The sequence below is a fragment of the Pedobacter ginsenosidimutans genome (assembly GCF_001442625.1).
Lineage (GTDB): Bacteria > Bacteroidota > Bacteroidia > Sphingobacteriales > Sphingobacteriaceae > Pedobacter > Pedobacter ginsenosidimutans.
In genome coordinates this window covers 173,015-230,685 of sequence record NZ_LMZQ01000014.1, presented here as the reverse complement: position 1 = coordinate 230,685, position 57,671 = coordinate 173,015, and the positions used below count along the sequence as shown (strand labels likewise).

The 57,671-nt window shown below is 38.3% G+C and carries 46 protein-coding genes (1 of these 46 cut by a window edge); 12 read left to right on the top strand and 34 right to left on the bottom strand.

The window, feature by feature from the left end; all coding sequences use genetic code 11:
- Positions 1-97: 97 nt before the first annotated feature.
- The 10 genes from pafA to ASU31_RS18120 form a co-directional block, all read right to left on the bottom strand.
- The gene (gene pafA / locus ASU31_RS18170; protein ID WP_057933691.1) at positions 98-1,756 is read right to left on the bottom strand and encodes an alkaline phosphatase PafA; all 1,659 of its coding nucleotides are present in this window, start codon (positions 1,754-1,756) and stop codon (positions 98-100) included.
- Between the two features lie 67 nt (positions 1,757-1,823).
- Positions 1,824-3,113 carry a bifunctional folylpolyglutamate synthase/dihydrofolate synthase gene (locus ASU31_RS18165; RefSeq protein ID WP_057933690.1) on the bottom strand — a complete coding sequence of 430 codons (1,290 nt, stop codon included), beginning with the start codon at positions 3,111-3,113 and terminating at the stop codon, positions 1,824-1,826.
- 258 nt (positions 3,114-3,371) lie between these two features.
- Positions 3,372-4,208, bottom strand: coding sequence for a hypothetical protein (locus ASU31_RS18155; RefSeq protein WP_057933688.1), 837 nt, complete (start codon positions 4,206-4,208; stop codon positions 3,372-3,374).
- Positions 4,208-4,609: an ExbD/TolR family protein gene (locus ASU31_RS18150; RefSeq protein ID WP_025144642.1), complete on the bottom strand. Its 402-nt coding sequence runs from the start codon at positions 4,607-4,609 to the stop codon at positions 4,208-4,210. The genes ASU31_RS18155 and ASU31_RS18150 overlap by 1 nt, the downstream gene beginning before the upstream one ends.
- Positions 4,609-5,313 carry a MotA/TolQ/ExbB proton channel family protein gene (locus ASU31_RS18145; protein ID WP_029279915.1) on the bottom strand — a complete coding sequence of 235 codons (705 nt, stop codon included), beginning with the start codon at positions 5,311-5,313 and terminating at the stop codon, positions 4,609-4,611. The genes ASU31_RS18150 and ASU31_RS18145 overlap by 1 nt, the downstream gene beginning before the upstream one ends.
- Positions 5,313-7,157, bottom strand: a complete 1,845-nt coding sequence (locus tag ASU31_RS18140; RefSeq protein WP_057933687.1) for an HU domain-containing protein — start codon at positions 7,155-7,157, stop codon at positions 5,313-5,315. Before ASU31_RS18140 ends, ASU31_RS18145 begins: the two co-directional genes overlap by 1 nt.
- Before the next feature lie 402 nt (positions 7,158-7,559).
- A complete protein-coding gene (locus tag ASU31_RS18135) occupies positions 7,560-9,185 on the bottom strand; it encodes a LamG-like jellyroll fold domain-containing protein (protein WP_057933686.1) in 1,626 nt (541 codons plus the stop codon).
- 85 nt (positions 9,186-9,270) lie between these two features.
- Complete coding sequence (locus ASU31_RS18130; RefSeq protein ID WP_057933685.1) at positions 9,271-10,905, bottom strand: SusD/RagB family nutrient-binding outer membrane lipoprotein; 1,635 nt, start codon at positions 10,903-10,905, stop codon at positions 9,271-9,273.
- Positions 10,906-10,923: 18 nt separating this feature from the next.
- Positions 10,924-14,037 (bottom strand): SusC/RagA family TonB-linked outer membrane protein, encoded by a 3,114-nt coding sequence (locus ASU31_RS18125; RefSeq protein WP_057933684.1) that lies wholly within the window; start codon positions 14,035-14,037, stop codon positions 10,924-10,926.
- 144 nt (positions 14,038-14,181) lie between these two features.
- Positions 14,182-15,078: an ROK family protein gene (locus tag ASU31_RS18120; RefSeq protein WP_057933683.1), complete on the bottom strand. Its 897-nt coding sequence runs from the start codon at positions 15,076-15,078 to the stop codon at positions 14,182-14,184.
- 150 nt (positions 15,079-15,228) lie between these two features.
- On the opposite strand from ASU31_RS18120, the gene ASU31_RS18115 reads away from it, so the two are divergent.
- The 4 genes from ASU31_RS18115 to ASU31_RS18100 are packed head-to-tail and all read left to right on the top strand — an operon-like array spanning position 15,229 to position 21,666.
- Entirely contained in the window at positions 15,229-15,870 is a 642-nt protein-coding gene (locus ASU31_RS18115; RefSeq protein WP_057933682.1) for an RNA polymerase sigma-70 factor, read from the top strand.
- Between the two features lie 45 nt (positions 15,871-15,915).
- Complete coding sequence (locus tag ASU31_RS18110; protein ID WP_057933681.1) at positions 15,916-16,929, top strand: FecR domain-containing protein; 1,014 nt, start codon at positions 15,916-15,918, stop codon at positions 16,927-16,929.
- Positions 16,930-16,961: 32 nt separating this feature from the next.
- Positions 16,962-20,063: a SusC/RagA family TonB-linked outer membrane protein gene (locus tag ASU31_RS18105; protein WP_057933680.1), complete on the top strand. Its 3,102-nt coding sequence runs from the start codon at positions 16,962-16,964 to the stop codon at positions 20,061-20,063.
- 7 nt (positions 20,064-20,070) lie between these two features.
- Positions 20,071-21,666, top strand: coding sequence for a SusD/RagB family nutrient-binding outer membrane lipoprotein (locus ASU31_RS18100; protein ID WP_057933708.1), 1,596 nt, complete (start codon positions 20,071-20,073; stop codon positions 21,664-21,666).
- A gap of 343 nt (positions 21,667-22,009) precedes the next feature.
- Here ASU31_RS18100 and ASU31_RS18090 read toward each other — a convergent pair whose 3' ends face one another.
- Entirely contained in the window at positions 22,010-22,912 is a 903-nt protein-coding gene (locus ASU31_RS18090; RefSeq protein ID WP_057933678.1) for a class I SAM-dependent methyltransferase, read from the bottom strand.
- 161 nt (positions 22,913-23,073) lie between these two features.
- On the opposite strand from ASU31_RS18090, the gene ASU31_RS18085 reads away from it, so the two are divergent.
- Together ASU31_RS18085 and ASU31_RS18080 are read left to right on the top strand one after the other, a co-directional pair.
- Positions 23,074-23,649: an RNA polymerase sigma factor gene (locus ASU31_RS18085; RefSeq protein WP_057933677.1), complete on the top strand. Its 576-nt coding sequence runs from the start codon at positions 23,074-23,076 to the stop codon at positions 23,647-23,649.
- On the top strand, positions 23,646-25,148 hold the full coding sequence (locus ASU31_RS18080; RefSeq protein ID WP_057933676.1) for a hypothetical protein: 1,503 nt from the start codon (positions 23,646-23,648) through the stop codon (positions 25,146-25,148). The genes ASU31_RS18085 and ASU31_RS18080 overlap by 4 nt, the downstream gene beginning before the upstream one ends.
- A gap of 105 nt (positions 25,149-25,253) precedes the next feature.
- Here the strand turns inward: ASU31_RS18080 and ASU31_RS18075 are convergent, their stop codons facing one another.
- The 7 genes from ASU31_RS18075 to ASU31_RS18045 form a co-directional block, all read right to left on the bottom strand.
- The gene (locus ASU31_RS18075; RefSeq protein ID WP_057933675.1) at positions 25,254-25,811 is read right to left on the bottom strand and encodes a hypothetical protein; all 558 of its coding nucleotides are present in this window, start codon (positions 25,809-25,811) and stop codon (positions 25,254-25,256) included.
- A 27-nt stretch (positions 25,812-25,838) separates the two neighbouring features.
- Positions 25,839-26,546, bottom strand: a complete 708-nt coding sequence (locus ASU31_RS18070) for a DUF2071 domain-containing protein (RefSeq protein WP_057933674.1) — start codon at positions 26,544-26,546, stop codon at positions 25,839-25,841.
- A 226-nt stretch (positions 26,547-26,772) separates the two neighbouring features.
- Positions 26,773-28,470 carry a porin family protein gene (locus ASU31_RS18065; protein WP_057933673.1) on the bottom strand — a complete coding sequence of 566 codons (1,698 nt, stop codon included), beginning with the start codon at positions 28,468-28,470 and terminating at the stop codon, positions 26,773-26,775.
- A gap of 4 nt (positions 28,471-28,474) precedes the next feature.
- Complete coding sequence (locus tag ASU31_RS18060) at positions 28,475-31,498, bottom strand: tetratricopeptide repeat protein (RefSeq protein ID WP_057933672.1); 3,024 nt, start codon at positions 31,496-31,498, stop codon at positions 28,475-28,477.
- Positions 31,499-32,079: 581 nt separating this feature from the next.
- Positions 32,080-33,009 (bottom strand): aspartate carbamoyltransferase catalytic subunit, encoded by a 930-nt coding sequence (locus tag ASU31_RS18055; RefSeq protein WP_057933671.1) that lies wholly within the window; start codon positions 33,007-33,009, stop codon positions 32,080-32,082.
- 2 nt (positions 33,010-33,011) lie between these two features.
- The gene (pyrR, locus tag ASU31_RS18050) at positions 33,012-33,560 is read right to left on the bottom strand and encodes a bifunctional pyr operon transcriptional regulator/uracil phosphoribosyltransferase PyrR (protein ID WP_057933670.1); all 549 of its coding nucleotides are present in this window, start codon (positions 33,558-33,560) and stop codon (positions 33,012-33,014) included.
- Positions 33,561-33,829: 269 nt separating this feature from the next.
- Positions 33,830-34,651 carry an aminotransferase class IV gene (locus tag ASU31_RS18045; protein WP_057933669.1) on the bottom strand — a complete coding sequence of 274 codons (822 nt, stop codon included), beginning with the start codon at positions 34,649-34,651 and terminating at the stop codon, positions 33,830-33,832.
- 131 nt (positions 34,652-34,782) lie between these two features.
- Between ASU31_RS18045 and ASU31_RS18040 the strand changes: the two genes are divergently transcribed.
- On the top strand, positions 34,783-35,181 hold the full coding sequence (locus tag ASU31_RS18040; protein WP_057933668.1) for a thiol-disulfide oxidoreductase DCC family protein: 399 nt from the start codon (positions 34,783-34,785) through the stop codon (positions 35,179-35,181).
- Here ASU31_RS18040 and ASU31_RS18035 read toward each other — a convergent pair.
- The 3 genes from ASU31_RS18035 to ASU31_RS18025 form a co-directional block, all read right to left on the bottom strand.
- Positions 35,178-35,384, bottom strand: a complete 207-nt coding sequence (locus ASU31_RS18035) for a hypothetical protein (protein ID WP_057933667.1) — start codon at positions 35,382-35,384, stop codon at positions 35,178-35,180. The genes ASU31_RS18040 and ASU31_RS18035 overlap by 4 nt on opposite strands.
- A gap of 122 nt (positions 35,385-35,506) precedes the next feature.
- Complete coding sequence (locus ASU31_RS18030; protein ID WP_057933666.1) at positions 35,507-35,881, bottom strand: DUF779 domain-containing protein; 375 nt, start codon at positions 35,879-35,881, stop codon at positions 35,507-35,509.
- A gap of 171 nt (positions 35,882-36,052) precedes the next feature.
- A complete protein-coding gene (locus tag ASU31_RS18025) occupies positions 36,053-37,558 on the bottom strand; it encodes an aldehyde dehydrogenase family protein (RefSeq protein WP_057933665.1) in 1,506 nt (501 codons plus the stop codon).
- A gap of 335 nt (positions 37,559-37,893) precedes the next feature.
- Here ASU31_RS18025 and ASU31_RS18020 point away from each other — a divergent pair, with 335 nt between their 5' ends.
- On the top strand, positions 37,894-38,820 hold the full coding sequence (locus ASU31_RS18020; protein ID WP_057933664.1) for an AraC family transcriptional regulator: 927 nt from the start codon (positions 37,894-37,896) through the stop codon (positions 38,818-38,820).
- On the opposite strand, the gene ASU31_RS18015 is transcribed toward ASU31_RS18020, so the two are convergent.
- From ASU31_RS18015 to cmk, 9 genes are all read right to left on the bottom strand, one after another.
- Positions 38,809-39,408 carry a hypothetical protein gene (locus ASU31_RS18015; RefSeq protein WP_057933663.1) on the bottom strand — a complete coding sequence of 200 codons (600 nt, stop codon included), beginning with the start codon at positions 39,406-39,408 and terminating at the stop codon, positions 38,809-38,811. The genes ASU31_RS18020 and ASU31_RS18015 overlap by 12 nt on opposite strands.
- A 1-nt stretch (position 39,409) precedes the next feature.
- Entirely contained in the window at positions 39,410-39,886 is a 477-nt protein-coding gene (locus ASU31_RS18010) for an RNA polymerase sigma factor (RefSeq protein ID WP_057933662.1), read from the bottom strand.
- A 10-nt stretch (positions 39,887-39,896) separates the two neighbouring features.
- Positions 39,897-40,076: a hypothetical protein gene (locus ASU31_RS18005; RefSeq protein WP_057933661.1), complete on the bottom strand. Its 180-nt coding sequence runs from the start codon at positions 40,074-40,076 to the stop codon at positions 39,897-39,899.
- 64 nt (positions 40,077-40,140) lie between these two features.
- Positions 40,141-41,814 carry a beta-N-acetylhexosaminidase gene (locus ASU31_RS18000; protein WP_057933660.1) on the bottom strand — a complete coding sequence of 558 codons (1,674 nt, stop codon included), beginning with the start codon at positions 41,812-41,814 and terminating at the stop codon, positions 40,141-40,143.
- A gap of 389 nt (positions 41,815-42,203) precedes the next feature.
- Positions 42,204-44,138: a 30S ribosomal protein S1 gene (gene rpsA / locus ASU31_RS17990; RefSeq protein ID WP_057933658.1), complete on the bottom strand. Its 1,935-nt coding sequence runs from the start codon at positions 44,136-44,138 to the stop codon at positions 42,204-42,206.
- Between the two features lie 624 nt (positions 44,139-44,762).
- The gene (locus ASU31_RS17980; RefSeq protein WP_057933656.1) at positions 44,763-45,743 is read right to left on the bottom strand and encodes an SH3 domain-containing protein; all 981 of its coding nucleotides are present in this window, start codon (positions 45,741-45,743) and stop codon (positions 44,763-44,765) included.
- A gap of 190 nt (positions 45,744-45,933) precedes the next feature.
- Complete coding sequence (locus ASU31_RS17975) at positions 45,934-47,439, bottom strand: TPM domain-containing protein (RefSeq protein ID WP_057933655.1); 1,506 nt, start codon at positions 47,437-47,439, stop codon at positions 45,934-45,936.
- 61 nt (positions 47,440-47,500) lie between these two features.
- Positions 47,501-48,331: a 3-keto-disaccharide hydrolase gene (locus ASU31_RS17970; RefSeq protein ID WP_057933654.1), complete on the bottom strand. Its 831-nt coding sequence runs from the start codon at positions 48,329-48,331 to the stop codon at positions 47,501-47,503.
- Between the two features lie 421 nt (positions 48,332-48,752).
- Entirely contained in the window at positions 48,753-49,433 is a 681-nt protein-coding gene (gene cmk, locus ASU31_RS17965) for a (d)CMP kinase (RefSeq protein ID WP_057933653.1), read from the bottom strand.
- Positions 49,434-49,563: 130 nt separating this feature from the next.
- Here cmk and ASU31_RS17960 point away from each other — a divergent pair, with 130 nt between their 5' ends.
- Positions 49,564-50,088: a ferritin gene (locus ASU31_RS17960; protein WP_209435013.1), complete on the top strand. Its 525-nt coding sequence runs from the start codon at positions 49,564-49,566 to the stop codon at positions 50,086-50,088.
- A gap of 38 nt (positions 50,089-50,126) precedes the next feature.
- Complete coding sequence (arfB, locus tag ASU31_RS17955) at positions 50,127-50,537, top strand: alternative ribosome rescue aminoacyl-tRNA hydrolase ArfB (protein ID WP_057933652.1); 411 nt, start codon at positions 50,127-50,129, stop codon at positions 50,535-50,537.
- Positions 50,538-50,603: 66 nt separating this feature from the next.
- Here arfB and ASU31_RS17950 read toward each other — a convergent pair whose 3' ends face one another.
- Positions 50,604-51,554 (bottom strand): lipid A deacylase LpxR family protein, encoded by a 951-nt coding sequence (locus tag ASU31_RS17950; protein ID WP_057933651.1) that lies wholly within the window; start codon positions 51,552-51,554, stop codon positions 50,604-50,606.
- A gap of 84 nt (positions 51,555-51,638) precedes the next feature.
- Positions 51,639-54,110: an endopeptidase La gene (lon, locus tag ASU31_RS17945; RefSeq protein ID WP_057933650.1), complete on the bottom strand. Its 2,472-nt coding sequence runs from the start codon at positions 54,108-54,110 to the stop codon at positions 51,639-51,641.
- Between the two features lie 317 nt (positions 54,111-54,427).
- Between lon and ASU31_RS17940 the strand changes: the two genes are divergently transcribed.
- Complete coding sequence (locus ASU31_RS17940; protein WP_057933649.1) at positions 54,428-55,048, top strand: tetratricopeptide repeat protein; 621 nt, start codon at positions 54,428-54,430, stop codon at positions 55,046-55,048.
- 54 nt (positions 55,049-55,102) lie between these two features.
- On the opposite strand, the gene ASU31_RS17935 is transcribed toward ASU31_RS17940, so the two are convergent.
- On the bottom strand, positions 55,103-55,633 hold the full coding sequence (locus ASU31_RS17935) for a hypothetical protein (protein ID WP_057933648.1): 531 nt from the start codon (positions 55,631-55,633) through the stop codon (positions 55,103-55,105).
- Positions 55,633-57,156, bottom strand: a complete 1,524-nt coding sequence (gene gpmI / locus ASU31_RS17930; protein WP_057933647.1) for a 2,3-bisphosphoglycerate-independent phosphoglycerate mutase — start codon at positions 57,154-57,156, stop codon at positions 55,633-55,635. The genes ASU31_RS17935 and gpmI overlap by 1 nt, the downstream gene beginning before the upstream one ends.
- A 173-nt stretch (positions 57,157-57,329) precedes the next feature.
- Between gpmI and ASU31_RS17925 the strand changes: the two genes are divergently transcribed.
- A protein-coding gene (locus ASU31_RS17925; protein WP_057933646.1) for a DUF4783 domain-containing protein crosses the window boundary here: on the top strand, positions 57,330-57,671 show its 5' portion. The gene runs 57 nt beyond the window's last position; only the first 342 of its 399 coding nucleotides appear in the window; it begins with the start codon at positions 57,330-57,332; the stop codon falls past the right edge of the window.

Here is a 57,671-nt window from a genome sequence, read left to right as displayed (position 1 = left end):
ATCTATGATGATAGATCTCTCCATTCCACTGCGTTCCAGTCGAGATGACGACTTCATTAAAACAAAAAAACTATGCTGGTGAGCATAGTTTTTTAAATTATTTGTTTGTAATCTCTGTGATCGGTTCTCCAACATTGCCATTTGGCATTTGAATATGGAGTAGTGCAGCCAGCGTTGGTGCAATATCGGTCATGTAATGTGTTTTATTAGAAGCCCCAGATTTGATACCCCAGCCCATAAAAACCAATGGAATATGCGAATCATATGGGTTCCAGTTTCCGTGCGTGGTACCTGTGCTACCGCCGTTAAACCAGTTTGGTTGTAAAACATAATAGATATCGCCACTTCTACGGGCATTGTATCCATTGGTGATCATCTTTTTCTGGATTTCCTGAAGTGTACTTTGCGATATTTTAGCAATATCAACTGCATTTTGGAAACCGTCTAATCTTTTTAAGAATTCTACAGATGCCGATTTAATCACATCGAAACTCACGTCACCTTTATCCGTTTTATCGTGATCGAAAATGATCTGGTTGTTCTGAGATCTTAAAACAACATTGTTTACTTTAAATTTATCATTTAAGTAAGCATTTAATTTGTTTGCAATATCACGGTCACTTACTACGCCCGAAGGTAATTTGTTCTCCTGCATAAAACCTGGTACATGAGCAGCACCATGATCGGCAGTTAAAAATACAGTATAGTTTCCTTTACCTACTTTTTTATCCAGGTAATTGAAAAACTCTTCGAAATCTTTATCCAAACGCAAATAGGTATCTTCTGCTTCTACCGAATTTGGACCATAAGCATGACCAACATAATCAGTAGATGAGCAGCTTACTGCTAAGAAATCGGTAATGTTATCTTGCCCTAAATCTTCGGAAAGGATTGCTAATTTGGCAAGATCTAATGTGATGGTATTGCCATAAGGCGTACTTCTGATGGCATCGAAATTTTTATCAATATTTTGGGTAAGCTGATGAGGGAATGTGCTCGATTTACCTTCGTATGCTTTCTCATCTGCGGTACTGTTTACATAAGTATTCATTGGATACAATGTTTCCCAGTTTTTTGTGTAGAACTTGTTCGCTAATTTCAATTTATTGTAATCGGCAATCCATGTTGGCACTTCTTTCATGTAATAAGTACTGGTAATCCAGTTTCCGGTGCTGCCTTGGTACCAATATGCTGCATTTGCTGCATGGCCTGCCGGAAGGATCGAACCCCTGTCTTTCAATGAAATACCAATTACTTTACCTCTAAAATTCGTAGCTAACCTCAACTCATCAGTAATGGTAGTAGTTAACATATTTTTTGGCGACATATTTCCTTCAGATGAAGGCGTACTGCCAACAGTTGATACTGAGGAATCCTCTGTACAGTATACATTCTTTTTGGTTTCAGGATCGTACCAGTCATTACCGATAATACCATGTACAGCCGGAACAGAGCCGGTGTAGATACAAGTGTGGCCACAGGCCGTATAAGTTGGTGTATAAGGAATAAAAGTATTTTCTACAGAAAAACCTTCATTGATTAATCTTTTAAAACCCCCGTTGGTATAGCGGTTATAGTAGCGGTATAAATAATCCCAACGCATTTGATCAACCACTAAGCCAACCACCAATTTAGGGCGGGCTACCTCGGCAGGGAATGCTTTAGGCTGTGTTGTGGAAGATTTTTTAGTTTGGGCTGAGGTGAGTGCGATCGAAAAAATAGAAATGGAAAAGATTAGACAGGATATTTTCTTCATTGTGTTTTAGTTAAAGGGCTAAAGTAATAAATTTAGGTAAAGCTACTTTGAAGTTTGTGTAAAGATTTTATATCGCTTCGGCCACTACAAATGTACTTCCGCCGATAAAAACCAGGTCTTTTGGATTGGCCGATTGAATAGCTTTTTCTTTTGCCTGGGCTACTGAGGCATAGCTGTTTCCATTTAAATTAAATACAGCTGCTTGTGCTTTAAGTTCATCTGCCGCTAAACCGCGTTCTAAATCTGGTTTGCAGAAATAGTAAGTGGCATTTTTAGGCATCAGGGATAAAACTTTCGAAATATCTTTGTCCTTAACCATACCAAAAACAATGTGCAGGTTTTGATAATGGGTTTGTGCGATGTTTTTGATTACTTCGGCAATGCCAGCTTCATTATGGCCAGTATCGCAGATCACTAAAGGATTTTTACTCAATGTTTGCCAACGCCCCTGTAAACCGGTTTGTTTTTTTACCTGGCTTATTCCTTTATGAATCGCTTCCTGATCGGTTTTAATTCCCGTTTTCTCGTTCAGTACAGCCAGGGTTTCTAAAACCGTTAAAATATTTTTATGCTGATAAACGCCGGTAAGGTCGCTTTGAAGATCCTTGTATTTAATTTCACTATTCTGATAAACAGATAGAGAAAGTTTATTGTTCCTGATTTTAAAATGCTGTGCAGTTAATACGGCGTCTGCAAAAACAATTGGAGCACCTAATTCTTTTGCCTTACTGATAAAAACTGGAGCCGATTCTTCTTGTGTTTCGCCGATTACAACCGGAATATTCTTTTTAATGATGCCTGCCTTTTCACGAGCGATTTCTGTAAGCGTATTGCCCAGCATATTCATGTGATCAAGGCTGATATTAGTGATGACCGAAATTTGCGGGGTAATGATGTTGGTCGAATCTAATCGTCCGCCTAAACCCACTTCAATTACAGCTACATCTACCTGGTGTTTCGCAAAATGATCGAATGCCATGGCAACGGTGACCTCGAAAAATGAAGGCTCGGTTTTTTCGATCAATTTTTGTTGATCTTTTACGAACGATACGACTTCAGTTTTACTCATCATTTTTCCGTTGATGCGGATGCGCTCGCGGAAATCTTTTAAATGGGGAGAAGTATACAGCCCTGTTTTGTATCCCTGTGCCTGCAATACAGAAGCAAGCATATGCGAGGTAGAACCCTTCCCGTTTGTACCTGCCACATGGATGCTTTTAAATTTATCCTGTGGATTGCCTAAAGCCTCACAAAGAATAATGGTATTCGTTAAATCTTTTTTGAAAGCAGATGCGCCAACCCGGGTAAACATTGGGAGTTTACTGTATAAAAAATCAAGCGTTTGTTGGTAGTTCATAATATGCGTCAAATATAAGTTGGCTGGAGTTATTATGAAACGAAATGAGAAGATTTCTTCCGAAGTTTTGCTGACTTGTGTTGGGGAAACTCCGGAAGTCTTTAAATGATCTTGACGGCCTGTGGAGTATAGCTAGTTATCGTCATGCTTCCCCAAAGCTTCGGGATCTGCATCTTCATGTTATAAAGACCCTGAAACAAATTCAGGGTGACGGTAATAATAAAAAATGGTCTGTGAAGACACAGACCATGGATATTTTTATTTCACTTTAAAGTTAAATATTACAATCCCGGTTTGTACATCGGGTGCTGATTCCAATTTGTTTAAACTTGCGCCCAATACCGCCTGCTCACATTTCCTCCAAAGCGCTAAATCAGATAAGGTAGTGCCTTTTGCACCTGCACGGGCCTGAACCACTTTACCATTTTTATCTACGCGGATTTGAACGGCAATTTTTCCTGCGCTTTGTCCATCATCCTGTATCCTTGGGATATCGATGAATTTTCTGCTAGCCAATGATAACTGTACATTGCCATTTCCAGAACCACCTTCTCCATAATTTGATGCCAATGGATCGCCATCTTTATCACCCTGATTACCTGGTGTTTTTCCGGTACCGTCTCCCTGACCCTGACCAGTATTCTTTTTGCCTTTGTAAAGTGCGTTTTGATTAATCACTGGTTTAGAAGGCTTATCTTCAGTTACCGGAGTTGGCGCTGCAGTAGTCGGTTTTGTAGGTTTGGTATTTACGGCAATGGCATCTTCTGTATTTTGCGTCTGAATTTCCTTGTCAGTATTTTCAGTAGAAGTGGTTGGGGTCACTTTTTCTTCCGGCGTCACCTTATCAGGTGCTTTGCCATTGGCATTTGGATCTGCCGATGGTTCTTCAATACTGGTATAATCATCGCCCATTCCTTCTGCTGAAGTTCCATAATTTACAACCATACCACCCATACCTACTTCTTCTGGTGGCTGGAACGAGCCAATCACGATAAAAAAGCTGATCAATAATAAAAAGCCCATAATTCCGCTTGCTATGGCAATGGCCTTAGGGTAATTATTTTCCTCGTTAGGTATTTGTGCTTTGTAGTTCATTATTTTTTAGGCTCAACGGCTACAACAAGTTTTAATTTTAATTTATTCGCAATATCGTTTACCACAAATCCATCCTGATAAGTCACATTGCGCGATACATATAAAAGAATGGTCATATCTGGTGCCAGTTTTTGATATGATGCCAAAGTTGGTTCTAATTCTTCAATGCTAACTGGTTTTTTTTCAACGAAATATTTAAGGTTTTCGTCTATCGTAACCGTAACTGCTTTCTTTGCGGTAGATTGCTGTCCGCTTGATGATTGTGGCAACAGCAATTTAACCACGGTAGGATTTACCACTGCAGAGGCCAATAGGAAAAACAGCATCAGGAAGAACATAATATCGTTCAACGCTGAAGTATGTACTTCTACCGATCCTTTTGTTCTTTTGCGTAAATTCATTATTTGCCTGGTTCTTCTAGTAAATCAATAAAATCAATTGCATCGGTTTCCATTTTAAGGATGATTTTTTCAACCATAATGTTTAAAATGTGATAGAGTACGTAAGCGATAATACCAATAATTAATCCTGTTGCGGAAGTAATCATTTTGGTATATAAACCACCAGAAATGGTACCGATTTCAATCGCACCTTTTATTGATACCTGGTGGAAAATGGTAATTACCCCCACAATTGTACCTACGAAACCAAGCATTGGCGCAATACCTGCAACAATACCCAATATGCTGATGTTCTTCTCTAATTTAGAAACTTCCAGTTTACCAACGTTTTCGATGGCACCTTCAATATCTTTAATCGGGCGACCAATGCGTTTTAGACCTTTTTGCAACATGCGCGAAAGGGGAGAGTTATTGTTTCTTAAAAGCGACATTGCACCCTCTAAATTTCCAGACTGGATATACGACCTGATCTGACCCATTAGGTTCGATTCGTCTTTGGTTGCTTTTTTAATGGTTAAATAACGTTCAAAGAAAATAACTAAGGCTAACAATGCTAAAAAAGCCAATGGAACCATTACCCAGCCGCCTTTAAAAAGCAGATCGATAAAATGTAGTTCTGGCTGTGGCTGTGTTACTGCTTGGTTAACCGCATTTGCTGTGTCTTGTAATGCTTGTGTGGTGTCCTGAATTAATAAAGTTATCATTATGGTTGTGTGTTGTTAGATTTTTGTTGTACGAAATATCCTTTTCCTTTTAGTTTTTTCTGTAAAATATCTTTCTGTTCTTTAGCTTCCTTTTCAGTTGTGAAACTCGCTATACTTACCTTTTTTAAACGGCCAGGTACTTTTGCGATTTCGGCATTTAAACCGATTTTTTCCATTTGCTTAATAAACACAAGTGCTTTTTTCTCTGATTGAAAAGATGCTGCAATAACGTAAAACGTAGAAGGACCAGTGTTTGGTACAATTTTATTTTCTTTTGGAGCTTCTCCAGTAGGTTTAACAACAGGTTTTGCCGCTATTTTTTTAACTGTATCTGCTTTTTTCTGAACTTGATTGGCCTTTAAAATGCTATCTGTTTTGGCTATTGAATCCTGTCTTGCTTTTAGGGTATCAACAACAACCTTTGGCGAATCGATAATTACTTGTGCAGGCTTTACCGTTTCAGTTGTTCCGCCTGTAAATAATTCTGGTTTAACCAGATAGGTTATCGCTGCAATAACAACCAAAGCTAACACTGCAATTGTAATCATCAACCAGGTTGACATACCTTGTCGCGTTTCGTCTCCATGTTCAATTGGGTCGTGACCAAAACGGTTAGGATGCTCTGCATGTTGCTCTTTTATAAAGGCTGGAGCTTCAATTACAGGTTCTTCTTTTTTAGCTTCGTCTTCTAAATTGATATATGTTTTTGGTTCCTCTGTTTCCGACCTAAGCGAGAAACGGCTCGAAGGCTTGGTTTGTGGGAGAACTGCTTCTGGTACTTCTACAGTATTGATTTCTTCAGGTACTGAGGTATTTTCTATTGCAATTACTTCGTCTTGTGTATCGTCAGATTCAGGTGTCTCAATTTTCTGAGGTTCGGCCGCGATATTTTCTACTTCCGATTCTGGCGTATGACCAAAACGGTCTGGATGCTCCTCATGCTGTGCCACAACTGATTCAGGAACTTCTACTTCTTCAGTCGTATTTGCTACTTCTTCTATTTCTTCTTGTGTTTCATCAGATTCAGGCGTTTCAATAGCAGGTTGTTCAGTGGCAATATTTTCAACTTCTGATTCTGGTACTTCTTCAGTCGTATTTGCTATTTCTTCTTGTGCTTCATCAGATTCAGACTTTTCAATCACATGTTGCTCAGCAGCGGTATTTTCTACTTCCGATTCTGGTGTATGACCAAAACGGTTTGGATGTTCTTCGTGCTGTTCCTTAATAAATTCTGGTGCTTCAACAATTTCTTCTACAGGATTTTCTGAGTGTTTTAAAGTGTTTTTAAGATCATCTTTAACTTCATCCAATTCTACATTTTCGATTACCGGAGCCTGGTATGATTTATTCTCAAATGGTGATGGTACCACTGGTGCTTCAGCAATTTCGTCGTAAACCTCTTCCTCTTGTTGAGGTGAATCAGCTTTTGTTTCCTCAATTGCAGTTTCTGGTAATGATGGAAGTCCGTAAAATTCAGAACCATAGTTCATGTTTTTAACCGGTTCGAAACCTAATCCTTGTTCGGTAAAAAATAAACGACCAGTATTTTGCAACTCGGCCTCATGGTCTAATTCTAATTTTTGATTTACTTCTTCAACAAACTGGGCAATGTGATTGCGGGCATCTTCTGAGGTGATGCTTGTCTTAGCCGAAATGAAATTGGCTAAAGCGTCTTCTTCGGTTGCTTCCGCTGAAAATTGCAGCGTATATCCAGGAGGCAAAAACGTTTGTTTTTCCTTATCGTATCTTCCTGGGTATTTCTTCTTATAAAAAGTGCCCAAGCCGGTAATACCAACTTCTTTGCGTTGCTGCAAGAGTTCTAATAGGTATGATAAGATATCCATTCGGGTAAAATTAAGCGTTTAAAATTAAAAATTATATTCTACCTTCAAATAGTGTCTATTGGTGCTATTACGCATCCTATTCCAAAAGGGGGACAAAAACGAGTACAGTTTTGTTATTTTAATCATGAAAAAAATCACAGTTTTTTAAACCTATATCTGTATCCGTGCAAAGATAACGGTTACAAAGATAGAAATGGTATGCTAGTAAGCAAATGGCTAAATCGATATAATATCGAATTTGAAGCTAAGGCCTAAGTTATAGAAACGCTTTACTATAGAAAAGCGTATGTAGAAAACAAAGGCGGAAAGTTTAAAATGGACGGTGAGGACACCGTCCATTGAGTTTTCTTAATGGCGGGTGAAAACACCCGCCACTAAAAATTTAAAAATTATGAAGAAAACCTATAAACAAGGAACGGAAGTAGACCAATCAGTACTCTCCATGTTAAGCAAGCCTGCGCTGTGGCCATGCCCGGTTGCATCTGCAATGGTGGTTCCTGTACCTTCGTCGAATTTCCAATACGCCTCTAAGTTGGTACTTGTAGCACTTACACTGCATTTATTGGCCGAAATTGTCGACTGTGCCAATGCTGATTTCCAAACCCGCATTTCATCAAACTGACCGTTAAAACCTCTGTTGGCATCCCAGCTTCTCGAAATCTGAAATGTTCCGTTAGCAGCGATAGTGCCTGTAGCGTTCATGCTGGCATCTAAAGTTCCATTGATGTAAATTTTCATCGTCGAGCCATCGTAGGTTGCTGCAATATGATACCAGGTATTGGCGTTTAGCGCTGTAGCAGAGTTTAGTTTTTTAGGCGTTGCGCCACCTGTGTTCAATACAAACTGTACTTTATTGTTGGCTAGAGAAGCATCACCCAAACGGAGTAAAGCCACGTTGGCATCACTCATTTCAATACCCATAATGGTCGAAATATTTGGCGCAGTAGCTTTAAAAGCAGTTGGCTTAACCCATGCTTCATAAGTTAAGCTAGTGCCTGCAAGATTAAACGTATTCGAATTTAAGTATTCATTAGTGCCATCGAAAACCAACGAACGGTTTCCAGCTGGCTGTGGTGTTCCACCAGTGCCATCAATACAATTTGGTTTTACTGCAGTTGCTGATCCATAAAGTACGTTAGACATGGCCGATAACTTAGTTTGCGAATTATTTGCTACGTTGTAAACCATCGCACTGGCCAAACCATTGTTTTTTACATAAGTGGCTACTGCTGCCTGATCGCTATTCCCCAAATCAGTACCTAAACCCAATTTACTCTTGGGTACGCCAGCATTAATGTAGGGCTGTAATCGACCAGCATAATTTGTAGAGAAGTAAGTTTGCTCAAATACATAATCTAAAATATCGCCAAGTTTTTGGTTGTTATAAGTAGAGGTAAAATAATTGGCCTGATTAAATGCGGCCATGGTAATGAGTTTATCGGTACCCATACGCGACCTAAGTGCTGCTGCTGCAAGTACTAATGAGCCATCATTTGCAGTGCACGAAGAATACTCATCGTCGATATCAATCCCATCTAAACCATACTGTTGTACAGCGTTGGCACATTGGATGGCAAAGGCATCGGCCTGGGCATAAGTGGTAAAACAACCCCATCCAGCATCCTGGTGATTTCCAAGTACATCGAGCACTACTTTTATGCCTAATGATTTAAGGTAAGCCACCTTGCCCGAATTTAAGGTTTCTTGTACCTGTGGATTGAAATACAAAGTTGGTACGCCATTTACCGAATTGATATTGGCAGCGAAAATAACAGAAACACCAAATAACTGAGTGGCAGAAGTTCCGTAGGTATAACAGCCCGGATTTACAAAATTGTTACTGTTAACCTCTACATAGGCGGTCATGAATGGAGCAGTTAGAGCCAGGGCAGAGGCATTGGTAGCGGCTCTGGCGGTACCTTTGGTGCTTAATTGATCGTATTCTTTTTCAGAATTGGCTTTTTTACAAGCATACAACAGGGCGAAAGCTGTTAACAGCAGTAGGCCGAAAACGGTTAGTTTTCTCATAGGTTTAAAAAATTTTGGTTAGAAATTGGTTTGGTATAAAAAAGGTAGGACAACTTTCGTTATCCTACCTGGTGGTGTTTGTGTGTTAGAAGTTCGCTTTATTCACGTCCCACCATAATCTGGTGCCACCGTTGTCTGGTCCGCCTAAGAGGCCAACCGCTTTAACAACCTCGGCGCTGTTTCCGTTTCCATATTCGGTTGATGGGAATGGTAATCTTCTGATCTGGGTTTGGGTATTGATAGATCCGCCACTGTTATTATTGGCTACTGTAAATAACTTAGGGTAACCCGTACGTCTGTATTCAGACCAGGCTTCCTGTCCGTCAGGGAAAATAGCCAACCATTTTTGTGTAATAATGCGCTCTAATTTTTGTTCATTGGTAGAAGTAGGGTCCCATTTTACGGTTATTGTACTTACAGCTGCAGCATTGTTTGCGGCATTTTTCGGATCAACATAAGCAGTAGGTGTACTGGTTGCATCTGATAAATAACTTCCCGGAGCTACATTCCATTGCTGTAATGAGGTGGTAATTCCGGTTTCATAGTTGGTTTGTGCATCTCCCGCACCTGTCCAGCCACGTAATGCAGCCTCAGCCTTTAAAAACCAAACCTCAGCAGCAGTCATTAAAATTTGTGGTGCTTTTTGTCCGATTGGTGATTTTAAATTATCAGTAGAGTTTAAGGTAGAATAAGTTTTATAACCTGCTTTACCCAAACCATTAAATGAAGTATTTGCACCCGATCTGATTCCTACATATTGCCCCGTAAATAAAGGATCGGTAGCAGGTCTGGCGTAAACCGGTAAACGCGGATCGTTATAGCCTACCAAGTACGTTTGTAAAGCTGCGCCTAAAGCATTATCTCCATCATAAGCAACGGTAACCACCCATAAATCGTTATCTCTTGTGCCCGACTGTGCTACTGCTGCATTATCTGCTGCGGTTGTTAATAAACCTCCAGGTGCGCTTAAGGCTTTTTCGGCCTGAAGTTTTGCTGTAGCCGCATCGGCCTTTACAATACGAGTAGCTAAACGCAAACGTAAAGAGTTGGCCAATTTTAACCATTTCACCGGATCACCTGCATAGATTAAATCGCCTTTATCATAAAAAGCCGTTTTACCAGGGTTTGCTGCAATATAAGCTTGTAAGTTATTGGCTGCTGTATCGATTTGTTTAAAAAAAGCATTATAAACTGTTTTCTGATCCTCATAAGGTGTAGATACCAATGAAGAACCAGCTGTAGTATATGGAATAGGACCAAATTTGTCGGTAACCCTACTCATGGCCATTACCTGAACCAAAAGGGCAATTCCCCAGGCTTCCGGCGATTTGGTTTTCACCTCACTCTGGCCGATTTTAGAAATTGGAGCCATTACATAGTTGTACTGGTCGTTAAAACCGGCACTGTTCCAACCATCGTTAAGTGAATAGCTCATGTTGTTGATTCCTCCAAAAGGGTTAGGTGCCATCATGTAGCCACTAAAAGCATCGGCACTGAGGTTTTGTGCGATCTGATAGTTGTGGAAAATTTCCTGCTCTATTGGACCAATTGCCGATTTTAAAAGCGCAGTAGTCTGCTCAGGTGACAACGCAGTTGGGTTGGTGTTAAAATCTTCAAAGTTTTTTGTACATCCAAAATTTAAGGCCATCAAAGATGCCAGCAAAACAGCAGACAATCCTTTAATCCTGTTATTAGAGGATTTATGATATATAGTTTTCATGTTGTTTTTTGAATAGAATTAAAATGATAAATTTAGATTGAAGCCTAAACTGCGTGTTGCAGGTTGGTTAAAAACATCTACACCAGATAAACCGTTCCCGGTAGACATGGTGATTTCCGGATCGAAAGGCGCCTTTTTATAGAAATAAAACAGGTTTCTGCCGGTAACCGAAAATTTAACACTTTTAAACGTTTTACCAGTTAAGGGAAGGGTATAACCTAAAGCAGCTTCTCTTAAACGTACTACTGTAGCGCTATAGATATATTCGCCTGATACGCCCGATCTGCCCCCAACAAATGAATAGTATGCTTGTGGATTAACGGTTGTTGATACTGCATTACCTTTTGTATCTACACCATCAATTTTAACGCCGCCCTGGGCCCTGGCATTACCAGTTGCTTCAGATACACCTGCTTCGTCCATTAAAGCTTCTGTAAGCGATAATACCTGACCGCCAAATTTACCGTCAACCAAGAAGCTTAAGCTAAAATCTTTGTAATTGAAACTGTTGTTCCAGCCCAATTGGAATTTTGGGTTAGGATTGCCTACATAGTTAAATTCTTTACTTTTTAGCGGTGTATATGGCGAAGCTGTTGTGCCGTCTCCACCTAATATGATACGGTTCTGTGCATCTCTTTGTAAAGTATAGCTATAAATATCGCCATAAGAACCACCCACTTTTAACCTCGAAATATAAGAAGTATTGCCAGCGCCTGTTAAATCTACACTGTTAATTTTATCAGCTGAAGCGATATCAATAATTTTATTTCTGTTTAACGAACCGTTTATTGAAGTGTTCCAGTTCAGTCCGTCGCCTTTAATAACATCAGCACCTAAAATAAACTGGAAACCTTTGTTCTCTACATTACCTGCATTCAGGTATCCTGTTGATACCAATGAAGAAGGAGGTGCAACTACAGGGATATACTGGTTTTTGGTATTGGTTTTATAATAAGTAAAGCTGAAATTGATCCTGTTTGCCAGGAAACGTAAATCGGTACCTACCTCGAACGATTTTGTTCTTTCAGGTTTTAACTCTCTGAAAGCAGCATTGGTGTTGAAATTTAATGCACCATCTGATTTTAAGGTGTTTTGAATAAAAGTGAGATATGGCGGTACGGTATTTCCAACTTCTGCATAAGTTCCTCTTAATTTGGCATAGGTAATGGCCTCAGGAAGTTTGAACATCTGCGAAACAATAAATGATAAACCAACCGAAGGATAAAAATAAGAATCGTTTGGTGTATACGATAGGTTAGAAGACCAATCGTTTCTACCTGTTACGGTTAAGAAAGCCCAGTCTTTATAAGAAATGTTGGCGTTACCAAATACGGCCTGTAGCTGGCTGTGATTAGGAACAATGGGAACTACATTGCTTAAGGTATTTCCGCTAAAGGTACCTGGAAGGGCAACGATGGTGTTAGCAGGCGAGAAGAAATCAACGGCCGAAAGGTTGCCACCTAAAGATAAACCTGAAGTTTTCTGGTCGTTAATGCTTCCACCGATCAATCCATTCACTTTAAAATCAGAACCGGTCATTGGAATGGTAATGTTGGCAATCGCATCAACATATTTCTGAACATAGGTTTGATTGCTCTGTGCAAAATAACCTGTTCCGGTAGAGTTGAAATTGGTCGCAATACCCGAGTACCTCCGGTTTTCATAATCATCCGTAGTACGGTCCATATTTCCCCTAACCTGTACATTTAACCATGGCGCAACATCATATTTAACGCTTCCGCTCAATAAGAAACGGTTACGAACAGATGTATTTGGGTTTAAATTGGTCAACCACCATGGGTTTTGGTTAATATCGGCCGGACCGCCTAACCAGTTTTGGCGTGCAGCACCTGTATTGCCAGCCAATAAATACTGATCTTTATAAGGAGTAATGTCAACACCTCTGGGGAAAAGATACAAACCCAATAACGGATTTAAATATAAACCTAAAGGTGGGCTGTTGTTGATGCGTTGATTAATGTAGTTCACACTTCCATCTACCGTTAATTTATTATCGAAAAATTTAGCTGTTTCGCGCAGGTTTAAGTTGTTCCGGTTTAACTTATTGCCTGGTTGAATACCACTGGCATAGGTGTTTGAATAGGAAAAATAGGTTTGAGCTATTTCAGATCCGCCCGAAAGATTTATCGCATTCGAGGTATTAATCCCCGTTTTGAAAAAATCTTTTAAATTATCTGTCGTATTGCTGATTCCGCCGCCCCAGCTATCTCTTATTATGGTAGATGCAGGTCCGTAACTGTTTTGGAACTTTGGCTCGTAAGCAATATTATCAATGGTTACACCGGATGAAAAACCAATTTCGGCTTTACCTGCTTTACCCTGTTTGGTGGTAATTAAAATTACACCGTTCTGTGCCTGGCTACCGTAAAGGGCAGCTGCTGATGCGCCTTCTAAAACAGTAATGCTTGCAATATCATCAGGATTAAGGTTAGAAATACCATCGCCACCATCCTGACCGCCACCAAATACACTGTTCTGCTGGCCATTGGCATTACCATTATTACTGATTGGTACCCCATCTATTACATATAAAGGTTGATTGTTACCGCTTACCGAACGGCTTCCTCTCAAAATTACCTTTGCCGAACCACCAACACCCGATGCACTTGGACTAATGGTTAAACCTGCAACTTTACCGTTCAGGGAGTTCATTAAGTTGGGGCTTTTTACTTTTGACAATTCATCGCCCGATACCTGTTGTGTATTATAGGTTAAGGATTTTTCTGATCTTTTTACCCCTAAGGCAGTTACCACTACGGTTTCGAGATTTTTAGAATCAGGGGTTAAAGTTAGATCAATGGTACTTTGCGTACCCACAGTAACTTCTTTGCTCTGGTAGCCGATAAACGAAAACACCAAAACATCACCCGTTTTAGCCGTTATACTATATTGGCCTGAAGTATTGGTTTGGGTGCCGCCCTGTGCGCCTTTTATAATAATGGTTACACCCGGTAAGGTAGCGCCGGTTTCATCTTTTACGGTTCCTTTAATCACATCCTGATAAACAGCATGGAAAGAAACTGCACGATTAAAATGTTCGATTGGTGCAGCTGCATACAAGCCTGTGGATGCATAGAGCAATAAGCACGTTAGCTGTAAAGATTTTTTCATATTCATTATGAATAATTTTGAATAAGTATTTGGTTAATTGTTTGCCGCCTTCAGGATTTCCATCCGTCCGGTTTTATAGTTAAGAGCATTTTGCTTACATAAATTGCCTACAAGGGAATTGAATTATTTTTAAATAATTTTTTGTTAGATTTTTTCGATCGTTTTAAATGTCTGCGTAGCCCAGCAACCCGCAGCTCCAACCAAGGCCGCATCTTCATTCAATTCAGAAATATGTATCGGTAAAGTGATGTCCTGCGAATGGAGATATTTAACCACACCTGGAATAAAACGGTTGGAGGCGTTGGCTATATTACCACCGATCACAATCGCCTCTGCCGTATGATCCTGTTGAAATTTTTTGAGGAAAAGCCCAAGGTTATGGCTAAACTCAGCAAATATTTTCCGTACTGTCTGATTCTCATCATAAAGCATGGTCAATTCGCGAACATTTAGGATGTTTAATCCTGTGAGTTCATAATAGCGTTTTAAAAACCATCGCGTGGAAAGATGATCTTCTGTTATGCCATCTAAAAAAGGAGCACACCATAAATTGGCATCGTCAACTTTCCCCTCATGATAAACCGCACTTCCCAGGCCTGTTCCCAATGTAATACCAATCAGATGCTGATAGGCACGTGCTTCACCTGCAAATACTTCTCCGGCCAAAAAGCACGAAGCATCGTTACTCATCAAAATCTGATCGCGGTCGATCTGCAGTTCACTGGCCAGCATATCTTTTACGTTTAGGCCATAAAAAGCTGCATATTTATCGTTGCCCGCGATATAGGAGATGCCGTTATCATAATCGAAAGGGCCCGGCATGGCAATACCTAAACGGCCCATTTCGATATCAACTTTTTGATAAGCTGCTTTAATTGCACTGCACCAGGTGTGGATAATCTTTTTTGTTGAGCCATGAGAGTCGACACGTTCGCGCGTGTAGGAATTTTTAAGAATGTTCCGCTGCTGCATATCGAGTACGGCAGCTGTAATGTGCGAACCCCCGATATCAATGCCCATCACATATTTGTTTTTATTCATTGTTTTCTGCTTCAATAGATCTATAAATGGCTTGCGCCTTATTATGGCACCGAATGAAGAGTCCTTTTTTTGTTAAATTGCCTACAGCGGGAAGATTTTTTTATGAAATATTTTTTATTACCTTACATTTGATTCACCAAACTAACCAAGTTGAAAGCAGCTAAGCCAGATCTAGTCGTTTTATGGAATAAGATTTGCCTCGAGGATGATATAAAATCTTTTGAGCAACTTTACCGCTTTCTGTACAGTAGGTTAATCAAATTTTCTATTTACTATGTGGTTGATAAACAGGCTGCAGAAGACCTGGTTACCGAGTTATTTGTTAAATGCTGGGAAAACCGCGCAACAAGTACCCATGTATTAAATCCCGAAAGTTATTTTTTTATCGCTGTAAAAAATCAATCACTTAAATACCTCAAAAAAAATTCTTCAATTACGTTTATCGATTTAGTTGATGCAGAAGAGGATGTTTCGGTAACAGCACAAACGCCGGAATATATTATGGAAACCAAAGAACTGCACCGGCAACTTGATTTTGCCATTGCTGGTTTGGCACCTCAGGCAGCTACAGTCTTTAGGTTGATCAAGGAAAGTGGAATGAAATATAAGGAAGTGGCAGAACTGTTGAACATTTCACCCCGAACGGTGCAGACCCAGTTGTTCAGGGCCATTGCAAAACTCCGCTTAATATTACAACCTTTACAAGACAAAGGATCTGATGAAAAAAAGCTTGGAAAAATAATCTCCCTGATTATCTTAGTGGGTACCTTATCTTTTTTTTATTTCTTGTAGGCAATTTTAACAGAAAAAGGAACATATCATAAAGGGCGGAAAAAAATGACAGATCAAAGATTTACAGAATTGCTTGGAAAACAATTGGCCGGAGAAATTTCGTCGGATGAATCTGTTGAACTGGAATCGATTTTAGCCGATAATGAAGCGCTTAGAACAGAATATAAACAGCTACAGACCTATTTTGAATCTGAAACCGCTGAAGAAGAAAATATCGATCTAGTTTTTGATCGGATCAGCGCCCAGATCCAGGTTCCTGATGAACCCAGTTTAAAGGTTACCAACAGCAAAAGCTACGGTGTCTGGCTAAAAATTGCTGCCGTTGCAGCTATTGTTTTGGCTGGCGTTTTGGTGTATAACAGAGAAGCCGTTTTCTTCAATAAAGCAGATCAGTTGGTACTAACTCGGGCGCTAACCAAAGCCGCAGAGGTGAAAACCATTGTACTGGCCGATGGCTCTACTGTAAAAATGAATTCGGGGAGCAGCTTAAAATACCCGGATCATTTTACTGCTGATACCAGGGATGTTTACTTATCTGGTGAGGCATTTTTTGATGTTAAAAAAGATCCTAAACACCCCTTTATTGTACACACGGAGCAATTGGACGTAAAAGTTCTGGGCACAGCGTTTGACGTTAAGGCTTACCAGAACGATGCTTTTACCGAAACCACCTTAATCAGGGGAAGCGTTGCTATCTCACTTAAAAATAATAACAAACAAACTTTTATCTTAAAGCCAAACGATAAGTTTACCCTGGCCGGTGGCAAGCCAAATTTAAGCCAGCTCACCCATTTTAGTGGAATGGAGACAGGTCGGGTATTGGAAACCGCATGGACAAACCACGAACTCATCTATAAAAACAGCCGTTTTGATGAAATTGCCAAGCTTTTTGAGCGATGGTACGATGTAAAAATAACCTTTAAAGAAGCTGATCTTAAAACGGTTAAATTTACCGGACGTGTAGATAAAGAAACCATTACAGAGGCTTTAAATGTGCTAAAACTGATCGAAAATTTCAATTATTCGATAAAGGGTAAAAATGTCTATATCTACCGTTAGCACAAACAGTTAAGCAATGTATATTTGTAGCCATGAATTGTGCGCAGAGAATCATATTGTTAATTGGATTGATTTTTCCGCTATGCGCCAATGCACAAACTAAAGTTACCTTAAATTTTAATGGGGCAAATTTTGAGCAGGTTGTAGAAGCCATACAGCAACAAACTGTTTATCATTTCGCCTACAGTGAATCTAAAATCCCTCAACATCAGGTATCCATCAAGGTAGAAGATGAAGAAGCCATAAAGGTGATCGATCAATTGCTGATTAATAGCGGTTATACCTATTCTCTTTTGCCGAATAATTTAATCGTAATCAGAAAAAATACCGAAGGAAAAATGGGTTCTGATAGTGTCCGCTTTTTAAAAGAGGTAGTAATTACGGCTTTGGGTATTGAAAAAGACAATCATAAAGTTGGCTATGCCTTAACTACCATTAAAGGTTCTTCCATCACCAAGGCAAGAGAAAGCAATATGATTATGGCGCTACAGGGTAGAGTAGCCGGACTTAACATTACCGGTGTAAACGGTGGCCCAGGATCTGCGGCACGTATACTCATCCGTGGTGTTTCTAGTATGACTGCTGCCTCTCCGTTATTTATCGTAAATGGTGTCCCTATTGATAACAGTATTCGTGGAAGTGCAAATGAATATGGCGGGGCCGATTATGGCGATGGAATTAGTAACATCAATCCGGATGATATTGAAACCATTACGATATTGAAAGGTTCGGCTGCTTCGGCTTTATATGGCGCAAGGGCTGCAAATGGTGTGATCCTCATCAATCTGAAAAGCGGTGGAGAAAATACCGAACCAAAGCTGGAATACAACGCAAACCTGGCCTTCGATGTTCCGGTTAATTCTACTGATTTTCAATATCTGTACGGTCAGGGTACCCAAAATAAACGTCCTGCCGATCTGTACAATGCGATTACCACGGGGTTGTTGAGCTGGGGAGAACTTATGGATGGCAAATTAAGCCCTCAGGTAGATGGCTCTATGCGCCCTTATGCTCCAGTTAAGAATAACATCCAGACTTTTTATCGCACTGCTCCGGCCTTCATTAATACGCTGTCGCTGGTTGGTGGAAATACCAATAATAACTATCGTGTTTCGGTTTCCAATTTAGATTACAATTCTGTTTTAAGCAATGGTGCGTTAAACCGTAAAACGTTAAATTTTTATGGTACAGTAGCACTAAGTTCTAAAATATCGCTGAGCTTTACCGGTAATTACATTTACGAAAGGAACAAAAACAAAAGCTACCTCAGCGATGGCCCTTTAAATGCAAATTATGGGATATCAGCTTTGGCTACCAGTTTAGATCAATCGATCTTAGCCCCTGGTTTTGATACCGGAACAGGTTTCGAAACGAGGTGGAATGCAGATGAATATAAAACCAATCCATATTTTTTAATGAACAAACAGGCTGATTATGCCAATAGAAATCGCTATATCACATCAGCGGTATTAAAATATAAGTTGGCCAGCTGGGCATCACTGCAGGGCAGAATTGGCTACGATTCGAGTAAAGATGAAGTAGTGAGTATTTTACCTACAGGGACTGCATTTTCCATTAACAGACAGGGTGGTATGAATGCCTATGATCAAAACCGTACATCAGAACTCAATAGCGATATTTTGTTCAGTGCGACCAGAAACCTGAGCGATAAATTGAACCTCGAATTTTCAATGGGCGCAAATTATCGCGAAAGAAAGGGCAATACCGAAAAACTGAAAGGATCGCAGTTTAAAGTGCCGTATCTGTATGTGCCAGAAAATCTGATTACCAGTACCAAAACACTGGCCATATCCAGAATTGTAACCGAATCGGCTTATTACACTGCCGATCTCAGCTATGAGCGTTATCTTAACTTCTCCGTTACCGGCCGTTATGATATCTATTCTACCTTGCCTGCTAACAATCGGGGCATATTTGTGCCTGGGGTATCGGGCAGTTTTATTTTTTCAGATCTGCTGAATTTGAAAGGCCTCGATTTCGGTAAATTGCGGTTGGATTTTGCCAAAACAAGTGGCGAGCCCATCGTTCCATATACCACGCAAATCTATTATACCGTAGATAATCAGGTAAATGGTGTTCCTGTGGGTGGTTTTTCCAGCGATTTACCAAATTACAATTTAAAACCATTTACGCTAAATGAAATAGAGGCAGGTCTCGATCTTAAATTTTTTAACAGTCGGCTGGATATCGATTTTACCTATTTCAACCGCATTACCCACAACGAAATTATTAATGCAAAACAATCGGTTACCACAGGTTTTACCTCCGCCTATGTTAACCTTGGCGAGACCCGGAATGCAGGGATAGAACTGGCTTTAGGCTATACGCCATTGCTTACAACAAGGGGCAAATGGCAAGTTAACTTTAATATGACCAAGGTAAAGAATACCTTGCTTTCTATCGATGGCAACAGTAATTACACCCTTACAGGCACCTATCGGCCGCTAAATGCCAATACTGCGCTGGTGGTTGGTAAACCGATTACGCAGATTATGGCCTACGATTATTTACGGGATGCAAATGGAAACATCATTGTCGGATCGGATGGTATACCTAAGCGGGGTAATTTTATTCCAATGGGTGGCACCATGCCTACTTTATACGGAGGGATAACCAACAGTTTTAACTATAAACAGTTTAGTTTTTCGTTTTTGATCGATTATCGCTTTGGCAATAAAATCCTATCGGCAACAGAATATTACAGTTACGTACTTGGCTTAAATAAAGCCACTTTGATCGGGAGAGAAACGGGGATTGTGGCCGATGGCCTGTTAGAAAATGGACAAAAGAACACGATTAATGTTCCCGCTTATGCCTATTACCCTGAATTGGCCACCAATATTTCGGCATTATCGGTACTCAATGGCAGTTTCATTAAGCTGAGGCAGGCTACATTAGGTTATTCTTTTAGCGAACGTTTTTTAAAAAGAACACCTTTTAGCAGTGTGGGGATAGATCTGGTCGCGCGGAACCTGTTTACCTTGCTTAAATACACTAAAAATATAGATCCTGAATCGCAGTTTTCGCCTACATTGGGTTATGCGGGGATAGAAGGCGCTTCGTTACCTGCTACACGAAGCTTTGGGATCAATTTAAACTTTAAATTCAAATAAGATGGCCATGAGAAAGTTGTGTGTTTTGGGTGCTTTTTTACTGGCTTTAATGGGCAGTTGTTCTAAGGAAAAGCTGGACGAAATCAATACAGATCCAACCAAACTTACAGAAGATAATTATGATCCCAACAGCTTGCTTGCGCAGGCACAGTTAAAATATGCCAATTTAGGTTATTATCAGCTGTTGTATCAGAGTACCATGATGCAGTTGCTTGCCTCAACCTATTATTATTACAACAATGGCGATAAATATATCAATGTGGGCAGTTTTACCGATTATCAGGGGCGTATTTTTGATGAAGGTTATGCTGATGCCTCTTACATCAGAGAGATGCAAAGACTGGCCAGATTGAAAGATCCGGTTGCCTATAAAAACCTGATTGCGATAGGTGATATGATGTTTGTATTGATTTTGCAAAGAATTACCGATACTTATGGTGATGTGCCTTATTCGCAGGCTGTTAAAGCAATACAAGGTGTTAAATATCCGGTTTACGATCGTCAGGAAGATATTTATACACAAATGCTGAACGATCTCGAAATGGCTACCGCACAACTGGATGTCGAAAAACCCGGGCCAACCGCCGATCTTTTTTATAAAGGCGATATCGGTAAATGGAAAAAGTTTGGTTATTCATTAATGCTTAGGATTGCCATGCGCTTAACGAAAGCAGATCCGGAGAAGGCCAGAATTTGGACCGAAAAGGCTGCGGGCAAAACTTTTACCAGTATTAACGACAATGCGATTCTTTTAACCGATGCTTCTTCCTTTAACAGCCAAAATGGTACATCACTTGCTTTAAGAACATTTTCCGACTATCTGGAAGTACGATGGAGTAAAACATTAATTGATCAGTTAAAAAATACCAACGACCCCAGATTGGGTGTGATAGGTGAAGTACCGAAAGATGGATTGGCCAAAAATGCAGATCAGAATTTAAGCGGAAATACCGATGCAACTGTTCAGGTTGGGATGCCAAATGGATACGATTTGCAGGGTGGAACCACCGATATCAGTCGTTCGCCAAACTATCCAGGCGGTACAGGTAGCGGAAGTGATTTTGCTCCACTCGGAAAATATTCCAGACCACGCACCGCGATGTACCTTAAATTAGGCGGACCAATTTTTATCCTGAGTTACGCTGAAATTGAATTTTTGCTTGCAGAAGCTAAAGTGCGAGGGTGGAATATAAATGGAACCGCAAACCTGCACTACACCAATGGCTTAACGGGCGCAATCCAATCGCTTGCACAGCTGGATCCTTTAGCTGCGGTTGATGCCAATAAAATCACTGCATTTGTAAACCAGAATCCACTTGATGAAAGCAGTACACAAAATGCACTAAGCGCAATCAATACACAATACTGGGTAACTACAGGAACGGATTTTAATTTCATAGAAGCCTGGTTAAACTGGAAAAGGAGCGATTATCCCAAGCTTATTTCCATAAATTACAAAGGCAACGTTACCAATGGCACTATTCCCCGCAGGATGATCTACCTATCAACGGAAGTGCTGAACAATCCTCAAAACTATAAAGATGCCGTAGCCAGAATAGCAGGGGGAGATGTACTTACCTCACGGGTTTGGTGGGATAAGTAATGATTGGATATCGAGGATACAGCTAAATTATCATATAATAGATACGTTTTAAAGACTATAAATATCTAACGTGTTTTTTTTTCTTTCCATGGTTTATGCCTTTGATCATCAGGTATATGCCCAGAAATAAAAGAATAGCTAAAATAATTATCCCAACTGCAATTGGCAAAAAAATAGCTGCTGATGCCAAGAACTCGCTCCATAGTACACGGGGATAAAAAAAATAAGTTAGGATCAAAAACCCTAGTAACATTAAGATGGAGAAAAAATAAAGGGTTTTAGGTGTTGAGTTGATTTTCATGTTTTATTTAGATATATGTGAAATGATAAGACTGGGTATCGTTTAATTTAAATAAGGGTTTTGAGGAATGTAAACCAGGTAGTAACCGCTTTTCTTAAGCAGATTAATCGTGTGCTCATCAGGTAATTGTTTAAAAATGACTGTAGTTAACACCTGTGAGGGCATAACCCTTAACTTGAAGAGAGTATCAAAAAGAAACTTCTTCATTTTGATAAAGAAAAACTGCCTGCTGTATTGATCGGTTGATATTGATTCTGCTCCTTTAAACCAATAATTTGGATTTATTTTTTTAAAACCGACCATTGGCAGGCCTAAACCTGCGGCCAGTTTTTCAAATTCCCGTTCAGAAACCTTGTATACAAAATTTCCAACAGGCTCAAATGAAAAACGGTTTTTCCATAGTTTGTTAATAAATTGCCCGTTTTTTGCAAAAAGATTGCTTAGCATTAATAGTAAAGGCATTTTTGTTACCGGATCTTGCGGCTCCATCACTACGACACCCGATCTGGCCACTCTGATCATCTCGTACATTGCAGCATATGGCCTAGGGAAATGGTGGTAAGATTCTTTGCAAAGCACAAAATCAAAGCTATTATCTTCTCGCGATAGCTTTTCTGCATTTTCCGCAGCACAGGCATTAATAATTCCCTCTTTTAGTGCAATATTTAAAAAGTCGGTATTCAAATCGGTTGCCAATGCTTTATTGCCCGAGTTTAAGATATATTGCGCATCAAATCCATACGCATCTCCTACGGTAAGCCAGCTTCGGTTTTTTCTATCCAGAAGCGGATCAAGACAACTGAAAAATAGTTGTTGCAGCCAGTGGGCAACATTGTTTTTGCCTGTAGCCCTTACTTTTTCATAAAAATCACTTTTAGCACTTTCGGACGGGAAATGTTCATTGTACCATTCGTTGTGTCGGTTATAGCTTTCATTGTGGCGCATTGATCAGGGTTTACAAGATCATACGAAGCCAGTGATGAAAACGCTTGGTCGAAAAATAAAATGTATCAATAAAAAATAAATTAATTTTAACCCAGCGTTTTTCATATCCACTGCGTAACCTTGTTATAACACCATGAAAAACCGCTTACCGAACCAAATGGATGAACCTTTTTTTTAAGCAGGATACTAAACTAATCAGAGGCTGCAAGGCTAATGAGCGGCAAGCACAGGAAGGTCTCTATAAGCTTTACTATGCCGAAATGCTGCGGATATGTTTTCGTTATTTAAAGTCAGATGATCTGGCGCATGATGCGTTGAGTGTTGGTTTTTTGAAGGTTTTTCAGCATATCCATACTTTCGATGCTAAAAAAGGAGAATTTGGTGCCTGGATTAGGACGGTGATGGTAAGGTCGTGTATTGATATTGGCCGAAGAGAGGCTAAGTTTAACGAAGCAATCAGCCAAGATGAAATAGAGGAAATCTTTATCCAGCCGTCTGTGTTAGATAAACTTTTTGTAGAAGATCTCCTAAAATTGATACGCCTGTTGCCAACCGCTACCCAGTTGGTTTTTAACCTTTCAGTTATAGATGGCTATTCGCATAAGGAAATTGGAGAACATTTGAATATTACCGAGAGTACATCAAGGTGGCACCTCTCTGAAGCAAAGAAACAGTTGAGGACAATGTTAGCTTCCTCAGCAATTGATAAACCAACTGAAAACATAAAAAGAAGATGAGAAATTCAGCATGGTATCATAAACTCTGGCGCAATAAATTCGATAGTCTTCCAATTCAGGATGCTGCGGATGCTTCATGGGCGGGTATGCACAAACTGCTCAATGAGCAGATGCCGATTAGTACCATCGGCGGCCATGGCCCTAATTTATCTACAGGAGCCAAACTGTTTAAAATAATTGGGTATACATTGTCTGTAGCTGCTACGGTTTCTACTGTAGGCTACTTTACAGTTCTGAAATCAAAAAATAAACAGAAAGAAATAGAAAAGAAAGTTAAACCCGCAATTCTCGATTCAATAGCTGTTGATAGTAGCAAGGTGATAAATTATAGCAATTTGGGCGATACGACTATAATCACGGATAGTATTGATCAGAATGGAAATGCAATTGATAATGTTGTGGTGCAAAATAGAGGAGTTAACAATGATTCTGCTGAAGCTGTAAAACGTGTAAATGACAATGAAAACGTTATTTCATCTGTTGCGAAACCGAATGCTGTTTCTCCTATTAAAAACAAACACGATGGTATACAAAGACATTATAATTTTGGACGATTTGAAAATTCAAGTTCGAGATCATCAAAGCCTGGTTCAAAAGGTAATGATCATGAAACTAAGGGCCGGAATGTTGATAGTTCATTTATGAACAGACAAAATCTGTTATTAATACCGAATAGTTATCAGGAAACAAATGAATTTTTTAAACAAGGTGCTTCACCTGTTTCCATTTTAAACCAAAGGGCTGTTTTACAAACCTATGCCCCTGCCTATTCAGGAGGTGCATCCTCAATAAATAACAATAGGAGAGGAAGCAACAATAAAGCAGACCGCACCACTGTAGGTAAAGTCTTGAAAGTAAAAAATGTCAGATCACCCAAAATCAAAACGGCTAAAATTAAACAAGAAAGCGAAATTATATTGCCTACATATAGTTATGGAGTAACAACAGGAATGAATGTGCAGAAAGGCAACAGTAGTTTTTATGCTGGCATATGGGGTGCTTATTCACTAAGTAAAAAATGGCAGCTTTCTGTTGGCGTAAATGTTAATAGCTATCAAAAAATTGCAGGAGAATTTACACATCCGAGTTATTACCGTCCCGATTCGTTACCGCCGTTTAAAATTGCAGCTACAAGAAAAGTGATTACAGTAGATATTCCTTTAACAGCTACTTATAGGCTTTCAAAACATATAAGTGTTAAGGCAGGTCCGGTAATTAGTTTTGTGGGCAAGCAGTCTGAAATGATAACCAGATTAAACCCAATAGCCGATCCACGTGATACATTATACCATAGCAGGCAAATCGACTCGACCTTAGTAAATACAGTAAGCAATAAGGTAAATATAGGTTTTACAGGTGGCATCAGTATTCACATAAAACAATTTGATATCAATGGAAGCTACCAATGGTTAACCCCATACAAGGTGAGCAATAGTTTGGGCTCCTTTAAACAGACCAATCAGGCTTTTAGGATTGGGATAGGATATAGGTTTAAATAACTATAGTAGAAACAAGATTGAAAATGATTAATGCTGAAAATTCATAAGAAAGGATAGAAAACAGAATCTCAAGCCTAATGACAGAGATATTCGGTATGAGCTTCCTTAAATTTTACTAACCAATCTCAAGGTTTTCAAGTCGTAAATTGAAATTTCGTTTTTATCCGTTTTATCGTATTTATTGTTGTTGTTTGTATCATAGTGTCCTGTAACCACAAGGGTACCTGTTTGTTTATTTACAACCCAGGTCCTTACAAAGAGTTTGTTATCTGTTAACTGTGTTCTTTTTTGTCCATCGGTAGATAAGATTATAATCTGTTTTGGGTCGTTCCAGTCTATTCCCTTTTTTTCGTCAAGATCAATGGTTTGGGCAGAAATAATAATTTGATTGATCCCCAGGTGGTCAATTTTAACTTGTTCAAGTTTTTCAAAGTAGCCATCACTCGGGAAATCTACCTGTTTTGTTTGTCCGTTTTTAGTGTTAATAAACAGCAGGTATTTATTTTTAGCATCAGGCATTTTTCCCCAATTTTCAACGCTTGCAATTACATAATCTGTTCCTTCAACTTCTGTCAATCTATTGAAATGAACATAATTATTTTTGTCCTGGCCGTAAGCGGTCAGGGTGAAAATGCTTAAGACGGTTATGAATATTTGTTTCATTCTTGTTGGACCTATAATGTTTTATAGTTATTTGTTTGTTTCGCTTTTCCATTCATGCTCAACATTTGTCATAAGCAGTGCATTGTCAAAAGTCACCGATCCTCGGGGGAAAAGATCTTCGTTTTCAAAAAAACTTGATTTTACCTTCAAAACCTCAAGTGGACTGACTTTCCAATGGTATGCTTTTAATCTCAGGCCATCAAACTTGTCTTTATTCGGTGAATATCCAAGGTCGCCGTTTTCAAAAAAGTCTGACGCATTTTCTAGTGTTTTAAAAATTGATTTATTGTTAAACAGAGGAGTCTCATTAGCATCAATTAATATCTCAGTATTATCTGAGCTCTTAAAGCTAATTTGGTAATTTCCGTTTTCTTCTTCTATGTTGAATTTTGCATGAAAGTGTTTGCCTGGAAATATTCGTCCACCAATTAGCGCATTTAATTTTAGCGAAGTATCCCGACGCGGTATATAAACCCCTGATTTTGTTACACCGTCCTCATCCCATTCAACTGCAATTCGATGAGCACCATTTTCAGAATTTACACCCATAAAGTTTGGTAGCCCTTTTGGTTTTATATTTTTTAGTCTGATTAGGCATATTCCAACAATGGCTTTTTCCATATAAACTTTTGGTCTAAAAGGAAAGGGAATCAGTTCTTTCACAATCTTTGGGTCAGCTGTGAAGTTAATTAAGATTCTTCTGTCAATATATCCATGTATTGTTGGGATTCTCATTCCGCTTTAATTTTAAGCTAACTAAAGTAAATATAGTCGAAATCACAACAATATTAATGTTGTTCAATTAAGATAATAGGTATTAATAATTCTTTCTGGAAATAATTTATCTTAAAGTTGTTTTGATGATGATCGGCCGCCTCTAATCCTACAAACAAAATATGCCTTTAAGTTTAAACTTAAAGGCATACATCAGATTAAAAAATGAATTTTACGATTTTATCACTTAAAACGAATACGTTAATCCTCCGAAAATATTAAATCCGTTTACTTGGTAGTACAAATACTTGCTGTAGTTAGTATTTAAGATATTGTTCGCTTTCGCAAAAACAGAGAACTTTTTGTTGATCCTATAATCTGCACCAAGACCTAAATCTACATAACCTTTAACCGTTTCAATAAGTTCTATATTAGGGTTTGGAATCACATATTGTGAAGCAGGAACAGGTGCACCGGTATACACTTTTGCCTTAACATCATCCTGAATTACTACCCCAGCATTAAAACTTAATTTTTTATTGTAGGTATACACAAAATTAGAACTCACCTTTAAGCCTGGTTTAAACCAAGAGTAAGTTTCGGAAGCTGGTTTCCAATCATCAAGGTTTAATTTACCTGTCCATTTTAATGCGTCACTTACCTGAACGGAAATTTCGCCCTCTAAACCAGTTAATTTGGTTTTACCGAAATCGTATATCACATCAAATTTGTTAAAATCAGTAAAGTTGTTGATGAACAAAGGCATATCATCAAACTGTTTTACATATACACGCGCCTTATAACCAAAACCCGGGCCACCGGTACCTTTAATACCAGCACTGAAACTTAACTTTTCAACCGTGTTTCTAACCACGATATTGCTGTTTAACCAAGGGTTTTCATCGGTAAAGCCTTTTAGCGAGTTTCTGTTTACATCGCCTTTAACTTCTCCGAAAACCTGTAAATAATCAGGAATTAAAGTGAAATCGGCAGTAACGGCAGGGAAGATTTTAGAACTGCTGAATGCACCAAATTCCTGAACAAAGTTAATCCCTGCTGTAATTTTAGCCCCTTTGACCTGTAAACGGATATATGGATTTAAACGCAAAAGGTTATTGCCAACGCTGGTTAAAGCATCTTTGCTATTACCAAATTCGGTTGATGCGGCTAAACCTAAGTTTAACGAATTAATACGTTTGTTTACATAACCATTTAAGCTCAGGTAGTTTTCTTTTGCGCTGAATTTATCATTCCAGATATAGCCATTGGCTTTTAATGCATAACTAAAAGCATCTTCATCTTCAGTAAAGTTTTTTACCAGCTCACCTTCCAGCTCAATAGTGGTTAAGGCCTGTTTATCCGGGTTAGGATTAAGCGTAGGTCTTGTATCATCTATACCATAAAAATAAGTGCCATTACGTTCAAAATTAATGCGGCCACTAACGGTATTCTGCTCTAAAATACTACGGCCAAAAATGCTTAACTGTTGGTTACTGCTATTCTGCTTGTTCAGCTTTCCTTCCTGACTAAAATGTTTAAAGTATCCACCAACCTGTAAACCTTCATCTTTACCGGTGTTAAAATAAGCTTCACCCAACAGGGTGGCCAACGACCCGAATGCACCTTTTACGTAATTGTTAACCAATATGCTTTCTTTTTCTTCGGCCAGGGCTTGTGCCTGTAGCTTTTGGATATCGCTGTTCAACTCCAGCTTTCTATCCAAAATGCTGTAGTTTAATTTTGCTTTGTAAGTTTTAACATCATCTAAATTCGGGCTTCTTCTTAGCTTTACAGCCTCCGCCAAAATTGGTTTATATGGGCGAACAACTTCAATCTCTTCGTTTACAACCCCTTTTTCCTCAGTTTTTTTATCCTGCGCCTGAGCAGTCATTAATCCAGCAGCTAAAAAAAACAGTGAACTATATATATATTTAATTGATTTCATAATGCTACTTCTTCTGGTTTAGTTTTTCTAGTTTTTCTTTGGCTGTAGGGATAATATCATCCTTGCCTTCGTAATTATCAATTATACTGAGAAGTGTACTTTTTGCCTGCAAATTGTCTTTCAGGGCAACATAATTATCAGATAAAAGGATAAACGCCTTTGCTACCCAGTAATCATAAGCGGCCATGTTGTTAACCAGATCGAAACAGGTTTTAGATGAAGTTTTGAAATCACCTTTGTTGTATTCTAATAAAGCTAAATTGTATTTTGCTTCGGCAGCAGCAATGGTTTTTGTTTTAGCCACTACATTTTTAAATTCTTTTATGGCTGTGGTGGTATCGCCTTTTAACAAGTAAGCCTTACCAGAGTATAAACTCGAACTGTTTTTTTCTTCTTCTGAAGCTTTTTCCGATTCTTTGGTCAGCTGTGCATATTTAAGCATGTCATCAGGCATGTTTAAAGCGGTGTAAGCCTTTAACAAATTGTTGATGGCAAAACTATAGTGCGACTTGTAATCGGTTGTAGTTTCTAATCTTTTCAGATAAACAATGGCCTCGTTGTATTTCTTCTGGTTTAAGAAGAGTTGAGAGATGCTCACCAAAGAACGTTCGGTGTAATCGCTTGTCCAGTCGTTTAAGATAAACTCGTAATCAGGAATGGCTTCATCCGGACGACCTAATTTAACCAGAGATTCTGCCCTGATAAATTTAGCTTCTTTTTCGTGGTTGGCCTTAGGGAATTTATCAAAATAAGCATTTACGGCCTGGAATGCACCGTTGGCATCGCCTTTTAAATAGGTGTTATTGGCTGCGGCAAAAACGATATTGTCTTGCTCTGAACCTGAATAATTTCCGAGTGGAGTAGTAGCTGCGTAAGCGATAAAACCATTTGCATCGCCACGATCTACATAAATGTTCTTGATCGATTCCATTGCCTGTTTGGCTTCATCGGCAGTAGGATAATCGCGGATTACTTTTTTAAACGATTCTAAAGCAGCATCGTCCTGATCCTGGTTGTATTGAACCAAACCGATGGTTACCAAAGCTTTTGCCACATAACTGCTGCGTGGATATTTGGCTACGAGGGCTACAAGGTCTGATTTAGATTTATCAAAATCGCCTTTGTTGAAATAAGTATAAGCAGTTTCGAAACCAGCATCATCAGCGTAATTAGAATTTGGAAAAGTATTCAACAGGCTCTGCATGGTCGCAATTTTCGCATCATACTGCGTTTCCAATCCCTGAATCATTCCTTTCTGGAAAGTGGCGTAATCTTCTGAAGTGGTTTTGCGGCTGATGATCTTGTTGTAATTCGCCATTGCATCACCATAGTTTTTGTTTACGAAATATGAATCGGCTAAGCGGATGGTAGCATCATCAATCGTTTTTTGGTCTTTATCGCTACCCGCGAGGAATTTTTCGAAATAAGTAGCTGCCTTGCTGTATTTCTCATCTTCGAAAGCTGCATAAGCCAAAGCGTAGTTTGCAAAATTGTAAACGCCGGTTTTATCAGCATCTGGCATTTTTAAGAATTTCTCAAAAGTGGTAACTGCTTCACCGAACTTACGCAGCTCGTACATCGATTCAGCTTTCCAGTAAGTGTTTAACGCATTGATCTCATTGTCTTCAGGAAATTTTTCAGAACGTAAAAACATCGATAATGCATTCGGGAATGCTCTTTCATTATAAAATTCTAATCCGCGGAAATAGGTTACTTTTTGGTAGGCTTCTTTAGCTTCAAGGTTTTTATCCGGAATAGGCTCTAAAATATCTACAGCCGCCTGATAATTTTTGGTGGTTAATAAAACCTCTCCTAACAAAGTTTTGGCTTCGTTTATTTTACGCGATTTCGGGAAAGTTTTTAAGAAACCCTGAGTGGCCTCTAGCGCCTGCTGATGGAATTCTAGTTCGTAACTTAATTTGGCATAATTTAACCATGCCTCTTCCTGTATACCCTTGTCAAAACTTAAACGCGATGCCCTGAAAAAAGCACTCTGCGCTTTTGGTTTATCGCCCAATTGAATAAATGCTTTACCCAAAGTATGCATACCATTTTGAAGGTAAACATCATCGGTATTTAGTTTTTCTAAAACGGCAACCGACTCCTTATACTTTTTATTTTGGAACAAAGAGTACCCATATTGGTAAATGAAGAGGTTATTTTTGGTTTCGCTTTTATCTTTTGCATAATATTCGGAGAAATACTTTTCGGCATTTTTAAATTCAGATTTTGCAAAGTAAGATGCTGCCACCAAACTCAACATTTCTGGTTCAAACTGCTGTTTAGTTTTTTGAATGGCTGCCAAAGCATAGCTGATTACATCATCGTAACGCTCGTCAAGGTAATACATCGAAGTGATGTAGTATGGATAACTCGCCTCATAAGTGGGAGAGCCCTTTAACTTTTCGAAGTTGGCCAATGCCGTTTTATACTCTTTGTTTAAGTAATTAATGTAAGCAAAGTAGTAGGTGGCACTTTCCTGGAAATCGCCTTCTTCTTTTTTAACTTTTTCGAATAAAGGCTCTGCTTTATCGTAGTCTTTAAGTTCGAAATAGGCGTAACCCTGTTTAAACTGGTATTCGTTTCTTTGTTTGCCCGAAAGTGTAGAAGGATCTGTTTTTTCGAACCATTCTAAAGCTTTTTTATAGTTTTTCTGGTTAAAATAAGTTTTTCCAACGTAGAAATAAGCCAGTTTGGTGTTCGGGTTTAATGGATAATCGCGGATAAATGCCTGAAACAAACTTTCGGCATCGCTATTGGTCAACTCTAATGCGCAAACAGCCGCATAAAATTTCGCATTCTCTTTCAGTAAAGATAATTCAGCGTTGCTCTCCGTTTGGGTAGAAGGTTTATAACGTTGCAGCTCAACAAGTTTAAACTGTTGTGCAGCCGCTGTGTATTTTTCTTTGTCTAATAATTCTAAGCCCGTTTGATAGTTTTTATTGAGGTTTTGCACAGCGCTAACCTGAGCGTATGTGCTAAAACTTCCTGCTAAAATTAGCGGAATTAGTAGGTATTTTTTCTGCATTGGTTTCAAATATGGTTGGTACTAAATTAGAAATAGTATCAAAGCTTATCAACAGAAGTAATTAACATCTGTTAATAACACAAATTAACGACAGGATTTTTGGTTTGGTATTAAGGGCTGAACGAATGTGGAAAAATGATAAGGTTCATTGGTCATTAGTTCATTCGTCATTGGTACCGCCGCATCCGTTAACGGTTCATTGGTTCAATAGCCATTCGTTCATTGGTGCCGCCGCATCCGTCAATTGCGAGGCGGCTTTTTAGCCAACAAAGCAATCTACAGGAAGGTTAACTGGTTAATTGTTTGAAAATTAGTGATGTTCGGTAAAATAGATGTTGTTTATGTATTTAAAGTGTAGTCGTCACCCTGAACCGAGCCCTAGCGAGTTCACCGAAGGTAATTTATTTCAAGGTCTATTCTGCAAAAAGAAGATGCTGATCCCGAAAGTTAGGGACAGCATGACGATCGCGTGAGGAAAAGAGGCTAGAAATTAACGATTATCAATGAACCTTCAGAATCCGGACTTAGGACTGCGGACGCTCAACTATGCACTAATGAACCAATGAACTATTGAACTAAAACTACCCCTGGCTTGCCAACAAATACAGCACGGCCATTCTTATTGCTACTCCGTTTTCTACCTGCTCTAAAATGATCGATTGTTTGCTATCGGCCACATCACTGGTAATCTCAACCCCTCTGTTTATGGGGCCAGGGTGCATTACAATAATTTCTTTATCGAGGTTATCTAAGATCTGTTTGTTTAAGCCGTACATCATAGCGTATTCCCTTAATGATGGGAAATATTTAATGTCTTGACGCTCCAGCTGGATGCGCAGCATGTTTGCTACATCGCACCAGTTCAAAGCTTTAATTAAGTTATGCTCAACTTTTACTCCAAGTTGGTGGATATGTTTTGGAATTAAAGTTGTTGGTCCGCAAACCATTACCTCGGCACCTAAACGCTGCAGGCAAAGGATGTTTGAGATCGCTACACGAGAGTGCAGGATATCGCCTACAATGACTACTTTTTTGCCCGCTACATCGCCCAGTTTCTGGCGGATAGAGAAGGCATCAAGTAAGGCCTGTGTTGGGTGTTCGTGCGCACCATCTCCCGCATTTACAATTTGGGCTTTAACGTGTTTACTTAAAAACTGACCTGCACCAGCATAAGGATGACGCATCACCACCATATCAACTTTCATCGATAAGATGTTGTTTACAGTATCGATCAGGGTTTCGCCTTTGCTTACCGATGATGATGAAGCTGCGAAATTCACCACATCGGCCGAAAGCCTTTTTTCGGCAAGTTCGAACGAAAGTTTGGTACGGGTAGAGTTTTCGAAGAAAATATTGGCAATCGTAATATCACGAAGTGAAGGAACCTTTTTTATAGGTCTGTTAATCACCTCCTTGAAATTATCTGCAGTTTCGAAAATCAATTCGATATCATTCCGGTTAATATCTTTAATGCCTAAAAGATGTCGGGTTGATAGTTTTTCTGCTGCCATTTTTATTTATTATTTTCGGATATTAAAATCACTTTGTCTTCACTTCCTTCACTCGCCCAGGTTACTTTTACCTGTTGTGAGTTTAAGCTATCTACCTGATGCCCAATGTAATCGGGTTCGATAGGTAAATGTCTGCTAAACCTGCGGTCTATTAAAACCAAAAGTTCAACTTTCTCTGGGCGGCCATAGGCAAGTAGGGCATCAAGCGCTGCCCTGATGGTTCTGCCGGTCCAAAGTACATCATCAATTAAGATTACTTTTTTGCCTTCAATAATAAAATCGATCGAGTTGCTGCTTGCGGTAACCAATCCGTCTTTACGGCGGAAATCATCTCTAAAGAAAGTAATATCAAGGTTTCCCTTTAAAATTTTCTTGTTTTTTAGAATCTGTTCAAGATCCTGATGAATGCGATCTGCCAAAAAAATACCCCTCGGCTGGATGCCAATTAAAACGGTATTTGCGAAATCGTCATGGTTTTCAATTAATTGATGGCAGAGCCTCTTAATTGTAATCTGAATTTTTTGTCCGTCAAGAAGTGTTTTCTTTTGCATTGAAGAAGGATTGGGCAAATATATAAAAATGTTTTAAGGTAGGAAAGTTGAATTTGGATTGTTTTAGGGTCTGATGGCTAAATTGTTCTATTCCAATGTTTAAAAATCGATTTAATTGTTTTATGATGATTTGAAAAGCAAGCTCAGTTTTTTATCTTAAAGTTAGTCCGGCTGTACACTGTAGTCCCGGTTTTCAATCGGGAGCTGTCGTTTCCATCCGGTTTAGGTGGCCAGTTTTTGCTGCTATTAAAGGTTTAAAACCCACCGTGTCAACCTTTCTGGTCCAACGCTATTAGTTCCAGGATTTTATCATTAATCAATTTTGTAATCGTATTCTTTCCATTGCCGATTAACTTGCCATCAATCGAATCCACAGGAAAGGCATTTTTGGTAGAACTGCTGATAAAAGCTTCTTTGGCATGGTAAACTTCATTCAATGTAAAATCTCTTTCCACAAAGATATAGTTTGGAATATCGAGACTCAAAATTTTACTTCTCGTAATACCTTTTAGGATTTCATCTTTTGCGGTGATAATTTCGTTTTCTGTAATGATGAAAAAATTCGCTCTTGGACATTCCCTTACCTTGCCGTTATTGTGGTAAAGCAGATCATCTGCACCGTTTTCCCTAACAAATTTTTGCAAACGGATGGCCTGTAAATAATCAATCGTTTTTACCTGCGGAATTTGCCTCTGGTGATTATAACTCACCAAGGCTAGTGCTTTGCTGCTTTCACTTTCGATAATGTTTAAAGGGATTTGTATAATGATCAGGTTGGGTTTTACCATGGTATAACCGTCGTCCGAAAAACCGCCTGTTAAAATAATCTTAATGCCCGAATTCGGGATGTTGTTTTTATTGATCAGTTTAAGGATGGCCTCATGTAATTGTTCCCTGTTGAGTTCAATTTCCAAATGCATTTCTCTGGCGGAGTTGTAGAAACGGTTGAAATAATCCTGGATGAAAATGGGTCTATTGTTGATTGTTTTTAAGAAATCGAAAATCCCATAACCTCTTTGGATGGATAGGTCAGCTACCGAAATATTGGCGTCTTCCTGTAAAAACAGTTCATTATTGATTGAAATATACATGCTTGTTAAGCTTTATTAACCAAAAGCTAATGTACAGGAATATCTTTTTTATCGCCAGTAAAGCGATTAAATAAATTGGAATAATACATAACACTGATTTTTATTGCTGCTGTAATGGCTAACTTTATGCTATGACCCAACCAGTAATTTTCTTCGATGGCGTTTGTAATCTTTGCAATGCATCGGTTCAGTTTGTTATTGCGCACGATAAAAAAGATCAGTTCAAATTTACTGCACTACAAGGCGATTACGCCAAAGAAACTCTACCGAAATTTAATGCTGATTCAGAAAAGTTGAATACCATTTTATTGCTGGAGGATGGAAAACTCTATACTAAATCTTCAGCGGCATTGCGTGTGGCCCGAAAACTTAATGGATTGATTCCACTTCTTTATGTCTTTTTCCTGGTTCCGAAATTTATCCGCGATTGGGTTTACGATATTATTGCCAGAAACCGTTACAGATGGTGGGGCAGGCAGGAGAGTTGCTGGGTACCAACACCCGATTTGAAAAATAAGTTTATAGCTTAATTTTGTTGGCTATTTTTCTTTCTTCCAGGCGACCAAAGCCAAAGCGTTAAAATAATCAATGGTACTGTAATACTTAGAGCAATTACAATCATGATGGCTTTTTGCTTAACCATGTCTGCCTCAGTAGAAGTAAATACATATACCGTTTCTTTGATAGCAAATAAGGTAATGATGGTAGAAAAGACGGCAAATAGTTTACGCATGATATAATTTTGAGACAAAGATTGCATTTATTTTCAAAATAGAACAATCTGAATAGGCTGTAATTAAAAAAGTCAGCCGGATTGCTCCAAACTGACCTCTGTTTAAACCAAATAAACAACAATTACTCTGCAGTTTTTACAGGAGTTAAGTTCTTCAATTCTTCTTCGGAGAATAGGCGGTAATGAATTTTAAATGTTTTTTGAAGCGGGGTTTCTAAAGAAAAGCCTCCTACACCAAATCCATCAAGCACATCTAAAGTAAAGTGCGAGAATTTCCAATATTCAAACAGGTCTCTGTCTACCCAAAACTCACAGCCTTCTACTTCACCCAAACAAACATCGCGCATTCGCAGGTAATAACCTCCCTTTTCAAAACATTGGGGCTGCGTGCCCTCGCAACATCCACCAGCCTGGTAAAACATCAGTTCTCGGTGTTTTTCTTTAAGTATTGCAATCAGCTCTTTTGCTTTTTCTGTACTGTCTATACGCTTGATCATGATCTGTTTTTTAGGTTGAAATGGATCTTTTAGAAAGAATATAGAGCCAGATTAAACTCAAATTGTCACATTGAGCCTGTCGAAATGCTTTGCAAGGTGATTCAATTTACTCCTTCGACAGGCTCAGGATGACAATTCTATATTTAGAATACAGCCTCTTATTCAAACTGACTAAAAGAAACCTAATTTATTTTTATCGTAAGAAATGAGCATGTTTTTGGTTTGACGGTAGTGACCTAACATCATTTTATGGTTTTCTCTGCCCACACCTGATTGTTTGTAGCCGCCAAAAGGAGCACCAGCAGGGTAGGCGTGGTATTGGTTAACCCAAACACGGCCAGCCTGAATGGCTCGAGGTACCTGATAAAGCTCGTGCGCATCGCGTGTCCATACACCAGCACCTAAACCATACAAAGTGTCATTTGCAATTTCAATGGCTTCTTCAACTGTTTTAAATGTAGTAACGGCTAATACCGGGCCGAAAATTTCTTCCTGGAAAATCCTCATTTTGTTATGCCCCTTAAAGATGGTTGGTTTGATGTAATAGCCACCGCCCAATTCGCCAGGTAATTCATTAATTTCTCCCCCAGTCAAAACTTCTGCACCTTCTTCTTTTCCTAACTTAATGTAAGCGGCAATTTTTTCGAATTGTATTTTAGAGGCCTGAGCACCCATCATCACGGTTCTATCCAACGGACTACCTATTTTTATTGCTTTGGTTCGCTCGATTACCTTTGCAATAAATTTTTCGTAAATATCCTCCTGGATCAATAAACGAGATGGGCAGGTACAAATTTCGCCTTGGTTTAATGCAAACATTACAGCCCCTTCTACTGCTTTATCTAAAAAGGCGTCATCTTCGGCCATTACCGAACTGAAAAATATATTTGGCGATTTTCCACCAAGTTCGAGTGTAACCGGGATGATATTTTCGGTTGCATATTGCATTACCAATCTACCTGTAGGGGTAGAGCCCGTAAATGCCGCTTTCGAAACTTTAGGATTGGTCACTAAGGCACGTCCAAGTTCAGCGCCAAAACCATTTACCACATTTACTACTCCTGGCGGCAATAAATCGCCAATTAATTCCATTAAAACCATAATCGAAACTGGGGTGCTTTCTGCTGGTTTTAAAACCACACAGTTGCCGGCAGCAAGAGCAGGAGCAAGTTTCCAGATGCCCATTAAAAGCGGAAAATTCCACGGAATAATCTGTGCCACTACACCAATTGGCTCATGTACGATTAATGAAACTGTATTTTGATCAAGCTCTGATAATGAACCTTCTTCGGCACGGATTACGCCTGCGAAATACCTGAAATGGTCTACACCCAAGGGTAAATCGGCCGCTAAGGTTTCTCTAACTGCTTTGCCATTATCGATGGTTTCAACCGCTGCGAGATACTCGAGGTTGTCTTCCATCCGTTGTGCAATTTTGTTCAATATGATGCTTCTTTCGGTAGAAGAGGTTTTGCTCCAGGTTTTAAATGCTTCGTGGGCAGCATCAACGGCTAATTCTAAATCTTCTTTTGTGGAGTGTGCTGCTTTAGTAAAAACTTTACCATCAATCGGTGAAATATTATCGAAGTAAGCGCCTTTAACAGGAGCTACAAATTTCCCCCCGATATAGTTATCATATTGAGGTTTGAATGATGGTTTCTCAATTAAATTTTCCATAATTATTATTGATTATTAAATTCTTAAAAACCATCATGAGCAGTTTAGGTATAGGATTTTAAAGCGATTGCTCATCATGATTTTTACGGTTATAAGATTTGGTTAATACAAACCTAATTGCAAAGCGAATGGAGCAGATAGTACAATCGGATCAATCGGTAGCACAATTATTTCAGCTTATGTAACCATATTGAAACGCTAAACGATCTTAGTGCCTAGCCAGTGAAGATTGAGGACTGTGTAACTATAATAGGTATTTTGGAGGTGAGGTATAAACAGATGAAATAGTTATATTTGATTTATAGCAAATATTTCTAACCAAATTATTTCGGTTTATGCAACATACATTAGATCAGGTAAAGCTCAGTGCTTCGGAATCGTTGCAAACTTTGGTAGAGAACAGAACCTCCTATACCTTAGAGCGATGTGAATTAAATGTTTTTGAAACCTATACCGAATCTTATAAAGTTCCGCTTACTTTCAACGATTTTGTAATTACGAGCATGTTGAGGGGCAAAAAAGTAATGCATTTATTTGATAAGAAAGGCTTTGATTATTTTCCTGGTCAAACCGTTATTGTTCCGCCGGCCGTTACCATGGAAATTGATTTTCCGGAGGCGACTAACCTTAATCCTACACAGTGTATTGCCCTGGCGATCGATCAGGAGCAGATCCAAAAAACAATTGCTTATTTGAACGAGTTTTTTCCAAAGGAAGGAAGCAATGAAAAATGGCTGCTGAATTACGATGAATACCATTTTTATAACAATGAAGAGATTGCCTATCTCATTAATAAAGTGATCAGGATCTGCTCAGAACGAACAAAAGAAAAAGATGTTTTAGCGGATTTAACACTGAAAGAACTGTTGGTGCGCATTATGCAGACCCAAAATCTTAAAACCATTAGCGATGATGGTTATAACCTCAATCAAAATCCCTTAGCTTTTGTGCTGAACTATATTAAATCAAACCTCAATGAAAAGATCAGCATCAATAGCCTGAGCGATAAGGCCTGCATGAGCAAAGCCACATTTTACCGGTTGTTTAAGCGCGAGCTTGGTATCAGTCCAAATGATTTTATTCTAACCGAAAAGATTAACAAAGCCAAGCTTTTACTTGCCCAGCCTGGGGCGAAGGTAGCCTCAATAAGTTACGAGCTCGGCTTTAGTGATGCCAATTACTTTATTAGGGCATTTAAAAAGAATGTCGGGATTACACCAGGTGCATATCAATTGCAGGTGGCAAATCAGTTAATCCATTAAACCGTTTATCTTTTCGTTAAGTTCTTTTAAAGGCTTTGCAAATATGCTGTCGTTCATCTTTTTTCCGATGTAGATAAATGGTATGCCAACCAGGATAAACAATACCATTTGAATGAAAAAATGAGGTAAACTGAATACTTTTTCAAAAGTTTCATGTATGTATAGTTTATAAGCTAACCAGCCAGTTGGTCCGGCAAGAGGTAAAAATATATATCCATAAATGGTTTCGCCTCTTAAAATCCTTTTAATAGCTTTCAAATTATCGCTAAGTACTTGTCTGGTATTCGCGTTATAATCTATACCGGTTTTTATTTTCCTGAAACTGTTAACCCCTAAAGCCCTTGAAATTTCATAAGTGATAAACACAAAAAGCAAGAGGAATTTTAAATCTCCTTTTATAAAAAAGGCCATAGCCAAAATGGGTAAATCGATGATTCTGATCCACCTTAATTTCCATTTTAGCTTAAATAGTAAATCTTGCAGAAGGCTGTGCGATTTTTCATCAATGGTGATATTCGAGATATCTATTTTGTCTACCCTTGAGTTAAATTCTCCACTCAAATTTTGCCATTCTTGTTCTAAATTCATTTTATTTACGGGTTAGCAGTATGCTTAATTGTTGTTTAATCCGATGTAACTTAACATTGGTGTTGTTTCGGGACATACCTGTCATTTCGCTTATTTCGGTATTATCGAAACCATCAAGATGGAGCATAATTATACTTCGGTCGATTTCGGTTAGTTGCTTGATACAGCGATATAGCCAATCGGCCCGTTCTGATAATTCGGGCGGTTCGAAGTAATGATCAAATTGCCCCCGGTCCTTAACCTGGCTATGCTTTTTCTGTTTGCTCAGAAATGAAAGCGATACATTTAAACTAAGCTTGTAAAGCCAGGTAGAAAATTTAGCATCACCCTTAAACCTGGCATAAGCACTCCAGCTTTGAAAAACAATTTCCTGATGCAAATCTTTGCGGTCCTCTTCATCATCGGCATAAAGATTTACCATTTTATAGATAATGCCTTTATGTGCTTCCAGTTTGTCGAGATAAGATTTTTCAATCATATATTATGGCTTATCTGCCTTTCGATAATTGATTCGCTTTGAATACCTTCTGGTATTGATAAATTCCGATGATTAATGAGATCAGGGCCACTGTTAATAAGAAATACTTGGTATAACCTTGAACGCCTGTTGTATTGGCTACAATGCTTAAAAATGCAGCGATACCTAATTTTGAATTGTTGTTTTCCATTGCTATTTTAATTGATTTGAACAGTTAGTAAGCAGCAGAGCGGAAAAATTACAACAATCGGAAATTAATTTTCTAAGTACCTTTTAGAATAAGTAATCCCCATTAAATCGTAGCGTTTAAACTGTGTTTTTAGCCTTTTTTGAAAATCTGAATAATTCCGTTTTTCTTTCGGACTCCACAAAACTTCGCTCAAAGCATCTAGCCGTGGGAAAAGCAGATATTGTACTTTTGCCGGATTGGTAATGTACTCACTCCATAAACAGCCCTGTGCGCCCCAAATGTATTTAGCCTGTTCGGCACTTAATTCAGCCGGTATGGGTTCATAATTGTAAACATTAATTAAAGGCGAAAATTTGTTTGCTGTTAAACTGTCTTCTTTTACAAATTGACCATGATTGAAATACATCTTGTCTTCAGGTGTCATAATGGCCTTGTGGTTTTGTTTAGCCGCTTCAATGCCGCCTTTTTCTCCCTGCCAGCTCATTACAACTGCATTTGGTGCCAAACCACCCTGTAAAATTTCGTTCCAGCCGATAATGGTTTTGCCTCTGCTGTTTACAAATTTCTCCATCCTGCGGATGAAATAGCTTTGTAGTTCGCTTTCTGTTTTTAAACCATTGTCTTTCATGATCTGCTGCGAAACAGCAGATTGTTTCCACCACACTTTAGAGGCTTCATCGCCGCCAATGTGAATGTATTGCGAGGGGAACAAAGTCATTACCTCAGTTAATACATTTTCCATAAATTTGAAAGTTGTATCAGAAGCCTGAAGTACATTGTTGTATTTGTTCATCATTCCCCAGGTTTGTGCAACTTCATATTTTTTGCCCGGCTCCGTGCCTAATTCTGGGTATGCAGCCAATAAGGCCATGCTATGGGCAGGCATTTCAATTTCAGGAATAATGGTAATGTAACGTTTAGCAGCATAATCAACCACATCTTTAATCTGTTCTTGCGTGTAATAACCACCGTGACGGATACTGTCGGTTTTAATAACAGCATCTTTTGGTGTAATTTTTACTTCTGCTGGCAATACCTGATATTTTATACGCTCGTTTCCTTGTCCGGGCCATAAGCCAATGATGCTCCCATTTCTCCATGCTCCAATTTCCGTAAGCTTAGGATATTTTTTAATCTCTATTCTCCAGCCATGGTCATCAGTTAAATGCCAATGGAAATAATTCATTTTATGAAGCGCTAAATAATCGATGTACTGTTTTACAAAAGCAACATCAAAAAAATGGCGGCTTACATCCAGATGCATGCCTCGATAATCGAAGCGGGGGTAATCGGTGATTTCAACAGCAGGTATTATCAATCTTCCTAATGAATCTTTTTCTTGGGGTAGCAACTGAATTATTGTTTGAATGGCATAAAACAAGCCTTGTGCTGTTGACGAGGCCGAGACTAATGCTTTTGGTAAGACAGAAAGAAAATATTCATTAGGATTTTTATATTGGCTTTTTCTAAGATTTAAACTAATTGAATTTGTTTGCGCTTCGCTAAGGGTTATTTTTAAATCTATTTGATAATATTTTAGTAGATAATTTTTTAAAAAATGTGCAGAATTTAAAATGGAAGAATCATTTATTGAAATAACTGTGTATTTATCGATCGCAAATGCTTCATTAGGAAAGTTGCTTGTTCTAATTTCTACAGGTTGAGGGATGATATTTACTTCCTGTGCCGAAAGTTTGAAGGAAATAACTGTTAAAAACAAAAGGATAATTTTTCTCATGCTGAAAAGGGTAGGTTACTTTTTCAAAAGTAATAATTATAGGTGGTTGAAAGGAAAAGGTTTGGCAGGACGAATTACTTTGTTACATAAATCCGATAGGATGAATGCCGTTTTTCACGGCAGAAAGCATAGCGGGGCAGGAGTTACCGATGAGCTGTTGCTTTCGTTTTCTAATTATAATTGACTATACAAGGCATTTAAGAAAATATAAGCCTCTTTCTTTTTCTTAATTGCACTAATAAGATTGCTTCGGCTCGCTCGATCCAAGCCTCGCAATGACGATTCATGGGAGGAAGTCCGTGCGCTCTGTGTTTCCGTGGCAAAAAAATAATCAAAAAAAAATCCCGATAACTTTCGCTATCGGGATTAATATGATCAGTTAAAAAGAACTAGCCTTTTTTAGCTTTGCTTTCTTCGCCTTCTAATTGCGATTTCAATTGAGCCAATACGTCTAAGTCTCCTAAAGTAGATTTCTCTACAGAATCTTTAACTTTTTTAACCGCAGTTACAGCAGCTTTAGCTTCTTTTTTCTTAGTTGCTCTTTCTTCAGCAACAGCTTCAGCTTTAACCTCTTCCCAGATACGGGCGTGAGATACTACGATACGTTTTGCTTCTTTGTTGAATTCTATGATTTTGAAGTCATTGGTTTCTTCAGCTTTAACTGAAGTACCATCTTCTTTAACCATGTGTTTAGTTGGTACGAAACCTTCTACACCATATGGTAAAGCAATAACAGCACCTTTATCAGTTACTTTAACAACTGTACCCTGGTGAACCGAATCTAAAGTGAAGATCGTTTCGAAAGTATCCCAAGGGTTTTCTTCCAATTGTTTGTGACCTAAGCTTAATTTACGGTTATCAACATCAAGTTCTAAAACAACAACATCTAATACATCACCAACTTTAGTGAATTCGTTAGGGTGGTTTACTTTTTTAGACCAAGATAAATCAGAGATGTGGATTAAACCATCAATACCTTCTTCGATTTCAACAAAAACACCGAAGTTAGTCATGTTTTTAACAGTTGCTTTGTGCTTGCTTCCAACTGGGAATTTAGCAGCAACTTCTTGCCATGGATCGTTAGATAATTGTTTAATACCTAAGCTCATTTTGCGCTCGTCTCTGTCTAAAGTTAAAACTTCAGCTTCGATCTCATCACCAACTTTTAAGAATTCTTGTGGATTTCTTAAGTTTTGTGACCAGCTCATTTCAGAAACGTGGATTAAACCTTCAACACCTGGGATGATTTCTAAGAAAGCACCGTAATCTGCAACAGTTACGATTTTTCCTTTTACTTTAGAACCAACTTGGATGTCGGTACTTAAGTTCTCCCAAGGGTGTGGAGTTAATTGTTTTAAACCTAAAGCGATACGTTTTTTCTCATCATCGAAATCTAAAACAACCACGTTGATTTTTTCATCTAATGATAATACTTCTTTTGGATGCTCTATGCGGCCCCAAGAAATATCAGTAATGTGAAGTAAACCATCAACACCACCTAAATCGATGAACACACCGAAATCAGTAATGTTTTTAACAGTACCTTCCAATACCTGACCTTTTTCTAATTTAGAAACGATCTCTACTTTTTGGCTTTCTAAATCGTCTTCAATTAACACTTTATGAGAAACGACTACGTTTTTAAACTCATGGTTAATTTTAACAACTTTGAATTCCATTGTTTTACCCACGTATACATCGTAATCGCGGATTGGTTTAATATCAATTTGAGATCCTGGTAAGAAAGCTTCAACGCCCATGATATCAACAATTAAACCACCTTTGGTACGGCTCTTAACGAAACCGTTGATGATTCTATCATTTTCAAGAGCCTCGTTAATTGCTTCCCATGATCTTTGGGTTTTTGCTCTTTTGCGAGAAAGGATCAATTGACCGTTAGCATCTTCTGGTGCTTCAACGAAAACGTCAACTGAATCGCCGATTTTTAGATCTGGTGTATCACGGAATTCTGAAGTAGAAACTAAACCGTCTGATTTGAAACCTACGTTTAATACTACATCTTTGTTGTTGATTGAAACAACGATACCGCTGATGATTTCACCTTTAGTGATCTGATTGAATGTTCCAGCATACATATCTTCAAACTTTTTACGGTCTGCGTCATTGTAATTACCGAAAACTTTTTCATCTGCATCCCAATCGAAATCTTCCGATGGTGTAGCCAATGATGATTTGATCGATTCGATCGAAACTGAATCAGCTTCTGATTCAATAGTTTCTTTTTCAGTTAGGCGTCCGCCTTCTCCCTGAAGTTCAGCTGTTTTAGCTGCTAATTCTTTTTCTGCTACTTGTTTTTTAGCCATTAATTAATTATCTCCTTTTTCCCCTATTTAGGGACTGCAAAGGTAAAAATATTTTAATTAATAGAAAAGATTTTTTTAATAAATCTTGCTGATTTTTAGCTGATTATAATATATCGGTCCGTCATCCTGAATTTATTTCAGGATCTAAATGCAGAGCGCTATAGGTTTATGGATTGATTTTTCATCAGGATTTGAAAATGAGCGTCCCGTATTTCATCGTAAGCAGCAGTCCTGCTATCGCTTATAGTCCTCGCTACGCTCCGGGCTATTCCGCTCTATCAGGTTTAAAAATAAGGGGTTGTACACAATGCTCACCAAACGTTCCTAGGAAATGATTTATTAAGTTAAGGTGAAAATAAAAAAATATTGTCATCCTGAGCCTGTCGAAGGACAATCTCATATCTTTTCAGGAAATGACCTTATAATGTATATCATTCCGAAAATAACGAGAAATGCGATCCAAATAAATTGGCTATAATAATTTGCCATTGTTGGTCCGTTTCCGTTTGGGTCTTTCAACGAATGCGTTTTGTCTTTAATTCCGAAGAAATATATTGTATATGCAATTAAAAGCGCGCAGCTGCCCAAAGAAAGGTATTCAAAATTCATTTTAATAAAATTAACCTATTTCTTCGTAAACGTTCCCCTCGTAAAACCTTCACCAATTAATGTTTGATTATCTCTGATTAATAACATTATTGTATTCTGCTGATCGTAAAGTTTGATCATGTCGCCTTCAATGACGTATTTCGAGGTGAAAATAGAATCAGTATAGGCATCGGTAACGGTTACCGAATCTTTCGATTTAAAATTAAAGGTTTTGTACTGTATATCCTCATTGCTTGCAAAGGTGCCTGTTACCACTTTTGCCTGTATAAAAGTAATGTAGCAGAAATAGCCAATTACCAAGATCACAACAACAGAAAAACCGATCAAAAATTTATTGCCACTAGCATATTTAATCGAAAAATATAATATGGCAATGAGTATTAGGGCCACAACCACAAAAAAGATGATGTTCGTATAATCTTTGTTTTCTTGAGGTACCGATGCGGCAATGCTTGTTTTTTCGGCTGCTGCTTTTACGGGAGAAATCCTGACCAAAAATTCTTTACTCACCCATCCTTCGCCATTTGTAACCTTAATTTTATAGAAACTTGTATTTGATGAGTCGATCACGGCAACATTTTCATTTTTAGGCAGGTATCCCACAATTTTGCTTTTCGGGTCAGCTTGTTGCCTAACCCGTAAATCGTCGGCAGTTACCCGATACATGTCGGCGCCTGCTGCTGTTTGAGGGGTAGCAGCGGGCTGTGCCGTATTTGCCTGAGGAGTTGCTGGTTTAACAGCAGGAGCAATTTTTTCGATGAAATCTTTGCTTACCCAGCCTTCGCGGTTTTTAAATTTTACTTTGTAAAATTTCGCATTATTGGCATCTAAAACCGTAATGTTTTCATTTTGAGCAATATTTCCAATAACCTTACTTTTCGGATCGCTGCTTTCCCTTACACGCAATTTGTCTGCCTTAACACGATACGTTTCTTGTGCATTTAAACGGTTAGTAAAAATAAAAAGAGCGATTAGGAGGAAGAAAATTCTAGTCATAAGTATAGGATTCTGCGAAACAGTTTTAATGGGTAATTGCCAACACGCTATAAGCAAACACCGTGCTAAGTGTTTCAAAATTAGAAAATACTTTTAATAGGCGAGGATAAGATTGAAAAAAGGTGCTGCTCCTTTCCTTAAAAATCTTCTTTCAGCAAGGTTAAGCATCTTATAAAACAGATAAGCGAAACTACCAGCTTCCACCAGTGCCACCACCGCTGCTGCTACCACCGCCCCAGCTACTGCTTGATGACGAAGAGGATGAGCTGCTGCTTGATGAAGAGGAACTTGATGACGAACTCGATTCGACCAACATGGCCAATGTAATCCACTTTATAAATTCTGTTTTTTTACAAAAACTGCATTCATTTATTAGTTTTGCTTGCCCTTCGTGACTATAAGTGGCCTGTTTAACTGTAACGCGTTCATTCAGTTTGTATGTCCTAAAATCGCATTCGGGGCATTCGGTATAACTATTGTATTTTTCTGCAGGCCATGCTTTAATAATATGTTCTTTATGGTCTGTGCTTTCCCAGATATCATAGTCATAAGCTAAAACAACTTCCTCTTTACGTTGACCTGCAGTTAAAAATGGTTTCCCTTCTATATTGATATCGCGATCTACTCTGATCATCGGGTTATTTTTACTATCCAAAACTGGCTTGAAACGATCAATCGTTTTAACGCGCTTGATGAGGTGGAGTATAATTGCAATTAAAATTATAGGAGAGAAAAGAACTAACCACCAGTTCTTTTTGTGGAAAGCCACAACGGCATCAAAGAAATTTTTATCATCCTGGTGTGCTTTTCTTAATGCCGACAAATAGAAAAGGTAACGAAAGAAAAGCAATATGGCTAGTATAGAAAAAAGAATATAAGGGATATGTGCTAATTTTATCTTTTCGAACAGCTCAAAAGCACCAGTAAAAACAAAAATAAAAATAGAAACAAACACAATAAAAAAAGCCACTCCACAGCCTTTAGCTATTGTGGCATCATAACTATTTTTATTCTTGTCAAAGCCTTTTGGGTTTAAACCATTTTTGGCTTGCCTGTTCACAATTTTGAACACCCCGAAAAATGTCAGTAAGATAATTCCTGTAGGAAGCCAAAAATTTTCGAGCGAACTGTTGCTTTCGTGTTGGGTGAAAAACTGATTGAGCTCTGATTTATGTTCAGGGTTTAAAATAATTACACCAATGGCATTAATGGTATTCGTTATCCCGGTGCTGAAATCATTTTGCCTGAAAGCTGGCAGGAGATTCTGCTCGGCAATATGTTTAAGCTTTACATCTGGCAATACACCTTCAATTCCCGTTCCGGTAATGAACCGGTACTTTCGCCGGTCTTTTGAGATAAATAACAATAAACCATTATTGCTGGTTTTTGAACCAATTCCCCAGTTGTTAAAAAGCTCAAATGCAAAATCGAAATCTTCTTTATCATGGTCGAAATCGTTAACAATCACCACTGCTACCTGAACATTGGTTTCATGTTCAAACTGGGCAATGGTATTATTTAAACCCGAAACCGCACTACTCCCCAAAATGCCGTCAGGATCGCTTACATAACCTCCGCCATTGTTTTTTGGGTCTGGAATATCTTTTACTTTGTAAGCAGTTTGCCCAAAAGTAATATGGGCAACTAAAAGAAAGAATAGTAGGGCAATGGGTTTAAACAAACGGGTATTGAGCATCGTATAAATTTAGGTGTAAAGGTTTTTACATCATGATCTAACAACTAAGTAGCAATATGGTTTACTCTTTTAATATTTTAGCCAATACCTTATCCAGTTTTGCTTTATCTTTCATGTACGCTTCCAAATCGTAAAGCTGTACGGTTTTAAATTCTATTGGGTGGCTTTCGCTCTGTAATGAAATATAACCTGATGTTAATGCTTTGCCATCTATTTTAACTTTCGGGTCGAAATTAGAAACATTGCCGCCACCAATTTGAGGCTTGGTATATTCTAACACCACTTCGCCAGCTATAATGTGTTTTACAACAGAATCGCCCAATACTAAAAATTCTGCTGTTACCCATTGGTCGCCTGCATAGGTTTTCGATTTAGAATCTAAGCAGTGCCCCGTAAATAGTTTCCCATTATAATCAATTAGTGTTCCAGGTGTGCATACGTTACTGGTATGGCGTTCATGTTCACCATCTCCGCCAAGAATTTGGGCTTCAATCGAAATTGGAAAATCCTGGTTTTTTAACATCGTTGCCGGATCCTGGCAATGTAACATGGCACCACTGTTTCTGGTTGCCCAGCCTTCACCACCTTTAGCCTGATCGCCAACAAAACGGTAGGTTACTTTTAAAAGATAGGCCGAAAAAGGTTTTTTGTAGAAAATATGTCCGTATTGTTGGTCAAATTCTTTATATCCGTCATAACTCACTTTCATTAAGCCATTTTCCACGCGAAAAGTATTGGCATAATTTTCTTTGTATTCGTGTTTGGCAATTTTAATGTTCCAATCTTTTAAATCTTTTCCATTAAAAAGATTGATCCAGCCTTTCTGGGCATTGGCATTGAGGATAGTAAGCGATAAAAATAATACCGCAAGATAAATTGATTTTAATTTCATAGTAACATTTGGGTTGGGTGCTAAAAATATGAAATTTTTTCTATCTCAGGAAACGGTAGGGAAGTCGGGAGTCTTCAGTCGGGAGTCCGAAGTTTATGGTGAATAGCCGGGTAGTTCATGGTTGATAGTCTTGTAGCCCATAGCTTGGAACCAGTTAACCGATTAACAATTAACCTTAGGGATACGTTATTTCGACTGGAGCGCCGCGGAATGGAGAAATCTATTTAGTCTAAAATCCCTAGTCTTAAGACGATTAACTAAGCTATGCATTTGGGATGCAGCGATACACATCAGTTAACCGATTTAAACAATTAACCAGTTAACCAAACCTGTGTAATATTTTTCATCGCTTTGTAGTAACCAATATGGCCATCAACTACTAAACCATGGACCAATGAACTAATGACTAGTGAACTACTGACTAATGAACCAAAAAAGGATTAACCTTTTCCAACGCAAAAGCCAGTTGTTCTTCCTGTGTAAGATCGGTATTATCTAAAATAATGGCATCATCAGCCCTAACCAACGGACTTTCCTTACGGGTGGTATCGGCATAATCGCGATGGGCAAGGTTTTCAAAAACCTCTTCCAGAGTAGTTTCGTTATTGCCTTTACTCTCCAGTTCCTTAAATCTGCGTTCAGCCCTGATTTTCGGATCGGCCGTCATAAAAAATTTCACAGGGGCATCAGGGAAAACGGTAGTGCCAATATCACGGCCATCCATGACGATGTTTTTTAATTTACCCATGCGCTGCTGTTGCTTCACCATTTCATGACGCACAATTTTATGCGCCGAAACCTCACTTACATTTTCAGAAACGGGCATTAAGCGGATTTCGTCAGAAACTTCTTCACCATTAAGGGTGATATGGGATTCGTAATCGCGGGAGTGAAAGTTCAGTTCGATGTGCTGTAAAGCATCAGCAACTTTAGCATCGTTAGAAATATCGACGTTGTTCCTTAAGAAATATAGTGTAACGGCACGGTACATCGCTCCGCTGTCTACATAAATGAAACCTAATTTTTTAGCCAGTGCTTTTGCTAAAGTACTTTTTCCGCAAGATGAGTAGCCATCTATTGCTATTACCAGGTTTTTCTTCATCGTAGCGCAAAGGTAAAAAATAGAAACAGAATGCTGAATTTTTTTAAAGGTATAAAGATAGATTCTAAACAAGATAATGCTAAAACATTGATTTGCTGGATGTGTTTAATTATAAAATAAATACACGATTATGTTGTTATCTGAAAGAATGTTGGCGGCCCTGAATAACCAGGTTAAGCTGGAAGCCGAATCGTCGCAAGTTTACCTGGGAATTGCTTCATGGTTAGAAACCCAGCCAGGTTTAGAAGGTTATACCGAGTTTTTCTACCGTCAGAGTGAAGAAGAACGTCATCATATGCTTAAGCTGATTCATTATATCAATGACCGTGATGGGCATGCGATGATTACTGCCCTTGAAATGCCCAAAAATTCTTTCGGACAGGTAATAGAGGTATTTCAGGATTTTCTGGATAACGAGTTGTTGGTATCTAAAAGCATTAACGATTTGGTAGAACTTTCACTGAATGAGAAAGATTATCTTACTTTTAAATTTTTGCAATGGTATTTGGATGAACAGCTGGAAGAGGAAAAAATGGCGAAAACGATGTTAGAGAAACTTCAATTGGTAGGCAGCGATAGGGGAGGCATTTACCAATTGGATAAAGATATTGTAGGGTTGCGCACCAAGGTAAGCGAATCGAAAGAGGGAGAATAATCTGTTTTTATTAAATCCCAAATTATTACTTTTGCAGCATGTTGCCTACAAGAGATGAAATTTTACGGTCTGTTACTTTCAAAACTTCCAGAAGTGGGGGCAAAGGTGGGCAAAATGTAAATAAAGTTTCGAGCAAGGTAGAGCTTATTTTTAGTATTGATACTTTCGAGCATTTTAGTTACGAAGAGAAAGTACTTTTGAAGGAAAAACTCCAAAACCGACTGGATTCCGAAGGACTTTTGCATATTGTCTCGCAAGAGGATAGGAGCCAGCTACTCAATAAAGAGAAAACGGTTGCCAAGTTGATTGAATTGTTAAAACGATCGCTTCAGGTTCAGAAGAAAAGAAAAGCAACAAAAATCCCTAAAGCAGTTATTCAAAAAAGATTGAAGAATAAGGCTGTAAATGCAGATAAAAAGGAGAGTCGCAAAAGACCATCAATTGATTAAAGCCTACGGATTGATTTCTATTTTAGTTCCGTGCAAACGCTCAATTAACCAATTTAAACAGTTAACCTAACTCTTCCCAAACCGATAATACAAACTTAAACCGCCGTAATTCTGTGCTTTAGCCACACTTTTAACTTCTTTGGTTTTAAAAATGATATTAAAATCGGCAGTAAATCTTTTTGAACTATAATTTACACCAAACTGTTGCTCAAAAACAATCGGTTTTACCCCAAAAGTTAATGGACTGTTGTTATTAAAAAGACTTCCCTGTATGGTAGCATCGTAGGCAACAAAGTTTAGCTGCGGTTTAACATAAAAGAAAAATTCTGAATTGTTTAAGCTTTTTGTTTTCGAATTTCCGATCACCGCGTTGTGATAAGCACTGTTGAACAATTGATTTAGTTTTCCAGCCCTAAAAAGCACTGATGCACCCAAACCCGAAAAAGTTGTACCTAAGTTGGCATAACCCTGGGCACTGATATCCACAATGGGATCTTCAGGTCTAAAAAGTAACTTGCTATAATTTGCGGCAAGGTTTACGGCCAGTTCATTTTTAATCTGGTAATCCCAACCTGCAGGGGTATAAAAACCTACGGTTTTATGTAGGAAACGTTGTGCTGTTTGGGCAAGCGAGTTAGGGCCAACCGTTCCCAATTCTACACTGGTTTTTAAAACGCTCTCATTTTTATAGAAAACAGAATATGCACCACCTGCATAAAGATAACCTGCAAAAGGCCTGTCCTGGTCTTCTTTGTTAGGAACCTGCCCCCAATAAGGCGTATACATTTTCTGTCCGGCAGAAATTTCGTAGATTTTTTTCTCTATTTTATCTGAAAGCTTTTCGGTATTAATGGCATGACGGAAGTAGATAAATAATCCGTTGGTATAATATCGATCGTTTAAAGTAGCCAGATAAGCATCGTTTTCGGTTTTAAAACCGAATTCGTTTTTAAAAGATTGAGCGAAACTGGTTGAAACAACCAAACCAAAAACTATAGTGAATAAAAATGATCTCATAAAAAAAGCCCAGGCAATTTACCTAGGCTATAAAAGTATTTATTGTAATTGGATTTTTGATTGTTAATCCAAAAGAATTAGCAATTAGTTTACAATCGGCGCAATTTTAACACTTAAATCTAAAGGTTTTTTAACCTTGTTTTTGGTTAAAGCCAATTCAATTACTTCACTCATTTCGGTTACATAGTGGAATTTTAAATCCTTGATATAACTTTCTTTAATCTCTAAAATATCCTTACGGTTGCTTTTGCAAAGGATAATTTCTTTAATGTTTGCTCTTTTTGCCGCTAAGATCTTTTCTTTGATACCACCAACCGGAAGTACTTTTCCACGTAAGGTAATCTCACCAGTCATAGCTAAATGCTGTTTTACCTTACGTTGTGTAAATGCCGAGGTTAGGGCCGTAAGCATGGTTACACCAGCCGAAGGGCCGTCTTTTGGCGTAGCGCCTGCAGGCACGTGAACATGAACATCCCAGTTGTCAAATAAACTGTAGTCTATATCAAATTCAGCTGCATGCGCACGTAAATAGGCTAGCGCAATAACCGCCGATTCTTTCATTACATCGCCAAGGTTACCTGTTAAGGTGAGTTTGCCTTTTCCTGGGCTTAAACTCGATTCGATGAATAAGATATCACCTCCTACGCTTGTCCAGGCTAAACCAGTTACTACTCCAGCTACTTCATTGCCTTCGTATAAGTCTTTATCGTAAATTGGCGCACCTAAAATACGCTCTACATCTTCATTGCTTAAATTTGAATCGTAGGTTTCTTCCATCGCAATTTTTGTAGCCACACCACGCACTAAAGAACCTATTTTTTTCTCCAAACCACGTACACCTGATTCTCTGGTATAATCTTCAATCACTTTTTCGATCAGCGGCGTTTTTAAGTTAATATCCTTAGTTTGTAAACCATGGTTTTCCTTCTGTTTAGGCAACAGGTATTTTTTAGCGATCTCTATTTTCTCTTCAATCGTATATCCGTTTACTTCGATAATCTCCATACGATCTAACAAAGCAGGTTGTATGGTACTTAAAGAGTTTGCTGTTGCAATAAACAGAATGTTGGATAAATCGTAATCCATTTCTACATAATGATCATAGAAGGCGCTGTTTTGTTCAGGGTCTAATACTTCAAGCAAGGCTGATGACGGATCGCCACGGTGGTCGGTTCCTACTTTATCAATCTCATCCAAAACAAAAACAGGATTATCTGCACCCGCTTTTTTAATAGACGAAATAATACGGCCTGGCATTGCACCTATGTAAGTTTTACGGTGGCCACGGATTTCTGCTTCATCGCGGATACCGCCTAAAGCCATACGTACATACTTACGGCCTAAAGCTTTTGCAATAGATTTTCCCAAAGATGTTTTACCAACTCCCGGAGGGCCAACCAAACATAAGATTGGCGCTTTCATATTACGCTTTAATTTTAAAACTGCTAAGTATTCTATAATGCGTTGCTTAACTTTTTCTAAACCAAAGTGATCTTTATCTAAGATACGTTGTGCTCTTTTTAGGTCGAAATTATCTTTCGTAAACTCGCTCCAAGGTAAATCTAAAAGAAGTTCTAAATAATTTAACTGAACAGAGTAATCTGGTGCAGCAGGGTTCATTCTACCCAACTTATCTAGCTCCTTATCAAAATGTTCGGCAACTGCTTTAGCCCATTTTTTCTTTTTGGCCTTTTCTTGTAAAGCATCAAATTCTAAATCGGCAGAACTGCCTCCCAATTCTTCCTGAATGGTTTTTAACTGTTGATTTAAAAAATAATCACGTTGTTGCTTATCTAAATCGGTACGCACTTTTGATTGGATCTGATTTCTCAGCTCCAGCATCTGCAGTTCGACCATTAAAAGCTCCATTACCTTTTGTGCTCTTTCCTGCAATTTATCCATTTCAAGGATTTTTTGCTTATCGGCCATTTCGGCATTCATATTTGATGAAATGAAATTGATCAAAAATGAATTGCTCTCGATGTTTTTAAGTGCAATACTGGCTTCGCTTGGAATATTTGGTGAAAGCTGGATAATCTGTGCAGACATTTCGCGGATAGAAGCGATTAACGTTTTAAACTCTTTATCTGCTTTGTGCTTTTGTTCTTCAAATTTTTTAACAACTGCTTTAATGTAAGGTTCGTTCTGTACCTCTTCAATTAAGCTGAAACGTTGTTTACCCTGGATAATTACGGTGGTATTTCCATCGGGCATCTGCAACAGCTTAATGATGTTTGCAACCGTACCAACCGTGTTAAGCTGCTCAAAAGTAGGGTCTTCAATGGAAACGTCTTTTTGAGAAACAACCCCAATAATCTTATTTCCTTTGTAAGCTTCCTTAATTAACTTAATTGATTTATCTCTTCCAACCGTAATAGGAATAACTACTCCTGGAAATAAAACTGTGTTTCGCAAAGGCAATATGGCCAACGTTTCGGGTGTTTCCTCATTGTTCATTTCCTCTTCGTCTTGTTGAGACATTAAGGGAAAAAATTCGGTATCCTCATTTATGATTGGCATTGCTGTATGGAAATCAAATATATCTTGTTTACTCATTATCACATTTTCCGCTAACGACAAACTGGCAGTTTAATCGTATTCACTTTGTTTAATTTTGCTATTAAGTTAATAAATTCAACTCTTGTGCCAAAGTGAAAATAATATTAATCTTATGTTAAAAAGGCAGAGTAATATAAATATTTTCGCCAATATCATATAAAGCATATTTTAGCGTTTAAGCTAATGTTTAGGGCATTCGGTTTTGAATGAAAGAAAATTAAAAACTTTTAAATTATCAGAATAGGATTATATTGCAAAAAATTTCTCCTATAAATTTGGTTAGGCGTTAGATTTGTTAAACTTATTACTCATACATGAACTATTTTAAAAAGGCGATTTTAGGATTAATTATTTTTACATCAACTAGTAGTTTCGCACAAAGCAATTACGAAAGAAGTATGCAGGCGATGATGAAAGGTGATTATAAAACTGCCGCTATACAATTAGAAAAAGCTGATGCCAAAACTAAAGATAACGCAAATGTGCTCCAGATGCTTGGATATTCTTATTTCCAAAATCGCGAATATGAGAAATGTATTGCTACGTATAGCCGGTTATTAACCATTAAACCTACTGAGGTTACGGCTTATTATTACCGGGGGATAGCAAGATTAAAAATCGCTAACGACCCTAAAGAATCGTTAAATACCATGCGCGAGAACTTTTATTTGGCATCTCTCAAAGATTTTACAAAAGCCATTGAAATTAATGGTGATGAAGATGCCCAAATGTTTCAGAACCGTGGCTTAGCTTATAAGGATTATGCAATTTTCAGATCTTTTAAAGCGAAGAAAAAAGAAGAAAAAGCGGCTTGTGTAGCTTTGTTCAATAATTCTATCGCTGATTTTCAGAAGGTATTAACCTTGCAGCCGTTAAGAAAAGATATTATTGATTGGGTAACCTACGATAAGGCGCAGATTGCTAGCCTAAAGTAAAATATAACCTTTAAAGAAAAATGGGGCCTGAATATTTTCGAGTCCCATTTTTTTTTATTTCAGCTTTCCGATAACTGAATACTTCTTTTCCTTTAGCAATCTAATTTTCTGTTGTTTTTTGATTACATATAAGCTATCCGGGCAGTAGGTTAATGTATCCTGAGATTGGTATAAGATGTTTTTATTATCGATAATGATCTCTATTTTATCTGCTTTCTGGCCTTTCCAGATTATAGAAATCTTCTTAACAGGGATTTTTTTATTATCGGAAGTATAAATATCAACGCCATCTTGTTCTTTTGTTTTAAAACTCCCTTTCCATGATGTTTTATTGATGTCGGCGTTAACGAAAATGGCTAATTCTTTTGACCAATCGGCAATTTTAGCTACTTTGCTTTCAGCTGACCCATTTACGCTAACGGTTTTATTTACAATGGGGTTTAGCCTTTGTAAGCGAGAAATTTCCTTTCCAAAATATCCTTTTACATCAAAATACAATAAATCGGTATTTGCTTCAGCTTCTTTTCGCTGATTGCAGGAAAACAATGTGAAAGCAAATACCAGGATTTGAAGTTTTTTAACCATTATACTAAAACATTTCCTGTCATTTCTGCTGGAATAGCTACACCTAATATTTTTAGAATAGTAGGGGCAATGTCGCCTAATTTACCATCTGCAATGGTTTTGTAATCCTTATCAATTAAAATACAAGGAACCAGGTTGGTTGTATGTGCAGTATTGGCAGACCCATCTCCATTCACCATGAACTCGGAGTTTCCATGATCGGCTAAAAGAATAAATGAATAACCATGCTCCAAACCTTTGTTTACCACAATTTCTGCGCATTTGTCTGCAGTTTCTACTGCTTTTATCACAGCCTCAAAAACACCTGTGTGGCCAACCATGTCTGGATTGGCAAAGTTTAAGCAAATAAAATCGGCCCATCCGGTTTCCATTTCTTTGGTAATGGCATCTGTAATCCCGGCGGCACTCATTTCTGGTTGAAGATCGTATGTGGCTACTTTCGGTGAAGGAATTAGAATGCGTTTTTCGTTTTTAAATTCAGCTTCCCTTCCGCCTGAGAAGAAGAAGGTTACGTGTGGGTATTTCTCAGTTTCGGCAATACGGATCTGGTTTTTATTGTTGTTGGCCAGTACTTCACCAATGGTTTGGGTTAAATCATCTTTGGTGAAAATTACATTAACCTTTTCAAAACTCTCATCGTAGGTAGTCATGGTAACATAATACAATGGCAGTTTGTGCATCTGCTGTTCCGGGAAATCTTTTTGTGTTAATGCGGTAGTGATTTCACGACCTCTATCGGTACGGAAATTAAAACAGATTACTACATCATCATTTTGAATCGTAGCAACCGGTGCACCATTATCCTGCGTTAATACGATTGGTTTTAAAAACTCATCAGTTACGCCATCAGCGTATGATTTTTTGATCGCAGCCAATGCGTCCTGGGTTTTTTCGCCAATGCCATTTACCATTACATCGTAAGCTTGTTTAACGCGCTCCCAACGGTTATCGCGGTCCATTGCATAATAACGGCCAACCATGGTAGCCAATTTAGCATTGGTGTTTTGGATGTGGTTTTTCAGGTCAGTAATAAAACCCAATCCAGAGTTTGGATCAGTATCACGGCCATCTAAAAAAGCATGAACAAAAGTGTTTGGTACTTTTGCTTCATTTGCGGCATCACATAAAGCTTTTAAATGTTCAATATGCGCATGTACACCACCGTTTGAAACGAGGCCGATGAAGTGAACTGCTTTATTGTTCTGCTTCGCATAATCGAATGCACTTACCAAAACCGGGTTGCTGTGCAGTTCTCTGTCGGTAATCGATTTGTTGATTCTTCCAAGCTCCTGGTAAACTACCCGACCTGCGCCTAAGTTCATGTGCCCAACTTCAGAGTTACCCATCTGTCCGGCTGGTAGGCCTACTGCTTCACCAGATGCTTCAAGCTTAGAATTTGGATATTTCTGTAATAACGAATCGAAAAAAGGAGTGTTGGCAGCATATGCAGCATCAGAATTATCTTGTTTTCCGTAGCCCCAGCCATCTAGAATTATAAGCGCGAGTTTTTTATCGTTTACCATTTTTATTGTAAAATTTATTGATCCACATTAAAACATTTTCATGTATAACATGTTTTAGTGTTTTGTTTATACGGCAAATATAACTTTATTGAAGCTTATACAAATGAAGAAATCCTTTTTTTGATACGCTAATGGCATAATTTTAGCTATAGGGTTCTGTATAAAATACAGAAATGATCCGGAGCTTATTTTTACTCATTATTAGTTTGTCATCATTATACCATCCTGCAGCTCTTCAGGCAGATATTATTGATGATTTATCCTCGTATTTTAAGGCTGGCAACTCAAAAGAAATTGCTAAAAGTTTCGCCTCAACCATTGAACTTATTATGGTTGATGAAGAAGATGTATACTCAAAAGCACAGGGTGAACAGATTTTAAGAGATTTTTTTGTTAAACATCCGCCAGTAAAAACAAGTATTTTTCATAAAATTAATACGAATCCAAACTATCGTTTTGGCGTAATTATTCTAAGTACCGCCAAAGAGACTTTCAGGGTCTCTATCACCATGAAA

Excerpts from the sequence above, each read along its gene's own strand:
- ASU31_RS18025 (WP_057933665.1), bottom strand. The coding sequence starts at position 37,558 with ATGGAAAATTTAATTGAGAAACCATCATTCAAACCTCAATATGATAAC.
- arfB (WP_057933652.1), top strand. The coding sequence starts at position 50,127 with ATGTTGCCTACAAGAGATGAAATTTTACGGTCTGTTACTTTCAAAACT.
- ASU31_RS18105 (WP_057933680.1), top strand. The coding sequence starts at position 16,962 with ATGAATTGTGCGCAGAGAATCATATTGTTAATTGGATTGATTTTTCCG.
- ASU31_RS18070 (WP_057933674.1), bottom strand. The coding sequence starts at position 26,546 with ATGAGAATCCCAACAATACATGGATATATTGACAGAAGAATCTTAATT.
- ASU31_RS18065 (WP_057933673.1), bottom strand. The coding sequence starts at position 28,470 with ATGAAATCAATTAAATATATATATAGTTCACTGTTTTTTTTAGCTGCT.
- ASU31_RS17980 (WP_057933656.1), bottom strand. The coding sequence starts at position 45,743 with ATGACTAGAATTTTCTTCCTCCTAATCGCTCTTTTTATTTTTACTAAC.
- ASU31_RS18000 (WP_057933660.1), bottom strand. The coding sequence starts at position 41,814 with ATGAGAAAAATTATCCTTTTGTTTTTAACAGTTATTTCCTTCAAACTT.
- pafA (WP_057933691.1), bottom strand. The coding sequence starts at position 1,756 with ATGAAGAAAATATCCTGTCTAATCTTTTCCATTTCTATTTTTTCGATC.
- ASU31_RS18055 (WP_057933671.1), bottom strand. The coding sequence starts at position 33,009 with ATGGCAGCAGAAAAACTATCAACCCGACATCTTTTAGGCATTAAAGAT.
- ASU31_RS18135 (WP_057933686.1), bottom strand. The coding sequence starts at position 9,185 with ATGAGAAAACTAACCGTTTTCGGCCTACTGCTGTTAACAGCTTTCGCC.
- ASU31_RS18035 (WP_057933667.1), bottom strand. The coding sequence starts at position 35,384 with ATGCGTAAACTATTTGCCGTCTTTTCTACCATCATTACCTTATTTGCT.
- ASU31_RS18015 (WP_057933663.1), bottom strand. The coding sequence starts at position 39,408 with ATGAATTTAGAACAAGAATGGCAAAATTTGAGTGGAGAATTTAACTCA.
- gpmI (WP_057933647.1), bottom strand. The coding sequence starts at position 57,156 with ATGGTAAACGATAAAAAACTCGCGCTTATAATTCTAGATGGCTGGGGC.
- ASU31_RS18080 (WP_057933676.1), top strand. The coding sequence starts at position 23,646 with ATGAGAAATTCAGCATGGTATCATAAACTCTGGCGCAATAAATTCGAT.
- ASU31_RS18030 (WP_057933666.1), bottom strand. The coding sequence starts at position 35,881 with ATGATCAAGCGTATAGACAGTACAGAAAAAGCAAAAGAGCTGATTGCA.
- ASU31_RS18045 (WP_057933669.1), bottom strand. The coding sequence starts at position 34,651 with ATGTATATTTCAATCAATAATGAACTGTTTTTACAGGAAGACGCCAAT.
- ASU31_RS18140 (WP_057933687.1), bottom strand. The coding sequence starts at position 7,157 with ATGGATATCTTATCATACCTATTAGAACTCTTGCAGCAACGCAAAGAA.
- ASU31_RS18020 (WP_057933664.1), top strand. The coding sequence starts at position 37,894 with ATGCAACATACATTAGATCAGGTAAAGCTCAGTGCTTCGGAATCGTTG.
- ASU31_RS17950 (WP_057933651.1), bottom strand. The coding sequence starts at position 51,554 with ATGAGATCATTTTTATTCACTATAGTTTTTGGTTTGGTTGTTTCAACC.
- rpsA (WP_057933658.1), bottom strand. The coding sequence starts at position 44,138 with ATGGCTAAAAAACAAGTAGCAGAAAAAGAATTAGCAGCTAAAACAGCT.
- ASU31_RS18150 (WP_025144642.1), bottom strand. The coding sequence starts at position 4,609 with ATGAATTTACGCAAAAGAACAAAAGGATCGGTAGAAGTACATACTTCA.
- ASU31_RS18010 (WP_057933662.1), bottom strand. The coding sequence starts at position 39,886 with ATGATTGAAAAATCTTATCTCGACAAACTGGAAGCACATAAAGGCATT.
- ASU31_RS18120 (WP_057933683.1), bottom strand. The coding sequence starts at position 15,078 with ATGAATAAAAACAAATATGTGATGGGCATTGATATCGGGGGTTCGCAC.
- ASU31_RS18040 (WP_057933668.1), top strand. The coding sequence starts at position 34,783 with ATGACCCAACCAGTAATTTTCTTCGATGGCGTTTGTAATCTTTGCAAT.
- ASU31_RS17975 (WP_057933655.1), bottom strand. The coding sequence starts at position 47,439 with ATGCTCAATACCCGTTTGTTTAAACCCATTGCCCTACTATTCTTTCTT.
- ASU31_RS18155 (WP_057933688.1), bottom strand. The coding sequence starts at position 4,208 with ATGAACTACAAAGCACAAATACCTAACGAGGAAAATAATTACCCTAAG.
- ASU31_RS18005 (WP_057933661.1), bottom strand. The coding sequence starts at position 40,076 with ATGGAAAACAACAATTCAAAATTAGGTATCGCTGCATTTTTAAGCATT.
- ASU31_RS17970 (WP_057933654.1), bottom strand. The coding sequence starts at position 48,331 with ATGAAATTAAAATCAATTTATCTTGCGGTATTATTTTTATCGCTTACT.
- ASU31_RS18085 (WP_057933677.1), top strand. The coding sequence starts at position 23,074 with ATGAACCTTTTTTTTAAGCAGGATACTAAACTAATCAGAGGCTGCAAG.
- ASU31_RS18125 (WP_057933684.1), bottom strand. The coding sequence starts at position 14,037 with ATGAAAAAATCTTTACAGCTAACGTGCTTATTGCTCTATGCATCCACA.
- ASU31_RS18165 (WP_057933690.1), bottom strand. The coding sequence starts at position 3,113 with ATGAACTACCAACAAACGCTTGATTTTTTATACAGTAAACTCCCAATG.
- ASU31_RS17940 (WP_057933649.1), top strand. The coding sequence starts at position 54,428 with ATGAACTATTTTAAAAAGGCGATTTTAGGATTAATTATTTTTACATCA.
- ASU31_RS18145 (WP_029279915.1), bottom strand. The coding sequence starts at position 5,313 with ATGATAACTTTATTAATTCAGGACACCACACAAGCATTACAAGACACA.
- ASU31_RS17935 (WP_057933648.1), bottom strand. The coding sequence starts at position 55,633 with ATGGTTAAAAAACTTCAAATCCTGGTATTTGCTTTCACATTGTTTTCC.
- ASU31_RS18090 (WP_057933678.1), bottom strand. The coding sequence starts at position 22,912 with ATGCGCCACAATGAAAGCTATAACCGACACAACGAATGGTACAATGAA.
- ASU31_RS18130 (WP_057933685.1), bottom strand. The coding sequence starts at position 10,905 with ATGAAAACTATATATCATAAATCCTCTAATAACAGGATTAAAGGATTG.
- cmk (WP_057933653.1), bottom strand. The coding sequence starts at position 49,433 with ATGAAGAAAAACCTGGTAATAGCAATAGATGGCTACTCATCTTGCGGA.
- pyrR (WP_057933670.1), bottom strand. The coding sequence starts at position 33,560 with ATGCAAAAGAAAACACTTCTTGACGGACAAAAAATTCAGATTACAATT.
- ASU31_RS18075 (WP_057933675.1), bottom strand. The coding sequence starts at position 25,811 with ATGAAACAAATATTCATAACCGTCTTAAGCATTTTCACCCTGACCGCT.
- ASU31_RS18100 (WP_057933708.1), top strand. The coding sequence starts at position 20,071 with ATGAGAAAGTTGTGTGTTTTGGGTGCTTTTTTACTGGCTTTAATGGGC.
- ASU31_RS18060 (WP_057933672.1), bottom strand. The coding sequence starts at position 31,498 with ATGCAGAAAAAATACCTACTAATTCCGCTAATTTTAGCAGGAAGTTTT.
- ASU31_RS17960 (WP_209435013.1), top strand. The coding sequence starts at position 49,564 with ATGTTGTTATCTGAAAGAATGTTGGCGGCCCTGAATAACCAGGTTAAG.
- ASU31_RS18110 (WP_057933681.1), top strand. The coding sequence starts at position 15,916 with ATGACAGATCAAAGATTTACAGAATTGCTTGGAAAACAATTGGCCGGA.
- lon (WP_057933650.1), bottom strand. The coding sequence starts at position 54,110 with ATGAGTAAACAAGATATATTTGATTTCCATACAGCAATGCCAATCATA.